Origin of the sequence: Streptomyces sp. NPDC002130 (genome assembly GCF_040296465.1) — a bacterium.
Classification (GTDB): domain Bacteria; phylum Actinomycetota; class Actinomycetes; order Streptomycetales; family Streptomycetaceae; genus Streptomyces.
On sequence record NZ_JBEOXI010000026.1, the window covers coordinates 1 to 50544 of the forward strand.

The following is a 50544-nucleotide window of genomic DNA, read 5'->3' on the forward strand; positions in this document are numbered from 1 at the left end:
GGCTCGGTCCTCACCAACAAGTACGCCGAGGGCTACCCGGGCCGCCGCTACTACGGCGGCTGCGAGCACGTCGACGTGGTCGAGCAGATCGCGATCGACCGCATCAAGGAGCTGTTCGGCGCCGAGCACGCCAACGTCCAGCCGCACTCGGGCGCCCAGGCCAACGCGGCCGCGATGTTCGCGCTGCTCAAGCCGGGCGACACCATCATGGGCCTGAACCTGGCCCACGGCGGGCACCTGACCCACGGCATGAAGATCAACTTCTCCGGCAAGCTCTACGACGTCGTCGCCTACCACGTGGGCGACGACGGCCGGGTCGACATGGCCGAGGTGGAGCGGCTGGCGAAGGAGTCCCGGCCGAAGCTGATCGTCGCCGGCTGGTCGGCGTACCCGCGGCAGCTGGACTTCGCGGAGTTCCGCCGGATCGCGGACGAGGTCGGCGCGTACCTGATGGTCGACATGGCCCACTTCGCGGGGCTCGTGGCGGCCGGGCTGCACCCGAACCCGGTGCCGCACGCCCACGTGGTCACCACCACGACCCACAAGACCCTCGGCGGCCCGCGCGGCGGTGTGATCCTCTCCACGGCCGAACTGGCAAAGAAGATCAACTCCGCTGTCTTCCCCGGTCAGCAGGGCGGCCCGCTGGAGCACGTGATCGCCGCCAAGGCGGTCTCCTTCAAGGTCGCGGCCTCGGAGGACTTCAAGGAGCGTCAGCGCCGTACGCTGGAGGGTGCCCGCATCCTGGCCGAGCGTCTGGTGAAGGACGACGTCCGGGCCGTGGGCGTGGACGTCCTGTCCGGCGGCACGGACGTGCACCTCGTCCTGGTCGACCTGCGCCACTCGGAGCTGGACGGACAGCAGGCCGAGGACCGGCTCCACGAGGTGGGCATCACCGTCAACCGGAACGCGATCCCGAACGACCCGCGTCCGCCGATGGTGACGTCCGGTCTGCGGATCGGCACCCCGGCCCTGGCCACCCGCGGGTTCCAGGCCGAGGACTTCGCGGAGGTCGCGGACGTCATCGCCGAGGCGCTGAAGCCGTCGTACGACGCCGAGGCCCTCAAGGCCCGGGTGAAGGCCCTGGCCGACAAGCACCCGCTGTACCCGGGTCTGAACAAGTAACGAAGAAACCTTTCGGGTGCCGCGCCCGCCACAAGCGGGGCGCGGCACCCACCCCCTCTGCACCACCCCGTAGTCAGGAGTTCCCCCGTGGCCATCTCGGTCTTCGACCTGTTCTCGATCGGCATCGGCCCGTCCAGCTCCCACACCGTCGGCCCGATGCGGGCGGCCCGGATGTTCGCCCGGCGGCTGCGCAACGAGGAGCTGCTGGCACCGACCGCGAAGGTCCGCGCGGAGCTGTACGGCTCGCTCGGCGCGACCGGGCACGGACACGGCACTCCCAAGGCGGTGCTGCTCGGCCTGGAGGGCGACTCGCCGCGCACGGTCGACGTGGAGAGCGCCGACGAGCGGGTGGAGACGATCAAGACCGGGGGCCGGCTCAACCTGCTCGGCGAGCACGAGATCGCGTTCTCCTTCGACGACGACATGGTGCTGCACCGCCGCAAGGCCCTGCCGTACCACGCGAACGGCATGACCCTGTGGGCCTACGACGCCTCGGGCGCTGAGCTGCTGACGAAGACGTACTACTCGGTCGGCGGCGGCTTCGTCGTCGACGAGGAAGCGGTCGGTGCCGACCGCATCAAGCTCGACGACACCGTGCTGAAGTACCCCTTCCGCACCGGTGACGAGCTGCTGCGCCTGACCGAGGAGACCGGCCTGTCGATCTCCGCGCTGATGCTGGAGAACGAGCGGGCCTGGCGCTCCGAGGAGGAGATCCGCGAGGGCCTGCTGGAGATCTGGCAGGTGATGCGAGACTGCGTGGCGCGCGGACTGTCCCAGGAGGGCATCCTGCCGGGCGGTCTCAAGGTGCGCCGCCGGGCCGCGAACACCGCGCGCAAGCTGCGCTCCGAGGGCGAACCGCTGGCCCTGGCCATGGAGTGGATCACCCTCTACGCCATGGCGGTCAACGAGGAGAACGCCGCCGGCGGACGGGTCGTCACCGCCCCCACCAACGGCGCCGCCGGCATCATCCCGGCGGTCCTGCACTACTACATGAACTTCGTGCCGGGCGCCGACGAGGAGGGCGTGGTCCGCTTCCTGCTCGCCGCGGGCGCGATCGGCATGCTCTTCAAGGAGAACGCCTCCATCTCCGGCGCCGAGGTCGGCTGCCAGGGCGAGGTCGGCTCCGCCTGCTCCATGGCCGCGGGCGCCCTGGCCGAGGTTCTCGGCGGCTCGCCCGAGCAGGTCGAGAACGCCGCCGAGATCGGCATGGAGCACAACCTCGGCCTCACCTGCGACCCGGTCGGCGGCCTGGTGCAGATCCCCTGCATCGAACGCAACGGCATGGCCGCGGTCAAGGCCGTCACGGCCGCCCGCATGGCCATGCGCGGCGACGGCTCCCACAAGGTGTCCCTGGACAAGGTCATCAAGACGATGAAGGACACCGGCGCGGACATGTCGGTCAAGTACAAGGAGACGGCCCGGGGCGGGCTGGCGGTGAACATCATCGAGTGCTGAGGGGCGGGTTCATCCTGCCGACGGCTGTATCAACGCGGCGGCCTTCTCTCCGATCATGATCGCGGGAGCGTTCGTGTTCCCGGTGACGAGGGTCGGCATGATCGACGTGTCTGCCACGCGGACGTTCTCCAGCCCGCGCACGCGAAGTTCGTGGTCGACGACCTTGCCCATCATGCAGGTGCCGGACGGGTGGTAGAAGGAGAACGACTGCGTACGGATGAAGTCGTCGATGTCCTGGTCGCCGTCCGACGCGGGGGCGAGTCCGGCGTCGGCAGCCGTGCGCAGATCCGACTGCAGCAGGGCCGTCAGCCGCTGTTCGCGGGCGATGCGCATACACAGACGGACGCCTTCCCGCAGCCGTCGGCGGTCGTCGGGGTCGTCGAGGTAGTTGTGGAAGATGCGCGGCTTGGCGTACGGGTGGGAATGCCGCAGCCGCACCGAGCCGCGGCTGGCGGGCCGCGCGACGTAAGGGCCGAACGACATCCCGGGCTCGAGCGGCGCGGCAAGGCCCTCGTCACGGACGATGCCGAGTGCGGCATGAACCTGGAGGTCCGGGGCGGGGACGTCATCGCCGGAGCTGAAGAAGCCGCCGACCTCGTTCCAGGCCATCGGACCGGTGCCCTGCCGGCGCAGGAGCCGCTCTTCCGCGGAGGTGTCCGGCCCCAGGAGCGGCTCGGTGTCGCTGAAGAAGCTGATGAAGCACCCGGTGTGGTCCTGCATGTTCCTGCCGACGTCCGGCAGGTCGTGCAGGGGGGTGATCCCTCCCGCGGAGAGTTCGTCGGCCGGCCCGACGCCGGACTGGAGGAGCAGGTGGGGTGAGTTGTAGGCCCCGAGGGACAGCACGATCTCACGGTCGACATGGATCGTCCGGACGGTGCCGAGGTGGTCGACCTCCAGGCCGGCGGCCCGCGAGCCGTCGAAGCTCAGGCGCAGGGCGGTCGTCGAGGGCAGCACGGTGAGGTTCGGGCGGCCGGCGGCCGGCTCCAGGAACGCGATCGCGCTGCTGCATCGCAGGCCGCCTCGCTGCGTGACCTGGTGGTAGCCCACGCCCTCCTGCTGGGATCCGTTGAAGTCCGAGTTGTGCTTGTGGCCCGCGTCCTGAGCCGCCTCGACCCATGCCGTCAGCAGCGGATGGACGGAGCGGGGGTCGCTGACGGTGAGGGGGCCACCGACGCCGTGGAAGTCGTCGGCTCCGCGCTCGTTGTCCTCGGACTTCTTGAAGAACGGCAGAACGTCGTCGTATCCCCAGCCCGGGTTCCCCAGTCGCTCCCACGTGTCGTAGTCGTGGCGGTGACCGCGGACGTACAGCATCGTGTTCATCGAGCTGGTGCCGCCGATCACCCGGCCGCGGGGCAAGTAGGCGCGACGTCCTGCCAGCTGCGGCTCGGGTTCCGTCTCGAAGTCCCAGTCGAACGCCGTCTTGAGCTGCTGCGAGAACAGTGCGGGTATCTCGAAGAGGCGGCCCCGGGCAGGCGGCCCCGCTTCGATCAGCGCGACCGTGACATCAGGATCCTCGGACAGCCGCGCCGCCAGCGCACAACCGGCCGAGCCGGCCCCGACGACGATGTAGTCATACGATTCCCTGCCCATTGCGCCTCCATGGATCTGGTTCCTGGGAGAGGCTAGAGACGCCAGGCATGCTCAGCACATGCACGAAGTGAGCAACTCAGGCGGCAGTCGTTACCCATTCCGTGCATGTGCTGCATTCGGGCCGCTGCTTAGGCTCTCTTGGAACCTCCGCCGTACCCGAGCGCCTAAGGGGATTCCGACTCATGTCCCACCCGGTCCGTCAGGATTACACGCCCCCGGAGCTCCGGCCCGATGCTCTCGTTTCCGTCGGTACCACCGAAGAGATCAGCACCGATGTCCTGATCATCGGATCCGGCATGGGCGGGTCCGCGCTGGCCTGGGCGCTGAAGGACTCCGGTCTCGACGTACTCGTCGCGGAACGCGGCCATTTCCTTCCCCGTGAACCCGAGAACTCGCAGCCGGCCGAGATGTACATCAAGGGCCGGTACAAGAACGCCGGCTATTGGTACGACGGCAGCACCGGCAAGCCGTTCGCGCCGGGCGTGTATTACTGGGTGGGCGGAAACACCCGTTTCTACGGTGCCATGCTGCCCCGTTTCCGGCGCAGCGACTTCACCGAGGTGGAACACCACGAGAGCGTCTCGCGTGCCTGGCCTTTCGGTTACGACGACCTGGAGCCCTTCTACACCGTCATGGAGCATCTGCTCCAGGTGCACGGGCAGACCGGGGAGGACCCGACCGAGCCGCCGCGCTCCAAGCCCTACCCGTATCCGGCGCTTCAGCACGAACCGGAGATCGAGCGGTTCTCGCGGTCGCTGCGCCGGCAGGGCCTGCACCCGTTCCACACACCGAACGCCCTGAACATCAGCACGCAGGCCGATCGCGCGGCCGTGACGACCGCCGACGGCTGTCCGGACGAGACGGGCATGAAGTCCGACGCCGAGAACCGGCTCCTTCTCCCGGCGCTGCGCGACGGCGTGAAGATCCTCACGGGTGCGGAGATCACCCGCCTGATCACCTCGCCCGACGGCCGGAAGGTCGTCGCCGCCGAGGCACGGCACGCGGGCCGTACCGTCCGGATCAATGCCAAGACGTTCGCCCTCGCCGGAGGTGCCGTCAACTCGGCCGCGCTGCTGCTCCGTTCGGCCGACGACTCGCACCCCGATGGTCTCGCCAACTCGTCGGGACTGCTCGGCCGCAACTACATGGTCCACAACAGCACGTTCTTCGTCGGGGTCAACCCCCTGCGGACCAACCCCACGCAGTGGCAGAAGACCCTCGGTCTGAACGACTTCTACGAAGCCGGTCCGGGAACGCGCTTCCCGCTCGGGAACCTCCAGATGCTGGGCAAGCTGCAAGCCCCCATGCTCAAGCCCGCGCGTCCGTGGGCACCGACATGGGCCCTGAAGCTCATGGCGGCCAGAAGCCTCGACATCTACCTGACGACCGAGGACCTTCCGTCCCGGAACAACCGGGTACGCGTGGACGGCGACCGCATCCTCATCGACTGGACGCCGACCAACCTCGCGCCCCACCACGAACTCGTGCGCCGGGTGACCCGGGCGGTCCGCAAGGCCGGCTATCCGCTGATCTTCACCCAGCGCATGGGTATCGAGACCAACTCCCACATGTGCGGAACGGCCGTGGCGGGTGACGACCCGACGCAGAGCGTGCTCGATCCCCTGTGCCGCAGCCACGACGTCGAAAACCTCTGGGTGGCCGACTCGTCGTTCTTCCCGTCCTCCGCGGCGCTCAATCCGGCCCTGACGATCGGGGCGAACGCCCTGCGCATCGCCCCGCCGCTCGCCCGGGCGACGAAGGACTGACGTCGTAACGGTCAGGTCGGCGCAGGTCAGGTCCGCCGCAGGTCAGGTCCGCCGTAGCGTCGGCTTGCGCAGCAGGTCATGTCCGCGCACGGCCAGCTGCAGCCGCTGCTGGTTGCTGACCTGCGTGAGGTCCAGGCCGAGGATCTCGGAGAGTTTGTCGAGGCGGTGGTAGAGGGTGCGCCGCTGGATGAAGAGTTCCTCCGCCGCACGCGCCTTGTTTCCACCGCAGTCGAGGAACGTGCGAAGGGTGGGCAGCAGAGGGTTCTTCGCCAGTGCGTCGTGCTCGAGGAGCGGACCGAGCTCGTCCTCGACGTAACGCCTGAGCTCGGGGCCTTCGGAGAGGGCGACGAGGAGGCGCAGAGCGCCCAGATCGTCGAAGTGACGCACTTCGGTGGTCGAGGCCGCCGCGGCGACGGACGCCGCGCTGCGGCTCTGGCGCAGGGCCAGCGGAAGCACCGCCGGCTCCACGACTCGGCTGATGCCACCCCGCACACCGTGATCGGCCAGCAGGGTCTGCACATGGCCGGCGTCGGCGCGGCTGGGCAGGCCCACGACCGCCACGTCGAAGTCTCCGGTGTCGCCCACGACGGCGGGCCAGCCGGCCTCCTGCAGCAGGCGGGCGAGGACGTGGTCCTTGACGGGCTCCTCGTCCCCCGCCCATGCCGTGACGACGACGAGGTCCCGCCCGCGCAGGTCCTGGCCGAGCGCCAGGCCGAGGGTCACGAACCGCTCTCCTGTGACGTCGCCGAGCAGAAGCCGGTTGAGCAGCGCCGTCTGGCGCTGGGACGCTCGGGCGCCGCTCTCCCGCTCGCTCAGCAGCGAGATCGCCACGGCCGCGGCGGCTCGCTCCAGCGTGCGCAGTTCGGGCGGGCTCGGCTGCCTTCCGCCGTGCAGAAGGTGGAGCCACCCCCATGACTCGCCCCGGAGGACCACGGGTTGGCGAGCGCACGGCGCGACCTCGCGAAACGATGCCGCCGAGGCGGTCGGAACCTCGGGGCCCTGCGCCGCGAGCGAGGGGTGGCGTTCGTGGATCGCCCGGGAGTGCGCACTCCACTCGTCCACGACCCGGTCGGCCTCCGGCGTCGCGCCTCCGTACGCCAGCATCTGGTGGGCGACGTCCTCCAGCACCACGGGGTGCCCGGTGCGACGGGCCAGTTCTCTCACCACGCCGACGTAGTCCTCGTCCGCCAGGAGCAGATCCATGAACGCCTGGCTGGTGGCCTCCTCGGCGATCAGCTGCTTGACGCGCATCCCGACCAATACCTCGTGGACCTGGGCCGACGTCTCGACGAAGGGAATCTCGTCGGCGAGTCCCACCAGGGGCAGGCCGACCGCCTCCGCCTCCTCGATCACGGCCTCCGGCATGGAGTCGAACATGCGCCCGGCCAGTTCGACGACGAGGACGGCCGCGTGCGCGTCCGCGAGTCGCCGGATGAAGGCGCGCTGCTCGAGCTGCGTCGCGCCCATGCCGAGGCCGGCCGTCAGCAGCATCTCCTGACCCGTGAGAAAGCGATGGATGTCCGGGATCTCCCCGGTGTGCACCCAGCGCACAGGGCGGTCCAGATTCCTCTCCCCGGCATACACACGCACGGCGGTGCGCGTGAACACCTCGAGCTCCAGCGCGGCGCGAACAGTCAGGACTTCAGCCATGATCCACGACCTCGGTGTGTGCAGAATCCCCGGTCAATATTGCACACACTGTGCCTGTCGTCCCACCCTCGCGTTTCCCCAGACTTCTGGGCAAGCCCGCAGGCACGACCCCGTGCAAGGAGTGCAGAGTGTCAGCACAACACAAGACCATCAAGGCTCCTGTCGCCGTGAAGACGTCGCGGACCAGCCGTCCGGAAATCGTCGAGACCGTCGCGGACGTGATCGCCGACGTACGGTCGGGCGGCGACGCCGCCGTGCGCCGCTGGTCGCAGAAGTTCGACGACTGGAGCCCGGAGTCCTACCGGCTCGGTCCCGACCGGATCGCTTCCGTCGTCTCCTCCGTTCCCGAGACGGTCCTGGACGACCTGCGGTTCGTCCAGAAGCAGGTCCGCGGCTTCGCCCGGGCGCAGCGGGACTCCCTCACCGACTTCGAGGTGGAGACACTGCCCGGCGTGTTCCTGGGGCAGCGCAACATCCCCATCGGCGCGGCCGGCGCCTACGTTCCCGGCGGCCGCTACCCCCTCACCGCGTCGGCCCACATGACCGTCCTGACGGCCAAGGTCGCGGGTGTCGAACGGGTCGCCGCGACGACTCCGCCGGACCGGGGCGCTCCGCCGCCCGTCAGCATCGCCGCGATGCATCTGGCCGGGGCCGACGAGATCTACGTCATGGGCGGTGTCCAGGCCGTGGCCGCCCTGGCGCTGGGCACCGAGACGATCGACGCGGTCGACATGCTCGCCGGCCCGGGCAACGCCTACGTGGCGGAGGCCAAGCGCCAGCTCTTCGGCGAGGTCGGGATCGACCTCTTCGCCGGACCGACCGAGGTACTGATCGTCGCGGACGACACCGCGGACCCGTTCGTGGTGGCGACGGACCTGCTGTCCCAGGCCGAGCACGGACCCGACTCCCCGACGGTTCTCATCACGACGTCCGAGGAGGTGGGAACGCGGACCATCGCCTGGGTGGACGAGCTGCTGCCCGGCCTGCCCACCGGAGACGTCGCCGGGCGGGCCTGGCGCGACCACGGTGAGGTGATCGTGGTCCCCACACTGGACGCCGCCTACGAACTCGCCGACGAGTACGCCAGCGAGCACGTCCAGATCCTGACCGCAGAGCCCCGCGAGGCCCTGCACCGGATGCGCAACTACGGTGCCCTGTTCCTCGGGGACAAGACGTGCGTCGCGTACGGCGACAAGGTCATCGGCACCAACCACGTGCTGCCCACTCTGGGAGCGGCCCGCTACACCGGCGGCCTCTGGGTCGGCAAGTACCTCAAGACCATGACGTATCAGGAGATCAGGGACTCCGGTTCCAGTGCCCGGCTCGGTGAGATCTGCGGCAGGGCCTCGCGCATCGAGAACTTCGAGGGACACGCGCGCTCGGGAGACGTCCGCGCCGCGCGCTACGGATCGGCCCGGCCGGACTGGACCGACCACACCTTCGAGCAGAGCTGAACCGCGATGACCCATCGCGACTTATGCCGGACCGCGGACGCGGTGCGGCAGCCGTTCGACAAGGAGCACGTCCCCCTCGACCCACGGAGATCGTCATGTCAGCTACGGACAACGAGGCGCACGCGGCGCCCACATCCACCCCCGGCGGCCCCTCGGGCGGGACCGCGAGTCCCGTCTCGTCGGCCGCGGACGCGGAAATGCTCGCCGTACTCGGCTACGAGCAGAAGTTCGACCGCAAGGTCAGCCTGTGGGGGAACTTCGCCCTGGGCTTCGTGTACCTCTCGCCCCTCGTGGGCGTCGTGGCCCTCTTCGCGGTCGGTCTGGCGACCGCCGGCGGACCGTCCGTCTTCTGGATCGGCATCGTCGGGGCCGGGCAGTTCCTGGTCGCGCTGGTCTTCGGAGAGGTCGTCTCGCAGTTCCCGCTCGCGGGCGGGCTCTACCAATGGGTCAGAAGGCTCTGGAACGGGCGCTATGCCTGGTTCAACGCGTGGACGTACATCTGTTGCATCACCATCGGCATCACCAGCACCGCACTGTTCAGCTCGGACTTCGCGGCCAGCCTCTTCGCCGGGACCGCTGCCGAGCCCGCCATCAGCTCCACCCCCGCCCAGCGCCTGTGGATCGCGATCGGTGTGACCGCCGTCTGCATGATCTGCAACTGCTTCGGCACCAGGACACTGGCTCTGATCTCGAAGATCGGGCTCGCCGCGGAACTGATCGGCATCGTGCTCGTGGGCCTCTACCTGCTGATCTTCGAACGCCACAACTCCGTCTCGATCTTCTTCGAGGCCGGCAGCTCCACCCATGACAGCTACGTCATGGCCTTCATCGCCGCCTCGCTCGTCGGGCTCTTCCTCTTCTACGGCTTCGAGGCGTGCGGCGAGATCGCGGAGGAAGTTCCGAACCCCTCCCGCAGCATCCCGCGGGCCATGCAGCTGACCGTGGCCGTCGGTGGAGTGGCCGCGCTCTTCGCGTTCGTCGGTTACGCGCTCGCGGCTCCGGACCTCGCCTCGATCCTCTCCGGCAAGGACACCAACCCGATCCCCTCGATCCTGCAGAGCTCGGTCGGCACCATAGGCACGAAGGTGGTGCTCGCGGTGATCATGACGTCCTTCATCGCGGGTGTGATGAGCCAGCAGGCCGCCGCGAGCCGGATCGTCTTCTCCTTCGCCCGCGACGACATGTTCCCGGGATCCCGCGTCTTCTCGCAGATCACCCGCAAGCACCGCGTCCCCCTGAACGCGTTGCTGGCCGTGAACGTCCTTCCGCTGCTGCTCTTCGTGTTCGTCTACTACTCGCCCGACTCCCTCACCAAGATCGCGGCGTTCCAGATGCTGGCCGGATACGCGGCCTTCATGATGGTCGTACTGGCCGCGCTGCGGATGCGTCTGAAGGGCTGGCGCCCCGCCGGAGCCTGGACGCTGGGCCGCTGGGGCTTCGCGGTGACCGTGGCGGCCCTGACCTACGGCGTGCTCGGGATGGTTCTTCTCGCCATGCCCACCGGCGACTCCGCAACCCCGTTCGTGGACCGGTGGATCGCACTCATCGGGTTCCTCGTCGTCTCGGCCGTGGGCCTGGTGTACCTGTTGACCGCGAAGCCGGAGCGCAAGTCCACCGCGCCGGAAGGTGACGCGATCGAGGTGGCCGAGCGTCTGCGCAGCCGCGCCGCGGCCCTGACCCGTACGACCGGAGGGACCACCGCATGACCCGCGTTCTGTATCTGTACGGAGGCTGGCCGGGGCACAAGCCCTACCAGGTGGCCGAGGAATGGGCCCTCCCGATCTTCAGGAACCTCGGATTCGACGTCGACGAGACCAACGACATCTTCTCCCTCGACGCCGACCTCACCGGCTACGACCTCATCGCGCTCAACTGGAACAACGCCCTGCTGTCCGAGGGGCTGACCGCCGCCCAGGAGGCGAACCTGCTGGGGGCGGTGGAGAACGGCACCGGGATCGCCGCCTGGCACGGCGCGGCCGCCGCGTTCCGCACCAGCCTCAAGTACCACTGGCTGATCGGCGGCAGCTTCCTCGAACACCCCGCCGGCGAAGGCGTGAAGTACCCCTACCGGGTCACCGTCACGGACACCGGCCACCCGATCACCGCCGGGGTGAAGGACTTCGGGGTCGCGTCTGAGCAGTACTACATGTCCGTCGACCCCAACAACCACGTCCTGGCAGAGTCCACCTTCACCGGCGAACACCTGCCGTGGCTGGAGGGAAAGACGATCCCTCAGGCCTGGACCCGGACCTGGGGACGGGGCCGCGTCTTCTACAGCGCGGTCGGACACGACCTCGACGACCTGCAGAACCCGGACGTCACGCGACTGTGCACACAGGGATTCGCCTGGGCCGCCCGTCAGGACGCCTGACCCCCTTCGAACCGAGCTGATTGGGAGCACACCATGCCTGTCCTCACCGGAGGCCAGATCGTCGCGCGGACCCTGCGCAACTACGGGGTCGACGTCGTCGCCGGCATCCCCGGCCACGGCATCTGGTCACTGACCGACGCCTTCCTCGACGACGAGTCCAGGATCCCCTTCGTCCAGACCTTCCACGAGCAGAGCGCCGTCCACCTCGCGGACGGCTACTACCGCGTCACCGGCCGCCCGCAGGCCGCTGTGACCTCCATCGGCGCCGGCGCGAGCAACACCGTCATCGGCATGGGCACCGCGTTCACGGACTCCACCAGCGTTCTCGTCGTCACGGGCGGCCCGCCGACCCATATGCGAGGCCACGGACTGCTGCAGGAACTCGACCGCTACACGGCGAACGACTTCCCCAAGGTGGCCGAGGCCGTCAGCAAACGGCACTGGGTCGTCACCCGGGTCGAGGAGCTCCCCTTCGTCCTGCACCGCTGTTTCAACTCCATGCTGACCGGCCGTCCGGGCCCGGTGCACCTCGAAGTCCCCATGGACGTACAGGCCGAGGCCGCGAACGTGGACCTGCACGACCTGGAGCGGCGCATCCCGGTCGGCCGCCAGCACCCCGACCCGGAAGCCGTGGACCGCGCCGTGGACGTGCTGCGCGCGGCCACCCGGCCGGTCATCGTGGTCGGCGGCGGTGCGATCACGTCCGAGGCGTCCGACCAGGTCCTCGCTCTCGCCGAGCGGTGGCAGATCCCGGTCGTCACCACGTGGAACGGCAAGAGCGCCTTCCCCGAGGACCACGAGCTGTTCGCCGGCAGCGTCGGCCAGACCGGCACGATGACCGGCAACGCGATCGCGAGCTCCGCCGACGTCGTCATCTCCGTCGGCTGCCGCTTCACCGACTGGTCCGCCTCCAGCTACGCCAAGGGCATCAGCTTCTCCATCCCGCCCGCGAAGCTCATCCACATCGACATCGACCCGCACGAGATCGGCAAGAACTACCCCGCCGAAGTGGGCATCGTCGCCGACGCGCAGCGCGCCGTGGCCGCCATCGTCGACTCGCTCCCCTCCAAGGGCGTCGACCGCTCCGAATACCTCGCCGAACTCGCCCGGCTCAAGCAGGACTGGGAGGAGAAGCTCGCCGGCCGTCGCGACAGCGACCGCTTCCCGTTCACCTCCCAGCGCCCGCTCGGCGCCCTGCGCTCCGTGCTTCCGCGCGACGCGATCATCGTCGCCGGCTCGGGCAACACCCAGGGAGCGGTCAAGCAGACCTTCCCCGTCTACTCGCCGCGCACCCACCTCACCTCCGGCGGCTTCTCCTCCATGGGCTGGGCCGTCCCGGCCGCCGTCGGCGCCAAGCTCGCCCGGCCCGACAGCCCGGTGGTGTGCGTCCTAGGCGACGGCGACTTCCTCATGACCGCCCAGGAGATCGCCCTGAGCGTCACCGCCGACGCACCGGTGATCTTCGTGGTCCAGAACAACGCGGGCTACATGTCGATCCGCGGCGGCCAGCGCAAGCAGACCTCGCGGCACATCGGCACCGAGTTCTCGCACCCCGACGGCTCGCCGTACAGCCCCGACTTCGCGGCCATGGGCCGGGCCTTCGGGATCGAGTCGTGGAAGGTCAACGACGCCGCGTCCCTGGAGCCGACGCTGCGCAAGGCCGTGCAGTCGGGAGCACCCGCCCTGGTCGAGGTGCCCACGGACCGCGACGCCGCGGGCCCCTGGGTGCCCGGCTGGTGGGACTTCCCGATCCCGGCGTACATCACGGACGAGCGCCAGGAGGAATACGATCGCATCCGGGCCACCGAGCAGCACCTCTGAGGACGGCCCCGCGCCCGCAGGCGCCTTCCGCCCGTGCAGCCGAGACCCGGCCGCACGGGCGGTTGGCGCCTGCGGAGCAGACGGACCGTCAGACGGTCCGGACGACGGTGCCGCCGTCTTCGAGTGCGGTGACTTCCTCGGCGGCTGCGGTGGTGTCCGTGACGAGGGTGTGCAGGAGGGCGGCGGGGCCGACGTAGGCGTAGGCGGTGTGGCCGAGTTTGCTGCCGTCGGCGGCGCCGATGACACGGCGGGCGGAGGCGACGCTCGCCTTCTTCACCGCGGCGTCGTCGAGGTCGTAGGCGGTCAGGCCGTCGGCCGCGGTCAGCCCGCAGCAGCCGATGACGGCGGTGTCGAAGCGCAGGGCGGCCAGGGAGGCGAGCGTGAGGGGGCCGGTGAGGGCTCCTTCGGCGGCGCGGGGCTGTCCGCCGGGCACGACCAGAGTGGCCGGGCCGGGTGTCTCGCCGACCAGATGGATGGCCTGCAGGGACAGGGGCATCACGGTGACGGGCCGCTCGCGCAGGAGGCGGGCGACCTCCAGGCAGGTGGTGCCGCTGTCCAGCAGGACGCTCTCGCCGTCGGCGATGAGTGCGGAGATCCCGGCGGCGATCCGGCGTTTGGCGTCGACCGCCTCATGGGCGCGCAGCGCGAAAGGGGGCTCCTCGCCCCGGAGCAGCAGGGTGCGTGCCCCTCCGCGGACGCGTTCGAGGACGCCCTGGGCGGCGAGGGTGTCGAGGTCGCGCCGGATGGTCATCTCCGAGGCGCCGGTCAGCTCCGCGAGTTCCTGGACCGTCGCGCCCCCCGAGTCCCTGACGGCCTTGGCGATCAGCCCGTGCCGGTCTGCGTTGCTCATACCGTGATTGAACACCACGGGGAAATGAACAACCAAGCTGTTCATTATCGCGAGTTTCGAACACCATGAATGTTCGTTACGCTGGGCGGTATGGAACGTTCCCTGCGAGCCGCCCGCGTGGCGACCTATGTCTATTTCGTCCTGTACGGCACCTTGCTGGGCACCTGGGTGGTTAACATCCCCGCGATCGAGGAGCGCGTGGGCATCAGCCACGCCACGCTCGGCGGCCTGCTGGTGGTGCTCGGGCTCGGGGCCTTCGTGGGCATGCAGGTGGCGGGCCCCATGACCGACCGTCTCGGCACCCGCGTCGTGGTCCCCGCGGGCGGCGTGCTCTGCGGCGCGACCCTGTTCCTGCCCGGTCTCGCCGACGATCCGTGGACGCTGGGCGCGGCGCTGCTGGTCTTCGGGCTCTGCAACGGCTGCCTGGACGTGAGCATGAACGCCCACGCCGTGCACGTGGAGAAGGCGTACGGCCGCCCCGTCATGTCCGGCTTCCACGCCACGTTCTCGGTCGGCGGTGTCCTCGCCGCACTCGCCGGAGCGGGCGCGGCGAGCGCCGGACTGCACCCGGCCGCGGGCATGGCCGCCATGGGAGCGGTGGGCGTCGTGATCGCCCTGGCCTCGGCACGTGCCCTGCTGCCTGCCGCTCCCGCCGTCGAGAGCCCCTCCGCGGAGGGGACCGGGACGTCACAGGACGTCGATCGCGGCGGCACCACGGGCCGGGTCTGGCTGCTGGCCGTCCTGGCGCTGATGGTGATGCTGTGCGAAGGCGCCGCCAACGACTGGAGCGCCCTGCACATGAGGGACGTCCTGGGTGCGTCCGCCGGCGCCGCGGCCTTCGCCTACGGCACCTTCGCCGCGGCCATGACGATCGGCCGCCTTCTCGCCGACCGCTTCGTCGCCCGGTTCGGTTCCCTGGCGATCCTGCGCCACGGCGCGGTGATGGCCGCCGCCGGCATCACCCTCGTGGTCCTCGGCCCGGGGATGTGGGCCGTGTTCACCGGCTGGGCGCTGTTCGGCCTGGGGTTGTCCGGCTGCGTCCCGCAGCTGTTCAGCGCGGCCGGGCACGCGGACCCCTCCGCCGCCGGGGCCAACGTCTCGCGCGTCGCCGGACTCGGCTACGTCGGCATGCTCGCCGGCCCCGCCGTGATCGGCTGGCTGACCCATGTCGTCGCCCTCAACCACGCCTTCGTCCTGTTGACCCTGCTGTGCGTCACCACCGCCGTGGGCGCCCGGGTCCTGCGCACCGGATCCGACGGCGACACCCACCGGCGCGAAGTCGCAGCCAACACCCACTGACCGCTTGTGCGGCACGGTCCCTGACAGCCGTGCCGCACAAGCTCCCTTTCCCCGGCCTCACCCGAGGCCGGGGCGAAACGCCCTCAGCCGACCGAAGGAGTCCCCGATGTCCGAGTCCCCCGCAGTGCCCGCCCGCGGCCGTGTCGGTGTCATGCTGCCCCGCGATCTCCCCGTCGGTGACGTGCTGCCCTTTGCCCGGCGTGCCGAGGAACTGGGGTTCGACCAGGTCTGGGTGGTGGAGGACCTCGGCTGGCGCGGCGGTGTCGCCCAGGCCGCCACCGTCCTGGCCTCCACCACGAACCTCACCGTCGGGATCGGCATCATGCCCGCCGGCGCCCGCAACGTGGGCTTCGCCGCGATGGAACTGGCCACTCTCGCCCAGCTCCACCCCGGCCGGCTCATCGCGGGAATCGGTCACGGCATGCCCGGCTGGATGCGCCAGGCCGGGTCCTGGCCCGCCAGCCCCCTGACGCTGATCAAGGAGTACGCGAGAGCGCTGCGCCTGCTCATCGCCGGTGAGCCCGGCCCCGCGAACGGCCGGTACGTACGCTGCGAAGGCGTCGTCCTCACCGAGATCCCCGACGTCGTCCCCCCGGTCGTCCTGGGTGTCCGCGGCCCCAAGTCGCAGGCAGCCGCGGGCGAGGTCGCCGACGGACTCCTCCTGGCCGAACCAGCCGCACCCGACTACATCACCGCCTCCCTGCGCAACCTGGGACCCGCCGCCTCGGCGAACCCCCGGGAGATCGTCGTCTACGACGCCGCCGCCGTCGACGACGACGAGGAAGCCGCCCTCACCCGCGTCCGCACCGTCCTGGAGTCGGTCGGCGAGCCGGAGTGGGCCGCGCACATCGACCCCCTGCCCTTCGCCCGCGAACTGCGCGCACACCGCGACGCCAGCCCCGACGCCCGGCACTTCGCCCGGTCGATGCCCGCCGAGTGGGTCCGTCAGTTGAGCATCGCCGGCACCCCGGCCCAGGCCCGCGCGGCGATCGACGCCCGCCATGCGGCCGGCGCGACCAGCGTCGTTCTCGCCCCGGCGGGTCCCGACGCCCTGGCCGCACTCGACTCACTCGCCCGGGCCCTGCCCCACCAGCGCTGAACCGAACGCCCCGAGACCCCAAGGGAACCGACCTTCATGTCCACCGACCGCCGCCGCATCGTGCTCTTCGACCTCTTCGGGGTGATAGCCCGTCCCAACGCCCGGGCGCCCTGGAGAAGATGGCCGCCCGCTGCCACACCTCCCTCGACGCCTTCACCACGGCCTACTGGACCCACCGCCCGCCCTACGACGCCGGCCGGCACACCGCGTCCGCGTACTGGACCGACGTACTGCACGCGCTGTCCCGCCCCGCCGACGCCGACACGATCGAAGAGCTGCGGCTCACCGACATCGACAGCTGGTCCCGCGTCGACGAACGCATGGTCGCCTACGTGCGGAACCTGCGAGAGCGCGCCCGGGTCGCCCTGCTGTCCAACATCCCCGCGGACCACGCGGACGCCTTCCTCGCCGCCCAGTCCTGGCTGCACGACCTCGACCACGTCGCCTTCTCCGGAAAGATCGGTGCGGCCAAGCCCGACCCGGCCGCCTTCCAGCACTGCGTCATCGCGCTGCGGGCCACACCCGCCGACTTCCTCTTCATCGACGACCGCGAGGAGAACGTCCGCGCGGCGCAGGCCGTCGGCATGGACGGGCACGTCTTCACAGGCCAGGACGAACTCGCGGCCGCCGTCGACGTGTGGCTGCCCAGCTGACATCTCATCATGCGAGACGTTCGTACCGGAAAACAAGACGGCTGACATCGTTGCATTGCCCATGTTTCACACGCGAAAGACCGAGCGATGCCAGCCCCCGATTCCGCCCCCACGCCCGTCAACCCGCGGTCCCGCGTGCTCGTCGCCAGCCTCATGGGCACGACGATCGAGTTCTACGACTTCTACATCTACGCGACAGCCGCGGTACTCGTCTTCCCTCAGCTCTTCTTCCCGAGCAGCGACCCGACCACCGCGCTGCTGTCGTCCTTCGCGGTCTTCGGCGCCGCGATGGTGGCCCGTCCGATCGGCGCCGTCGTCTTCGGGCACCTCGGTGACCGGCTCGGCCGCAAGAAGACTCTCGTCGTCTCGCTGCTGACCATGGGCATCGCCACGTTCCTCATCGGCGTTCTGCCCACCTACGCGCAAGTCGGCTGGCCGGCCACCGCGCTGCTCGTGCTGATGCGGCTCGCGCAGGGCTTCGCGCTCGGCGGCGAGTGGAGCGGCGCCGCCCTGGTCGCGACCGAGAACGCCCCCAGCGGCAAGCGCGCCCTGTACGGCACCTTCCCGCAACTGGGCGCCCCGCTCGGCTTCATCATCGGCAACGGCCTGTTCCTGGTCATGGGTGCGCTGCTGCCGTCCGCGGCCGGGGCCGACCCCTCGCAGCCCTCCGACGCCTTCGTCAGCTGGGGCTGGCGCGTCCCGTTCCTGTTCTCCGCGGTGATGGTCGCGATCGGCCTGTGGGTGCGCTCCCGGCTCGTCGAGTCGGCGGTCTTCGCCAGGACCCGCGAGTCCGGCGGGGTGCGGCGGCTGCCGCTCGTCACCGTGGTGCGCAGCCACGGGAAGCAGTTGGTCCTGGGCACCTTCATCATGCTGGCGACCTACGTGCTCTTCTACCTGATGACCACGTTCTCGCTGAGCTACGGACGTACCGCGAAGGACGCCGCCGTGCCCGGACTCGGGTACGACTACACCACGTTCGTGCTCATGATGATCTTCGGTGTGCTGTTCTTCGCCGCGTTCACCCTGGTCTCGGGTCCGCTCGCGGACCGGTACGGGCGGCGCACCACCCTGATCTGGATCACCGCCGCGATCATGGTCTTCGGACTGGTCTGGGTGCCGCTGATCGATCTGGGCACCCTCGGCGTGGTGCTGTGGCTCGTCCTCGGCTTCACCCTGATGGGCATGACGTTCGGACCGATGGGCGCGCTCCTGCCCGAGCTCTTCCCGACCAGCGTCCGCTACACCGGCTCCGGCATCTCGTACAACGTCAGCTCGATCCTCGGGGCGGCGGTCGCCCCGTTCATCGCCGTGGCGCTGTGGGAGGCCGGGGACGGCTCGCCGTGGCTGGTCGGTGTCTACCTCTCGGCGATGGCGGTGCTGACGCTGATCGCGCTCCTGCTCGGCAAGGAGACCAAACACGTCTCCCTGGACGACCGCGAGGCCGCTTCCGACGACGACGCGCCCCGGGCTCGGGCGGGCTCCCCCGCCGCCTGAGGCCGCACCTCGAACCGACCCTCGAACCGACCGGCGTTCACCACCCCCCGGGCGCGAGCCTCCTCACGCCCGGCTTGCGGCCACCGTCGCGGGGCATAACAGAATCCCCCGGCTCAAGGGGACTTCAGCCCCCCACACGCACCAAGGGAGCCCCCATGCTGCGCGGCATCGACGTGAGCGCCTATCAGTCCTCCTCCTACAGCACCGACGGCCTCTCCTTCGTCTTCGTCAAGGCGACCGAGGGGCGGTCCTACGTCAACCCCAAACTGGCCGCCCAGACGAAGCGCGCGCGTGACGCCGGGCTGGTCGTCGGCTTCTACCACTTCCTGTGGCCCGGCAACCTCACCGCCCAGGCCGAGTACTTCGTCGGCAAGGCCCCGGACCGGGCGGGCGACATCCTCGCCGTCGACTGGGAGACGACCGGTGAGGGGACGCACGCGAGCAACGCCGAGAAGGACCGGTTCCTGCGGAAGCTGAAGGAACTGCGGCCGGACAACCGGGTCATCCTCTACGCCAACCGCGACTTCTGGCTGAACGTCGACACGACGTCCTATGCGGGCGACGGCCTGTGGATCGCCGATTACGTCTCGGCGGGCAAGCCCCGCATCAAGGCCAAATGGCGCTTCCACCAGTACACCGACGACCCGCTGGACAAGAACGTGGCCGCGTTCGACAGCGGGGCGGCGCTGCGGAGATGGGCCCGGGACGCCTGAGCAGCGGGGTGTCTCGGGGAGGGGAAATTCAAGCTCTGACGAGGGCCCCTTTCCGGGTACGACGAGGGGCCCGGTCCGAGAGTGCGGACCGGGCCCCTTCACTCGCGGCCGGCGAGCGTGCGCCTACTTGTTCACGTAGGCCCAGAACTCGTCGAAGCTCAGCCGCTTGTCGCCGTCGAGGTCGCGGGTCTTGATGACGACCTCGGCGACCGACTCGGTGACGTTCCAGTCACCCGACCGGGCAAGGGCGGTCTTGAACTCGGCAGCGGTGATGAATCCGTCACCGTCCGTATCGATCCGCTCGAACTGCTTGCGTGCTTCCTCGATGTCCGCCACCGATCCGCCCCTACTCTCGTGTTCTGCGTCGTGCTGACGCAGGTCAGGTTAGCTGCCCGGGTGCGCCTCCAGCGCGGCGACCACCCAGGTGGTGGTGCCGGTGGCGGACGTGCCGGTCCCGACGGTGGGAGCGGCGGCCGCCGCTCACCGGAAGACGCCCGTGTGGCCGAGTGAGTAGCGGCCGGGCTGGGGGTAGACCGCGAGGCCGTGCGGGCCGCTGCCGACCGGGATGCGGGCGAGCTGGGTGCCGGTGCGGGTGTCGACGGCGTACACCTCGGCGTCGTAGCGCCCGGACAGCCACAGCACCTTGCCGTCGGCGGAGACACCGCCCATGTCGGGGCTGCCGCCGTCGGGCAGCTGCCATTTCTTGGTCAGCTTGCCCTGCGTGAAGTCGAAGATCGAGATCGTGCCCTCGCCGCGGTTGGTCACGTACATCTCGCGCGAGTCCCGGCTGACGTACAGGCCGTGGCAGCCCTTGCCGGTGGGCATCAGGGTGGGCTCGGTGAACTTGTCGCCGTCCAGCACCCACATGCCGTGGGCCATCATGTCGGCGATGTAGAACCTCTTGCCGTCGGGTGAGATCTTCACGTCCTGCGGCATGGCGCCCTCGAACGGCAGCCGCTGCTGCCCGACGACCTCCATCTTCTCGGTGTCGACCTTGAGCAGCTCGCCGCTGAACTCGCAGGAGACGATGAAGTAGCGGCCGTCGAGGGAGAAGTCGGCGTGGTTGACGCCGTAGCAGGAGACCGGGACGGTCTTCTTCACCTTCATGGTGTGCGGGTCGCGGAAGACCAGCTCGCGGTCGAGGGACGCCATGACGACGGCGTATCTGCCGTTGGGCGTGAAGTAGAGGTTGTACGGGTCATGGACCTCGACCTCCTTGCCCGCCTTGCCGGTCTTCGGGTCGATCGGGGTGAGGGTGTGGCCGCGGTTGTTGTTGACCCAGAGCGTCTTCAGGTCCCAGGAGGGCACGACGTGCTGGGGCTGCCGGCCCACGGGGATCGTCTCGATGATCTCGTACGTCTTCGGGTCGATGACGGAGACCGTGTCGGACTCGGTGTTGGGGACGTAGACCCGGGACGGGAAGTCCTTGACCACCGGGGACAGCTTGTTCGGGCGGTCGGCCGCGTACACGTCCTCGGGGTCCAGGACGGGCGGCATGCCGGGCAGGCCTTTCACGGGCTTCTTCTCGGGCGGCAGGGGCACGGCGGCCTTGGTGCCGTGCCCCTCGGAGGCGCGTTCCCCGCTTCCGGTGCCACAGGCGGCGAGGACGGCGAGGACGGCACCCGCGACCAGGGTGCTCTTGACGAGATGGGGGCGCATTGCACCATTTAATGGGCGTCCCGAAGGGAAACGCGTGATTCGTCCGTCCGGCGACCGGGTGAGGTATCAGCGCGCTCAGCGGTCGGCGACCCGCATCTCGAACCAGGTGGTCTTGCCCCGGGGCAGGAGGTCGACCCCCCAGCGGTCGGCCAGCTTGTCCACGAGGAACAGGCCCCGGCCGCTGATGTCCATCTCCTGCACCGGCATCAGGCACGGCAGCCCCCGGGAGGGATCGCGGACCTCCACGCGGATCCAGCCGCGGCGCCGGTGCAGACGCAGTCCGAAGACGCGGGCGCCGGTGTGGCGTACGGCGTTGCCGACCAGTTCGGAGACGAGCAGCACCGCGTCCTCCGTGGTCTTGGGGGTGAGTCCCCAGTGGCGCAGGATCACGACCTGTGTGAGTCGTCTCGCGGTGGCCGCGGACTCGGGGCGGGACGGCAGTGGAACCTCTGCCTCCGTCGGGTTGCCGTACAACTCCAGCGCTTTGAGCGCGTGTTCGTCCTCGACGGTCGGCGACCAGCGCGCCGCGGCCGCATGTGCGTGTCCCCGCGGCTGTTCCATACCCTCCAGCCCCGCCATGCCCCCATCATGGCCGCCCGCAGCGCCCGACGGGGCCGTTCCCGGGGAATACGCCCCGGGGAACGGGCTGCGGACCGGCGATCGTCCGTCATATGCCGCAGGCATTTCGGAGCTATCGTCACCCCGTCTGACCTGCTGGAACGTTGCATTCCGGGGTAATCGCCGGACTCTCCCCTTCCGGCACGCTTAAGGCTGCCTTAAGGCTCCCATAAACCGCCCCATCGAGGGACCGCGGGTCAGACACCACGTCAATTGCAAGTCCCTGGAGGGACGTTCAGAGGAACTTCGCCTTGCCCGGCCCCTCCTCCACGAAGCTGCGCATCCCGCGCTCGCGGTCCTCGGTGGCGAACAGACCCGCGAACCAGTTCCGTTCGATCGCGAGGCCCGTGTCGATGTCCGTCTCCAGACCGGTGTCGATCGACTCCTTGGCGGCCCGCAGGGCGAGGGCCGGGCCCTGGGCCAGCTTCGTGGCCCAGGCGTGCGCCTGGGCGTACACCTCGTCGGCGGGGACGACCCGGTCCACCAGGCCGATCTCGCGGGCCTCGTCTGCCTTCACCATCCGGCCCGTGAAGATGAGGTCCTTGGCCTTGGAGGGGCCGACCAGGCGGGCCAGGCGCTGGGTGCCGCCGGCGCCGGGGATCAGGCCGAGCAGGATCTCCGGCTGGCCGAGCTTGGCGTTCTCGCCGGCGATGCGGAAGTCCGCGCACAGGGCGAGTTCGCAGCCGCCGCCCAGCGCGTAGCCCGTCACGGCCGCGACGACCGGCTTGGGGATCCTGGCCACCGCGGTGAACGAGTCCTGCAGGGCACGGGAGCGCAGCACCATCGCGGTGTGGTCCATCGCCTGCATCTCCTTGATGTCCGCGCCGGCCGCGAACACCTTCTCCCCGCCGTAGAGCACCACCGCCCGGACGTCCTCGCGCCGCGCGGCCTCCTCGGCGAGTTCCTTCAGCCGGTCCTGCGTGGCGATGTCCAGCGCGTTCATGGGCGGGCGGTCGAGACGGATCGTGCCGACGCCTTCAGCGACTTCGAGAGAGACGGTCATAGGCAGCAGGTTAACGGGGACTAACAGGATTGGGGCCGGTGCGGTGGGTCACACCGGCCGGGGGTCCGGGGTCGCCCCCGGGCCGGCACAGCACGGGGGCTGACGCCCGGGGCCCCGGTGCGGTCGGTCGCACCGGGGCCCCTCGGGTCGGCTGTCGGCTACTTCTTCCACTTCTCCCAGGACATGTTCCAGCCGTTGAGCCCGTTGTCCGGGTCGACGATCCGGTCCTCGGAGTTCTTGACGACCACCACGTCACCGATCATCGAGTGGTTGAAGAACCACGCGGCCGGCACCTTCTTGTCCCAGCCGCCGCGCACGTCGCGCAGGCCGATGCAGCCGTGGCTGGCGTTGTAGTTGCCGAAGGCGCCGCTCGCCCAGTAGTTGCCGTGCAGGAACGTGCCGGAGGTGGTCAGGCGGACGGCGTGCGGGACGTCCTTGATGTCGTACTCACCGCCGTAGCCGACCGTCTCGCCGTTCATCCGGGTGACCGTCAGCATCTCGCTGATGACCATCTGGCCGTTCCAGGTCTCCATGCCGGGCTTGCCGGTGGTGACGGGGATGGTCTTGATGGTCTTGCCGTCCCGCATGACCTTCATCGTGAGCTTCTTGGCGTCGACCACGGAGACCTGGTTGCGGCCGATGGTGAACTTCACCGTCTTGTCCTGCTCGCCGTAGACGCCGGAGCGGCCCTCGACGCCGTCGAGGTTCAGGTCGACGGTCACCTTGGTGCCGGGCTTCCAGTACTTCTCCGGCCGGAAGTCGAGGCGGTCGTTGCCGAACCAGTGGCCCTCGACGTCGACGGCCGGCTCCGCCTTGATGCGGATGGCCTTCTCGACGTCCTCCGGTGCGGTGATGCCCCGGGAGAAGCGGATGGAGAACGGCATCCCCACGCCGACCTTGGACCCGTCCTCGGGGGTGAAGGTGCCGGTGAAGGTGTTCTCCGGGGTCAGCGTGGTGAACCCCGCGTCCTCCGCGGCCGTGCGGCCCTCGGAGTCCTTGGCCACCGCGTGCACCGTGTACTTGGTGGCACCGGCCAGATGGGTGGACGGCGCCCAGCTGGCGCCGTCCCCGGATATCTCGCCGTCGACCTTCTTGCCCTCGGCGTCCTTGACCTCGACCTCGGTCAGCTTCCCCTTCTGGGCGGTGACCTTCAGCGCACCGCTCGTGTCGACGGACTTCGCCCCGTCCTTCGGGATGATGCCTACGACCGCCTCGGACTGCTTGCTCTGTGCGCTGCCCGAGTCCTTGCCCTTGTTGTCGCCCTCGCCGGAACCGGAGCCGGTTCCCCCGCCGCCACACGCCGTGACGGCGAGGAGCAGCACGCCGATCGCCGACGCGAGCACTCCGTTCCTGCGCCCAACCGACGCCCCCGATATCGGTCGCCCGTTCACGTGGTTCTCCCCTCCCAGGGCCTGGTCAGGCCCGCACCCCGCGCGTCCCCCGCGCGTCGGCGCATATTAACCACAAGGCAGCGGGCCCCGGCGGCCTGCGATTGTCACCGTTCGGTCCCAACGGATCACAGGTCAACCCGCCCCCCTGTCCGGTTACTTCACCGCACTGCCCGCCTTCCATGCATTCCAGCCCATATTCCATCCTCCGAGCCCGTTGTCGGGAGAGACCTTTTTGTCATTGCTGTTGACGACCTCCACCACGTCCCCGACAAGGCTGCGGTCGAAGAACCAGCCGGCCGGGGTGTCCGAGCTGCCGCCCTTCACATCGCGCAGTCCGATGCAGCCGTGGCTGACGTTGGTGCGGCCGAACACGGAGTGGTGCGCCCAGTAGTTGCCGTGCAGGAAGGTGCCGGAGTCGGTCAGGCGCATGGCGTGCGGGACGTCCGGGATGTCGTACTCGCCCTTGCCGTCGCGCTTCTTGAAACCGACCGTGGCGCCGTTCATGCGGGTGACGTCGAGCATCTCCGTGACCACCATCTTGCCGTTGTACGTGGTGTTCCTCGGCGCGCCCGCCGTGACGGGCACGGTGGCCAGGGGCTCGCCGTCGCGCCGGACCTCCATGGAGTGCGCGGCGGCGTCGACCACGGAGACCTGACTGCGGCCGACGGTGAACGAGAACGTCTTGTGCTGCAGGCCGTAGACGCCGGGCGCCCCCTCGACGTCGCGCAGGCGCAGGGCGACGGTGACCTGGGTGCCGGGCTTCCAGTAGTCCTCGGGGCGGAAGTCGAGGCGGGTCCTGCCGAACCAGTGCGGGCGGATCTCGACGGCCGGGCGGGCGGTGACGCGCACCGCGCGTTCGACGGCGGCCCGGTTCGCGATCTTCCGGTTGAACTCCAGGGAGACGATCATGCCGGTGCCGACCGTGGCGCGGTTCTCCGGGGCGACGTAGCCGATGAAGCGTTCCTCGGGAACGTAGGTGGTGAAGGTGGTGTGCCGGGCCGAGCGGCGCCCGGCGCCGTCCACGGCCACCGCGTCGATCGTGTACTTGGCGGCCAGCGCGAGCCGCCGCTCGTCGGGTTCCCAGGTCAGACCGTCGGCGGAGAGGTGCCCGGGCACCGGGGACTCCTGCGCGTCCTGCGACCTGACGACCTTCACCTTCTCCAGCCGGCCGTCGGGCACGCGCACCCGCAGCTTCCTGTCGGGGCGCACACCCCTGCTGCCGTCGTCGGGCGAGACCTTGATGACGTCCTCGGGCGCCGGGGGCGCGCCGAACGCCCCGGTGATCCCGCCCGCGTCGTCCGAGGTACACCCCGTGGCCCCGGCCAGGAGCCCTGCCCATGTCACTACGGCGGCCAGCGCGGCCCTCGCGCGCCGCGCGCGCCCTTGTACGTGCCTCACGCGGTGCCCAACGACCGGCCGCGTCCCCGGGAAACGACCATGCCCGCCCCCGGGGAAACGTGAGTGCGACCCACGCTCTGGGCAGAACAGTGGGGAGGACGACGCGCAGGGGAGCCGCGACCCGGGCCGCAGCACAGGCCGCACCCCTCTGTCCCCCGTCGTCCCATGAGCCGGTGGGAGGCTGACAGGTGTCCAGCGCAGCCGAGCAGGAGGCGGTGGCCGGTCATCGGGCCACCGGGGACGGGCGCCAGGCCGCCGCCGTGAACGGCGCGCGGAGGGCCGCGCCGCCGCCCACCGTGCCCGCGTGGCCGGGCGCGCCGACCCCACTGGGCGCCCGGTTCCGGGTCGGTCCGGACGGGGTGGCGGGCACCAACTTCGCGTTGTGGGCGGGCGGGGCCGAGGGCGTCGAGCTGTGCCTGTTCGACGAGGCGGGCAAGGAGTCGCGGGTCCGGCTCGCCGAGCTGACCCATGAGATCTGGCACGGCTTCGTCCCCGGTGTGCTGCCCGGGCAGCGCTACGGCTACCGGGTGCACGGCCGCTGGGACCCGTGGACGGGCGCCCGCTGGAACCCGGCGAAGCTGCTGCTCGACCCGTACGCCCGCGCCGTGGACGGGGACTTCGGTCTGCCGCCGGAGGTGTACGGGCACGTCCGCGACTGGCCGCAGCAGCACGTCGCCGACACCGTGCGCGACGACCGGGACTCGGCGCCGTACGTGCCGAAGGGCGTCGTCGTCCACGATGACGACGACTGGGCCGACGACCGCCGCCCGAAGACGCCGTGGGCCGACTCGGTGATCTACGAGCTGCACGTCAAGGGCTTCACGCAGCTGCACCCGGGCATCCCCGAGGAGTTGCGCGGCACCTACGCCGGTCTCGCGCACCCGGCGGCGATCGAGCACCTGGTCGAGCTGGGCGTGACGGCGGTGGAGCTGCTGCCGGTGCACCAGTTCGCGCACGAGGACCACCTGCTGCGCAGAGGTCTCAGGAACTACTGGGGCTACAACTCCATAGGCTACTTCGCCCCGCACGCGGGCTACGCGGCCTCCGGGACGGCCGGGCAGCAGGTCGGCGAGTTCAAGCGGATGGTGCGCGCCCTGCACGCGGCCGGCATCGAGGTCATCCTCGACGTCGTCTACAACCACACCGCGGAGGCGGGCGAGCTCGGTCCGACGCTGTCCCTGAAGGGCATCGACAACCGGGGTTACTACCGCCTCCAGGACGACCCCCGGCGCTACGCCGACTACACCGGCTGCGGCAACACCCTGCACGTGGTCCAGCCGCACGTTCTGCGCCTGATCACGGACTCGCTGCGCTACTGGGTCACCGAGATGGGCGTGGACGGCTTCCGCTTCGACCTGGCGGCGGCGCTGGCCCGCTCCATGCACGACGTCGACATGCTGTCGCCGTTCCTGGCGGTCATCGCCCAGGACCCGGTGCTGCGCCGGGTGAAACTGATCGCCGAGCCGTGGGACGTGGGGTCGGGCGGCTACCAGGTGGGGGCGTTCCCCCCGCTGTGGACGGAGTGGAACGACCGGTACCGCAACGCCGTACGGGACTTCTGGCGGCACGCGCTGCCGGACGTGCGGGAGATGGGTTACCGCCTGTCGGGTTCCAGCGACCTGTACGCCTGGGGCGGGCGCAGGCCGTACGCGTCCGTCAACTTCGTCACCGCGCACGACGGTTTCACCCTGCGTGACCTCGTGTCGTACGAGCGCAAGCACAACGAGGCCAACGGCGAGGGCAACCGGGACGGCACGGACGACAACCGGGCGTGGAACTGCGGCGCCGAGGGCGAGACGGACGACGAGGGCGTACGGGCGCTCAGGAGGCGCCAGCTCAGGAACCTCCTGACCACCCTGCTGCTGTCGACGGGCGTGCCGATGCTGGTCGCGGGCGACGAATTGGGCCGCACCCAGCGCGGCAGCAACAACGCCTACTGCCAGGACAACGAGATCAGCTGGGTGGACTGGGAGCTGCTGGAGGACCCCGGCTGGCAGGCCGTGTTCGCGCTGACCTCCCGGCTGATCGCGCTGCGCCACCGCCACCCGGTGCTCAGGCGCCGGGCGTTCTTCTCTGGCCGGGCGCAGACCGCGGACGGGCTGCGCGACCTGGCCTGGTTCACGTCCCGGGGCACGGAGATGACGGAGCAGGACTGGTACGCGCCCGCCGCCACGCTGGGTATGTACCTGTCCGGGCGGGACATCCCGGGCCGCGACGAGCGCGGGGAGCAGATCCTCGACGACAGCTTCCTGGCCGTCCTGCACGCGGGCGAGGGGCCGGTGAACTTCACGCTGCCGGGGCCGCCGTGGGCCGAGCGGTACGAGGTCGTCGTGGACACGAGCCTGGAGGAACAGGGGGAGGCACCGGGCGTGGAGCACCGGGCGGGGACGGAGATCACGATGCCGGCACGGGCGGTGCTGCTGCTGCGGGTGGCAGGCTGAAGCATCGTTTCGCCGGTCGGTCGGGAGGGCGGTGCCGGGTTGCGCCGCGTTGCAGGTCCGTGAACGCGGCGGGGATCTTCTTGACCCCGTCGTCGCACCGCTGGCAGCGTCGCTGCTGAGCCTCGGCTCCACCCCCCCACTCCTCCCTCGGACCCTCCAGGACCTCCGCATGCCCGAAATATCCCGTCGTGCCCTCGGTGCTCTCGTCGGCGGTGGTGCCGTGGGCGCCGTGGCCGGTACGGCCGGTGCCGCCGAAGCGGTTCCCGTCGAGCGCCCCTTCCGGGCCCGCCCCGGCGCCGCCTCCGGACAGCGCCCCAACATCCTGGTCATCCTCGGCGACGACCTCGGCTGGGCCGATCTGTCCTCCTACGGCGCCCCGCACATCAGCACGCCGAACCTGGACCGGCTGGCCCGCCAGGGGGTGCGCTTCACGGACGCCTACGCGGGCTCCGCGACCTGCTCCCCGACCCGGTTCAGCCTCTACACCGGGCGCTATCCGGGACGTACGAAGGGCGGACTGGCCGAGCCGATCGCCGACCGGTCCCAGGGCCTGGACCCGAACCACCCCACCCTCGCCTCCCTGCTGAGGAAGGCGGGTTACTCCACCGCCCTCATCGGCAAGTGGCACTGCGGCTGGCTGCCCGACTTCAGCCCCACCAAGTCGGGCTGGGACGAGTTCTTCGGGAACTTCGGGGGCGTGCTGGAGTACTACTCCAAGCTCGGCCAGCTCGGCGAGTACGACCTCTACGAGGGCGACGCCGAGTACAAGGACCTGAGGTACTACACGACCGTCCTCACCGAGCGGGCCGTGGAGTACCTGCGCCGGGACCACGACCGGCCCTGGCTGCTGAACCTCAACTTCACCACCCCGCACTGGCCCTGGCTCGCCGAGGGCGACGAGGAGACCGCCGCCGGGATCGCTGCGAAGATCAGGGCGGCGAAGAGCCAGGCCGAGGTCGGCAAGGCGCTGAACCACTACGACGGCGGCTCGGTCGCGAAGTACACGCAGATGGTGCAGAGCCTGGACGCGGCCGTCGGCGAGGTGCTCGTCGCGCTGCGCCGCTCGGGGCAGGAGGACAACACCGTCGTGCTGTTCGCCAGCGACAACGGCGGCGAGCGCTGGTCGTACCTGTGGCCGCTCAGCGGCGGCAAGTTCTCCCTCCAGGAGGGCGGCATCCGGGTGCCCGCGATCCTGCGCTGGCCCGCCCGCGTCGACGGCCGGCAGGTCAGTCACGAGCCGCACTTCTCCCCCGACTGGACCGCGACCCTGCTGGAGCTGGCCGGTGCTCGGCCCGACCCGGCGTATCCGCTGGACGGCACGAGCCTTGCCGGATATCTGCTGCGGGGCGAGGAGCTGCCCGTACGGGACCTGTTCTGGCGGGTGCGGGGCAACCGGGCGCTGCGGCGCGGGAAGTGGAAGTACTACCGGGACGCCGCCGGCAAGGACCATCTGTACGACCTCGCCGAGGACCAGCGCGAACAGGCCGACCTGGCCCCGGACCGACCGGAGTTGCTCGCCGAGCTCAAGGCCGCCTGGGAGAGGACCGACCGAACCCTGCTGCCCTACCCGGCCTAGCCGAGGATCCCCCGCCGGTACGCCGTCGCGACCGCCGCCGCGCGGTCGTTGACGCCCAGCTTGGCGTACAGGTGGGTGAGGTGGGTCTTGACCGTCGCCTCGCTGATGAACAGTTCGCGGGCGATCTCCCGGTTGGACGTGCCCCTGGCGACCAGGGCGAGCACCTCGCGCTCGCGGGCCGAGAGGGGCTCGTTGCCGGGGGCCCGCACCGCGGAGACCAGGCGCGAGGCGACCGCGGGGGACAGGACCGTACGTCCCTCCGCCGCCGCCCGCACCCCCGTGAACAGCTCGTCGCGGGGGGCGTCCTTCAGCAGATAGCCCGTCGCGCCCGCCTCGATCGCGGGCAGGGTGTCGGAGTCGGTGTCGTAGGTGGTGAGGACGAGGACCCTGGCGCGGGCGCCGGTACGGGTCAGTTCGCGGATGGCGTCCACTCCCCCGCCGCCCGGCATGCGCAGGTCCATCAAAATCACGTCCGGGTCGAGGGCCGCGGCGAGCGAGACCGCCTCGACGCCGTTCGGTGCTTCCCCGAGGACCCGGAAGCCCGGCGCGGACTCGAACATGCCGCGCAGGCCGTCCCGGACGACGGGGTGGTCGTCGACGATCAGCAGGGTGATCGGGGCGGCCCCCGTCGCGGCGTGTTCAGTCATGGCGGACCAACGGTACGCGAGTGGATACCGCCGTACCGTGGCCCGGCTCGGATTCGACGGCGAGGGAGCCGGCGATGCGTTCGGCGCGGGCGCACATGCCGGGCAGGCCGAAACCGCCGGTGCGCGTGCGTGCCGGGACGGCGAGCGGGTCGAAGCCACTGCCGTCGTCGCGGATGTCGAGGATGACCTCGTCGCCGAGGAAGGACAGGGTGACGCCGACGCGGGTCGCGGCCGCGTGCCGGGCGATGTTGGAGAGGGCCTCCTGGACGATCCGCAACAGCGTGGCCGCGACCTCCTCGTGGAGTTGCTCGGCGGTACCGGTGACCGTGAAGTCGGCGCGCACACCGGTCCGTTCACCCCACTCGGCGACCGTCTTCTTCAGGGCTTCCGGCAGCCCGGCGTCGGCCAGCGCCACGGGGGCGAGGTTGTGCACGGAGCGGCGGGCCTCTCCGAGGCTGTGCCGGGCCAGGTCCGAGGCGCGCTCGAGGTGGGTGCGGGCCGTGGCCGGGTCGGGGGCGTTCGTGACGACCTGGAGCTGGGCGATGATGCCGGTCAGGCCCTGGGCGATGGTGTCGTGGATCTCGGCGGCCAGCCGCCGGCGCTCGTCGGCGACGCCCGCCTCCCGTGCCTGGACGAGCAACTGGGCGTGCAGGGCGGCGTTCTCGTCCAGGGCCTGCTGCAGGGCGGTGTTGGTGCGTTCCAGTTCGGTGATGGTGACGGCCCGCTCCCGGGAACGCTGCTCCTCCTGCTGGGCGATGTGTCCGACCACCGTCAGCAGGCCGAAGTTCGTGGCCAGCAGCACGCCGAACAGCAGCCACTGGACCGCGCTGTGGATCGGCATCCCACCGGACTGCGAGCCCGCCACCACGACGACGGTGGCGAGCAGGCCGAGCCACTGCCGGCGCCGTCCGGCGATCAGTTCGTCGCTGTCGAAGTAGCCGGCGGACGCGTAGAACCCGAAGAAGGGGTTCAGCCAGGTGAGGGCGAAGGAGAGCGCCCAGCGCAGGACGTAGTAGGCGGTCCCGCGCGGGGACGGGGTGCGGCGGCCGCGGCGGGGCCCGTGCCACAGCTGGAGCAGCACCGCGGCGACGACCAGCGCCCCGCCCGCGTACCACTCGGCCGGGCTCACCATCAGCTCGTGCGAGGCCACCGACAGGAGGGCGGAGACCGCGAGCAGCCCGTAGACACCCCAGGTGTGGAACTGGTTCTGCCGGTGCTCGATCTGCTCGTCCGCCGGGGTCATCGCGCCATTGTGCACGGCTTCTCGCCTACTCCCAGCGGAACCAGCGCACGGCCCCGGCGGTCAGCAGCAGGGTCCAGGCCACCAGCACACCGAGGTGGCCCCAGCCGGGCCAGTCCCCCGCCGCGGCCTGGTTCAGGGCCTCGGCCGCCGCGCCGAAGGGTGTGAAGCCGACGAACCGGGCCAGGACGTCCGGCATCGTCTGCACCGGCATCCACACGCCCGCGCAGAACATGGCGGGGAAGAAGACGGCCGACCCGATGGCACCGACGATCTTCGTCGACCGGGAGATCGCGGAGATCACCGCTCCCAGCGCCAGGGCGGCGAGCACGGCCAGGAGCAGGGCGAGGGCGTATCCGAAGCCCTGGCGCGGCAGCCGGACGGCGAAGGCGAGCCGGCCGGTCGTGAGGGCGAGCAGGGCAGAGACGAGGGCGGCCCCGCCGAACAGCAGCATCTGCGCGGACAGCAGGGCGGCGGGCCGGACCGGCGTGGTGGACATCCGGCGCAGGATGCCGCGCTCGCGATAGCCGGTGAGGGTCTGCGGCATGGACTGCACCCCGGCCATGATCAGCCCGAGCAGCACGCTCACCGGGACGTAGCCGTCGACCGGGCGCAGCCCGCCGAAGTCCGGGTCGGCCTCCCGGAAGGAGGGGATCGAGCCGAGGATCACCAGGAGCAGGGTGGGGAACACCAGGATCCAGAAGAGAGCGCCGGGCTCCCTGCGGAAGAGGCGGATCTCGCTCTTCAGTACGGCGGTGTTGACGAGGGTGGTGCTCATGCCGCTGCCTCCTTCGTGAGGTCGAGGAACGCGTCGTCCAGCGTGGCGTCGGTGACCCGGAGCTGATGGGCCGTGACACGGGTGCGGGCGAGCAGGGTGATGACGGCGTTGACGGTCTCGTCGGTGCCGGACAGGATGACGCGGCCGTCTTTGTGCTCGACCGACGCGAGCGCGGGGAGCGCGCTGAGATCACGCTCGTCCAGGGGCGCGGACGGGGTGAAGCTGATGACGGTGGCGCCCGCGGAGCGGCGGATCAGCCCGGCCGGGGTGTCCAGGGCGGCCACCCGGCCCTTGTCGATCACGGCGATCCGGTCGCACAGCCGCTGCGCCTCCTCCATGAAGTGGGTGACGAGCAGCACGGTCACCCCGTTCGCCCGGATGTCCTCGATCAGCTCCCAGGTGTCGCGGCGGGCGCGCGGGTCGAGTCCGGTGGTCAACTCGTCCAGGACGACGGCTCTCGGGTTGCCCACCAGGGCGAGCGCGATGAACAGCCGTTGCTTCTGGCCCCCGGAGAGCTTGGCGAACCGGGTGTCGAGCTTGGCGGTCAGACCGAGGCGTTCGGCGAGGGGCCGCCAGTCGAGCGGGCTCGGGTAGAAGGCGCTGTACAGCTCCAGCGCCTCGCGGACGGTGAGCTTGGCCTGGAGTTCGCTCTCCTGGAGCTGCGCGCCGAGCACCCGGCGGGTGGCCTCGTGCTCGGTGACGGGGTCGAGCCCGGCGACCCGGACGCGGCCGGAGTCGGGCACGCGCAGCCCCTCGACACACTCCACGGTGGTGGTCTTCCCGGCGCCGTTCGGGCCGAGGATCCCGAAGATCTCGCCCTCCTCCACGGCGAAGGAGACACCGTCGACGGCGCGACGGCCGGCGTAGGTCTTGCGCAGCTCGGTGACTTCGATGACAGGTGCGGTCGGCATACGCAGAGGGTCCCGGTGCGGCGGGGCCCGGCACGTCGGCCGTCGCGCTCGAACGGGCATCGGCCGATCGGTTGATGCGGCCGTACGACCCGCGGGTGCATTCGTACGGCCCGGCGGGTGCAGCCGTACGGCCCGGCGGACGTTCCCCCAGGTCGTAGGACCGAGGACCGAGCCGTGTCCGGCGGAAACTCGGTGGGCAGTGTCAGTGGCGATCCGTAGGCTCGCTGCTGATGGCCACGACACCCGCCCCCGCCCAGGACCGTTCCGCCGTGCGCTCGTTGCTGCGCCTGTGGCCGTACGTGCGGCCGGCGCGGGTGCGGCTGTTCACTGCCGCGTTCGTCGCGATACTCGCCTCCTGTGTGGGCCTGGTGATCCCGCTCGTCCTGAAGTGGATGGTCGACGGGCCGATCGCCGGGCGGGACCCGGCCGGGGTGTGGCTCGGCGCGCTGTACCTGCTGCTGCTCGGCTTCGCGGAGGCCCTGCTGTTCGGGCTGCGGCGGTGGCTGGTGGCCCGTCCGCTCACCCACGTCGAGGCGTCCATGCGGGCGGGACTGTACCGGCACCTCCAGCGGCTGCCGGTGGCCTTCCACGACCGGTGGGCCTCGGGGCAGTTGCTGTCGCGCGGCACCACCGATCTGATGCTGCTGCGCCAGTTCCTCGCCTTCCCCCTGACGTTCCTGCTGGTCAACGGGGTGACGATCGTCGTGGGCGTGGTCATCATGCTGCTCCAGGACTGGACGCTGGGGCTGGTCGTCCTCGGTCCCGCCGTGCCCGTCATGGTCACCTGCCTGGTCTTCGAGAAGCGGTACGCGCAGGTGGCCCGGCGGGCCCAGGACCAGGTGGGCGACCTGACCACGGTCGTCGAGGAGAGCGTGCTCGGCATCCGCATCATCAAGGGCTTCGGCCGCCACCGGAGCCAGGCCCGGGCGTTCCGGGACCTGTCGCGGACGCTGCGCGGCACGGAACTGCGCAAGGCACGGCTGCTGGCGACGATCTGGGGCGTCATCGTGACGTTGCCGGAGGTGGCGATCGGGGCGGCGCTGGTGGTGGGGGCGGTCCAGGTGGCCGACGGGGCCCTGTCGGCGGGGACGCTGGTGGCTTTCCTGTCGACGGCGCTGGCGTTGCGGTGGCCGGTGGAGTCGATCGGGTTCCTGCTGGCGATGAGCCAGGAGGCGGCGACGGCGACGGAGCGGTTCTTCGAGGTGATGGACGAGGAGGCCGAGCACCCCGCCTCCGAGCCCGCCACGTCCGGTGCGCGGACCGTCGCGAAGCACCCGCGGGAGACGGGTCTGCGCTTCCACCACGTCCGGTTCCGCTACCCGGACGCCCCGCCCGGTTCCCCTCCCGTCCTGCAGGACGTCGACCTGCACATCCGCCCCGGCGAGTCCATGGCCCTGGTCGGGGCCACCGGCAGCGGCAAGACCACCCTCACGGCGCTCGTCCCCCGCCTCTACGAGCTGACCTCGGGCCGCATCACCCTCGACGGCGCCGACATCACGGAGCTGTCCCGAGAAGCGCTGCGCGCCAAGGTCGCCGTGGCCTTCGAGGAGCCCACGCTGTTCTCGGCCACGGTCCGCGACAACGTTCTCATGGGCGCGCGGGACACCGCCGGCCCAGCCGATCTGGAGCGTGCCCTGGCCGTCTCCCAGGCCGAGTTCGTGCATGCCCTGCCCCAGGGGACGGACACCCAGGTGGGCGAGCAGGGCCTCAGCCTCTCCGGTGGCCAGCGCCAGCGCCTCGCGCTCGCCCGGGCCGTCGCCGGGCAGCCGGAGTTCCTCGTCCTGGACGATCCGCTGTCGGCCCTGGACGTGCACACCGAGGCCGCGGTGGAGGCCGCCCTGCGGCAGGTGCTGGCGGACACCACCGCCCTGATCGTCGCGCACCGCCCGTCCACCGTGCTGCTCGCCGACCGCGTCGCGCTGCTGTCGGGCGGCCGGATCGCCGCGGTCGGCACCCACCACGAACTGCTGCGTACGAACGCCGAGTACGCGCATCTGATGTCAGGGGAAGTGCCAGGGGAAGAGGAGGGCCCACGATGACGGTGGCCACCGGCGCACCGGCCGGCGACAAACCCGACGACCGACCCGGCGACGGACCCGGCGACCGTGCGGCCGCCCCCGGCGACCCCTTCGACCAGGACGTCCTGCCCACCCCACCGGGCGCCACCGGGGCCCTGCTGCGCTCCCTGCTCGCGCCCATGAAGGCCCGGGTCACGGTCACGACGCTCCTGCTGCTGCTCCAGCAGGCGGTCGTGCAGGCCGGCCCGCTGCTCGTGGCGTACGCCATCGACCGCGGCGTGCCGGCGTTCCGCGCGCAGGACCACGGGCCGCTGATCGCGGTGGGCGCCGGGTATCTGGCGTGCGCGCTGGCCGCGGGCGGGCTGCAGTTCGCGTTCGTCGCCGCCGCGGCCCGGGTCAGCCAGGACGTGCTGCTCGACCTGCGCGGCCGGATCTTCCGCCACGCGCAGGCGCTGAGCGTCGACTTCCACGAGCGCTACACCTCGGGCCGGCTCATCTCCCGCTCCACGACCGACGTGGAGTCGCTGCGCGAACTGCTGGACGAGGGCCTCCAGGAGCTCGTGACGGTGATCCTGTCCTTCGTCTACATCTCGGCGATGCTGCTCTGGCTCGACCTGGGTCTCGGGGGCGTGGCGGTGGCTTCCCTGGTGCCGCTGTACGCGCTCGTGCGGTGGTACCAGCGGCGGGCCGGGCGGGTGTACCGGGTGCGGTCGACCGCCATCGCGGCCGTGATCGTCAAGTTCGTCGAGACGATGAACGGCATCCGCCCGGTGCGCGCCTTCCGTCGCGAGTCCGCCAACGACGCGGACTTCGGCGAGCTCAACCGGCGGCACGAACGGGTGAACGGCGACGCGCTGCTGGAGATGGCCCGCTACGTCACCGGCTCCCGCCTGGTCGCCAACACGGCGGTCGCGGCGATCGTCCTGTGGGGCGCCCACCGGGTCGCGGACGGCACGCTGGCCCTCGGTGTCTTGGCGGCGGCGGTGCTGTACCTGCGGCGGCTGTACGACCCCATCGACCGGCTCGGGATGTTCCTGAACTCCTACCAGTCGGCGGCGGCCTCGCTGGAGAAGGTCGCCGGCCTGCTCGCCCAGACCCCCTCGGTCCCCGAGCCGGCCACCCCCCGGCAGCTCCCGCCGCTCGAGAGCGAGCACCCCGGCCGCGAGGTGGTCTTCGACGGCGTCCGCTTCGGCTACCGCACGGGCGGCGAGGTGCTGCCCACGTTCGACCTCACCCTGCCGGCCGGGCAGACGGTCGCGGTCGTGGGATCCACGGGCGCCGGCAAGTCGACGCTGGCCAAGCTGCTGGCCCGGTTCTACGACCCCTCCGGCGGCCGGGTGCTGCTGGACGGCGTCGACCTGCGCGACCTCCCCGTGCCGGAACTGCGGCGCGGGGTGGTCATGGTGACGCAGGAGGCGTTCCTGTTCTCCGGCACGGTCGCCGACAACATCGCGATCGGCCGCCCGGACGCCACCCGCGAGGAGATGGAGCAGGCGGCGAAGGAGATCGGCGCGCACGACTTCATCAGCTCCCTGCCCGACGGCTACGACACCGACGTGCGCAAGCGGGGCGGCCGGATCTCCGCCGGTCAGCGCCAACTGGTCGCTTTCGCCCGGGCGTTGCTGGCCGACCCGGCGGTACTGATCCTCGACGAGGCGACCAGCTCGCTGGACATCCCCGGGGAGCGCGCGGTGCAGCGGGCCATGACGACGGTGCTGAAGGGCCGTACGGCCGTGGTCATCGCGCACCGGCTGTCGACCGTGGAGATCGCGGACCGCGTTCTGGTGATGGAGCACGGCCGGATCGTGGAGGACGGCGAACCGGCCGAACTCATCGCGGGCAGAGGCAGATTCGCGGATCTTCACCGGGCATGGCGGGACAGTCTGGCCTAGGCCGGCAGCGGAGGGCGGGCGGATGATCGACGCGTACGAGGACCCCGGCACACCCGATGACCGCGGCGGCGCCCGGTATCTGTGGTGGCTGGTCATGCGGCAACCCGGGCGGTGCGCCGCCGGGGCGATGTTCGGCAGTGTGTGGATGGTGCTGCTGGCGGCCACGCCCTATCTGATGTCCCGGGCGATCGACGACGGTCTGGAGCCCGGGGACATGAGCGCGCTGGTGCTCTGGAGCGGCGCGCTGTTCGCGGTGGGGGCCTTCAACGCCTGGCTGAGCATCATGCGGCACCGCACCATGACCCGGGTCCGTATGGATGCCAACTTCCGCACGGTGAAGGTCGTCGTCGGCCAGGCGGTCCGGCTCGGGTCGTCCCTGTCCCGGCAGATGGGCGCGGGTGAGGTCGTCACGATCGGCGTGGGTGACGTCCAGACGATCAGCCAGTCCCTGACGGTCGTCGGCCCCGGCGTCGGCGCTGTCGTGGCCTATCTCGTCGTCGCCGCCCTGCTGATCTCGGTCTCCGAGGTCATCGCCGCGGTCGTCCTGCTCGGCATTCCGGTCCTCGTCCTGCTGGTCGGCCCGCTGCTCGGCCGGCTGCAGGGCTCGGAGGCGGAGTACCGCGAGCGCCAGGGCGTCCTGACCGCCCGCATCGGCGACCTCGCCGGTGGCCTGCGGGTCCTCGCCGGCCTCGGCGGCAAGGACCTGATCTCGGACGCCTTCCGCAAGGACTCCGGGCGGCTGCGCGAACAGGGCTACCGCGTCGGCGCGGTGACCAGCTGGGTCCAGGCGCTGGGCATCGGCCTGCCGACCCTGTTCCTCGCGGTGGTGACCTGGCTCGCGGCCCGCCTGGCCGCGCAGGGCCACATCACGGTGGGCGAGCTGGTGTCGGTCTACGGCTATGTGGCGGTCCTGGTGGGCCCGGTGTCCTTCTGGGTGGAGTGCGGCTACCAGATCAGCCGCGGCCTGGTCTGCGCCCGGCGGGTCGTACGGTTCCTGCGCCTGGAGCCGGTGCCCGACACCGGCACCCGGGACGCCCCGTCCGAGCCCGCCGTGCTGTACGACCCCGAGTCGGGCGTGCGCATCCGGCCGGACCGCCTGACAGCGCTGGTGGCGGAGCACCCCGCGGACGCCACGGCCGTCCTGGACCGCCTGGCCCGCTACACCCCGTCGAACACCACCTGGGGTGACACTCGCCTGGACGACATCGCCCTGACCCAGGTCAGGTCCCGCATCCTGCTGGCGGACCACGAGGCGGACCTGTTCGCCGGAACGCTCCAGGAGATGATCGCCCCGCCTTCCGGGGGCGCGGGGAACTGCGCGGGCCACCCCGACGAACCCGCGGACGCCACACCGCAGGACCCGGCGATCCGGAGGGCGCTCCACACCGCCGCGGCCGAGGACGTCGTCCAAGCCCTCCCCGACGGCCTGAACTCCCCGATGACCGCCCAGGCCCGCAACCTCAGCGGCGGCCAGCGCCAGCGCATCCGCCTGGCGAGAGCCCTTCTGGCCGACCCGGAGATCCTCCTCACCGTCGAACCCACCTCGGCCCTGGACGCCCACACGGAAGCCACGGTCGCGTCCCGGCTGGGCACGGCACGACAAGGCCGCACCACGGTCGTCACCACCACCTCCCCCCTGGTCCTCGACCACGCCGACAGCGTCCACTTCCTGAAGGACGGCAAGCTCGCAGCCACCGGCACCCACCACGAACTCCTGGAATCCACCCCCGACTACCGAGCCGTCGTCACAAGGGACACCGAGGCACGGGACACCGAAGAACGGGCCACCGAGGCACGGGACACCGAGGAGGCCCTGGGATGACCGGCACCCACCTCCCTGTCGCCGCACGGCAGGACGTCCGGCGCGCGATGCTGGACCTCGTACGGGCGGACACCCGGGCCTTCTGCACGGTCCTCGGTCTCAACGCCCTGGCCGCCCTGGCCGGTCTCGCGGGGCCGTGGCTGCTCGGCCGGATGATCGACGACGTACAGGCGGGCCACGGAGTCGGAGCCGTGGACCGGCTCGCCCTCGCCCTGCTCCTGTGCGCCCTCGCCCAGTTGCTCCTGGCCCGCTGGGCCCGCTACGTGGGCCACCGTTTCGGCGAACGGACCCTGGCCCGCGTGCGGGAGAGGTTCGTGGACCGCGCCCTCGCGCTGCCCGCCTCGGTGGTCGAGAGAGCCGGCACCGGCGACCTCACCGCCCGCGGCACCTCCGACGTCACCACCGTCGGCAACACCCTGCGTGACGCCGGCCCGGTCCTGCTCGTCAACCTCGTCCAGTGCCTGTTCCTGATCGGCGCGGTGTTCCTCCTGGACCCCCTGCTGGGCGCCCTGGGCGTGCTCGGACTCACCCCGATCCAGGCGGCGTTGCGCTGGTACCTGCGACGGGCCCGGGACGGTTATCTCGCCGAGGGCGCGGCCACCTCGGACGTCGCGGAGATCCTCGCGGCGACCGCGTCCGGCGCCCGCACGGTCGAGGCGTTCCGCCTGGAGCGGCAGCGCACGGCCGCGAGCCGGGACGCCCTGGAGAGCTCCCGTCGCACCCGCTTCCACACCCTCCACCTGCGCAGTGTGTTCTTCCCGGCGGTGGAGGTGTCGTACGTCCTGCCCGTGGCCGGTGTGCTGGTGATCGGCGGCGTGTTGCACTCCTCGGGTGCGATGAGTCTCGGGTCTGTGGTTGCGGCGGCCCTGTATCTGCACCAGCTGAGCAACCCACTGGACGAGATCCTGATCCGGGTCGAGCAACTGCAGAGCAGCGGCGCCTCGTTCGCCCGGGTGGAAGGGCTCGCCCGGGCACCGCGGGGCGGCGGGGAGGGCGACTGCCCGGATCCCGACGGTGACCGGATCGACGTCGTCGGGGTGCGCTACGCGTACGACGGGGGCGTCGAGGTGCTGCGCGGTGTCGATCTGACGGTGCGGCCCGGGGAGCGGCTCGCCATGGTCGGGCCGTCCGGGGCGGGCAAGACCACACTGAGCCGGCTGATGGCGGGCATCGACGCGCCGACCGCAGGCTCGGTGACGGTCGGCGGCGTGCCGGTCGTCGGGCTGGGACCGGAGCGGCTGCGCCGTCAGGTCGTCCTGGTCACCCAGGAGCACCACGTGTTCCTCGGCTCGGTCCGCGACAACCTGCGGATCGCCGAACCGGCCGCGGACGACGAGCAGCTGTGGGGCGCGCTGGCCGTGGTCGGCGCCGACGCGTGGGTGCGGGAGCTGCCGCAGGGGCTGGACACCCCGCTGGGCCAGGGCGGTCGCCGTACCGACGGCTCGCAGGCTCAGCAACTCGCCCTGGCCCGCGTGGTGCTGGCGGACCCGCACACACTGATCCTCGACGAGGCGACCGCGCTGCTCGACCCGTCGACCGCCCGGCACACCGAGCGGGCCCTGGCCGCCGTGCTGGAGGGGCGCACTGTCATCGCCGTCGCGCACCGGCTGCACACCGCGCACGACGCCGACCGGGTGGCGGTGATGGAGAACGGCCGGCTGACCGAACTCGGCACGCACGACGAGCTGGTGGCGGCCGGCGGAGCCTATGCGGCGCTGTGGCACTCCTGGCACGGGGATCTGCCCGAGGGCGACGACGCGTCCGCATAGCGAAGCGTCCGTATAGCGAACATGAACTTCCGGACAACGAACCGTTTCCGGCCATACTTTTGACGCGGTCCTGACAGAAAGCGCGCTCCCCTGCCACGCTTCCCACGACTGCTCCACAGGAACCCCACAGCAACACCTCCACCTCCCCAGGCCGGGCGACCCCCGGTCCCGCAGAAGGAGTCAGTGTTGAGAAGCAGTTCCTCGCGAAGAGGCACCTCCCACAGACGCACTCCCCACACCCCCCGCCGCACCGCGGCCGTGGCCCTCGCCGGCGTCGCCGCGCTGATCGCCGCCGCCGTCCAGAGCGGCACCGCCACCGCAGCCCCTACGACGGCACCGTCGGCCGCGAGCAAGGCGAACCCCGGCTCCGAATCGGTCAAGCTCACCCCCGCCCAGCGCGCCGCGCTGATCCGGGAGGCCAACGCCGGCAAGACGGAGACCGCGAAGGACCTGGGCCTCGGCGCCAAGGAGAAGCTGGTCGTACGCGATGTCCTCAAGGACCGCGACGGCACCGTGCACACGCGCTACGAGCGCACCTACGACGGCCTGCCGGTCCTCGGCGGCGACCTGGTCGTCGAGAGCACGAAGGCGGACGCCACCGCGGCCGTCGTGAAGGCCACCCGCGCCGCCATCAAGCCGGCGACGACGAAGACCGCGGTGCCCGCCGCGAAGGCCCGGCAGCAGGCCCTGAAGGCCGGTGAGGCCGACGAGGCCAAGAACGCCGACATCAACCGCGCGCCCCGCAAGGTGATCTGGGCCGCGAGCGGCAAGCCGACGGTGGCCTACGAGACGGTCGTCGGCGGCTTCCAGCACGACGGCACCCCCCAGGAACTGCACGTCGTCACCGACGCCACCACCGGCGAGAAGCTGTTCGAGTGGGAGGCGATCGAGACCGGCACCGGCAACACGGTGTACTCCGGCACGGTCGACCTCACCACCACCCAGTCCGGGTCGACGTACAACCTCACCGACGGCGCCCGCGGCAACCACAAGACGTACAACCTCAACCGCGGCACCTCCGGCACCGGCACCCTCTTCTCCGGCCCGGACGACGTGTGGGGCAACGGCACCCCGTCCAACCTGGAGTCCGCGGGCGCCGACGCGCACTACGGTGCCGCCCTGACCTGGGACTACTACAAAAACGTGCACGGACGTTCGGGCATCAAGGGCGACGGCGTCGGCGCCTACTCCCGGGTCCACTACGGCAACAACTACGTCAACGCGTTCTGGTCGGACAGCTGCTTCTGCATGACCTACGGCGACGGCTCGGGCAACGCGAACCCGCTGACGTCGATCGACGTGGCCGCGCACGAGATGACCCACGGGCTCACCTCGAACACCGCCGGCCTCAACTACAGCGGTGAGTCCGGCGGTCTGAACGAGGCGACCTCGGACATCTTCGGCTCGACGGTCGAGTTCTACGCCAACAACTCCTCCGACGTCGGTGACTACCTCATCGGCGAGGAGATCAACATCAACGGCGACGGCACGCCGCTGCGCTACATGGACAAGCCGAGCAAGGACGGCTCGTCCAAGGACAGCTGGTACTCGGGCATCGGCTCGATCGACGTGCACTACTCGTCGGGCCCCGCGAACCACTTCTTCTACCTGCTCTCCGAGGGCAGCGGCACCAAGACCATCAACGGTGTCACGTACAACTCGGCCACCTCGGACGGCCTTCCGGTCACCGGCATCGGCCGGGACAAGGCGGAGAAGATCTGGTTCCGCGCGCTCACCACGAAGTTCACCTCGACCACCAACTACGCGGGCGCCCGCACCGGCACCCTCGCGGCCACCGGTGAGCTCTACGGCACCGACAGCGCCGAGTACAAGGCGGTCCAGCACGCGTGGGCGGGCATCAACGTCGGCACCCGCCCCGGCGACGGAGGCGGCGGCGGCACGTCCTTCGAGAACACCGCCGACGTGGCGATCCCGGACCGGGGCGCGGCGGTCACCTCGCCGGTCACCGTCTCCGGCCGGACGGGCAACGCGCCGTCCAACCTCCAGGTCGCGGTGGACATCGTCCACACCTACATCGGTGACCTCAAGGTGGATCTGGTCGCCCCCGACGGCACGGTCTACACGCTGAAGGGGTACGGCACCGGCGGAAGCGCCGACAACATCAACACCACCTACACGGTGAACGCCTCCTCCGAGGTGGCCAACGGCGTCTGGAACCTGCGGGTCCAGGACAACGCGGCCATCGACACCGGCTACATCAACAGCTGGAAGCTGACGTTCCCGTAGATCCGTAGCCCGGCAGGCCCACAGGCCCGTAGGGACGCGGGCCCGTAGGCCCTCGAAGTCAGGGCGCCGCCCCGGTGGGTTCGAATCCCCCGGGGCGGCGTCCGTTTCACGTGCCCTCGCGTACATCTCGCCGTCGAATTCCGGCCAACATCACGTCCACTCCTGACATGTACGCGTCCTGAGTGCCACTCTTCCCCCACCCGCACAGCACCACCGCAGCACAGCACTTCCCCCACATCGAGGAGCTTGTGTGTCCACCTCTTTCTACGCGCGTCAAAAGCGCGCCACGCTGGCCATCGCCACCGCCGTCGCCGCGGGTGCCCTGCTCACCACCGGCCTGAGCTCGGGCAGCAGCGTCGCCGCGGACTCCGCGAGCAAGCCGGCCCTCGCCGCCGCCCCCGTCCTGCTCTCCGCGCAGGCCCGCACCGCGCTGGTCCAGGAGCAGCAGGCGGACGCCGCGCGGACGGCCGACGCGATAGGCCTCGGCTCCCAGGAGAAGCTGGTCGTCAGGGACGTCGTGAAGGACGCCGACGGCTCGGTCCACACCCGCTACGAGCGCACCTACGCGGGCCTGCCGGTCCTCGGCGGCGACCTCGTGGTGCACGAGTCGAAGTCCGGCGGGGCCCTGGGCGTCACCAGAGCCACCAAGGCGACCCTGAAGGTCGCCTCGCTCAAGCCCGCGGTCACCGCCGCCAAGGCCGAGAAGCAGGCCGTGACCCTCGCCAAGGCGGCCGGCTCGGCCAAGACCGAGGCGAACTCCGCGCCCCGCAAGGTGATCTGGGCGGCCGACGGCAAGCCCACCCTCGCCTACGAGACCGTCGTCGGCGGCCTCCAGGAGGACGGCACCCCGAACGAGCTGCACGTCGTCACCGACGCCGCCACCGGCAAGAAGCTCTACGAGTACCAGGGCATCGAGACCGGCACCGGCAACACCACCTACAGCGGCAAGGTCACCCTCAGCACCACCAAGTCCGGGTCGGCCTACAACCTGACGGACGGCACCCGCGGCGGCCACAAGACGTACAACCTCAACCGCGGCACCTCCGGCACCGGCACCCTCTTCTCCGGCTCCGACGACATCTGGGGCACCGGCAGCCCGTCCAACCTGGAGACGGCCGCCGCCGACGCCCACTACGGCGCCCAGATCACCTGGGACTTCTACAAGAGCACCTTCGGCCGCAGCGGCATCCGCAACGACGGCAAGGCCGCCTACTCCCGCGTCCACTACGGCAACAACTACGTCAACGCCTTCTGGTCCGACAGCTGCTTCTGCATGACCTACGGCGACGGTTCGGGCAACACCCACCCGCTGACCTCGCTGGACGTGGCCGCGCACGAGATGAGCCACGGCCTGACGTCGGCCACGGCCGGCCTGAACTACAGCGGCGAGTCCGGCGGCCTGAACGAGGCGACCAGCGACATCTTCGGCGCGGGCGCCGAGTTCTTCGCGAACAACTCCTCCGACGTCGGTGACTACCTCATCGGCGAGGAGATCGACATCAACGGCGACGGCAGCCCGCTGCGCCACATGGACAAGCCCAGCAAGGACGGCTCCTCCAAGGACAGCTGGTCCTCCAGCCTCGGCGGCCTGGACGTGCACTACTCCTCCGGCCCCGCCAACCACTTCTTCTACCTGCTCTCCGAGGGCAGCGGGAAGAAGACGATCAACGGCGTGGCCTACGACTCGCCCACCTCCAACGGCTCCACGGTCACCGGCATCGGCCGGACCAAGGCGCTGCAGATCTGGTACAAGGCGCTGACGACGTACATGACGTCGACGACCAAGTACGCCCAGGCCCGTACCGCGACCCTGAACGCGGCCTCGGCGCTGTACGGCGCCTCCAGCACCGAGTACAAGGCGGTCGCGTCCGCCTGGTCGGCCGTCAACGTCGGCTGACCGCAGCACGGCCACGGGCGGTACCCGGATCGCAGGACGGTCCGGGTGCCGCCTTACTCTTGGGGACCGTGTCTTCTACGGATTCGCAGGACTTCACCTACGCCGATGTCGGCGCCACCCGTGACCAGGGTTTCTGCCCGCCGGGCTTCCGTCCCATGAACGTACGCACCCGTCTCGGCGAGGGCGAGGAGGTCTTCCGCCGGGCCGCGGAGGCCGTCCTCACCTGGGAGATGCACCGCGCGATGGGCGTCGGCCTCGACGCGAGCGCGGACCGGGCCGCTCCCGGCGTCGACGTCACCGTCACCCTCGCCGGCATGATCAAGGCCCCCTGCCGCGTGGTCTGGACGGTCGAGGAACCCCGCCGGGCGGGCTGGGCCTACGGCACCCTGCCCGGCCACCCGGAGACCGGCGAGGAGTCCTTCGTGGTCGACCGCACGGGAGACGGCACGGTGTGGCTGACGGTGAACGCGTTCAGCCGGGCGGCGAAGTGGTACGCGAAGGCGGGCGGCCCGGCGACCAGGGGCTTCCAGCACGCGTACGCGCGACGGTGCGGCACTGTCCTCCGGAACTTGGCGACCCGGGGTGGCGAGTTGGCCTGAGGGGCGCGGGGAACTGCGCGAGCAACCCCCCACGCACCCGCAGACGGCAACTCACCGCATCAACAACCCCGCAGCCGCCACCAGCTCCTCGGAGGGCCCGGCCACAAGCCCCAACTCCGCGCTGGAAGCCATCAGCCGATGCGCGGGAAGGATCCGCACCGTATACCCAAAAGGCCCGGTGCGATCCAGCGACAAGGGCCCTTCATAGACCCAGCGCCCGTCCTGGTCGGGAGACCCCACGGGCTTCAACGGAACGACAGCCGCGTCGGCGATGCGATCCTCCTCGTCGACCCGCCCCGAAACGACCTGCACCTCCACGTCGTCCGGCCCGAGTTCCCCGAGCCCCACCCGCACCCGAAGCCCCAGCGTCGTACCGAGCTCGGCCAGCACCTCCGACGCCGACGTCTCCACATGGTCGACGGTGACCCCCGGCCACGCCGCCCGCACCCTCGCCTTCCACTCGGCGAGATCACGCGCCGCGTCCGGCCCCACGGCCCGGTGGGAAAGCGCAGCCGGCGCGTAGAGCCGCTCCACGTACTCGCGGACCATCCGCCCCGCCAGCACCTTGGGCCCCAGCAGGCTCAGCGTGTGCCGGACCATCTCGATCCAGCGGTCGGGCAGCCCGCTGCGCCCCCGCTCGTAGAAGCGGGGCGTCACCCGCTGCTCCAGCAGGTCGTACAGCGCCGCCGCCTCTATGTCGTCACGGTGGTCCTGGTCGGTACCGACGCCGTCCGCCGTGGGGATGGCCCAGCCGAAGTCGGGCTGGAACCACTCGTCCCACCAGCCGTCGAGGACCGACAGATTGAGACAGCCGTTGAGCGCGGCCTTCATGCCGGACGTGCCGCAGGCCTCCAGCGGCCGGAGCGGGTTGTTCAGCCAGATGTCGCAGCCGGGGTACAGCTTCTGCGCCATCGCCATGCCGTAGTCGGGCAGGAAGACGATCCGGTGCCGTACCCGCGGGTCGTCCGCGAACCGCACCAGCTCCTGCACCAGCCGCTTGCCGCCGTCGTCCGCGGGGTGCGCCTTGCCCGCGACGACGATCTGGACCGGCCGCTCGGGGTGCAGGAGCAGGTCCATCAGCCGGTCCCGGTCGCGCAGCATCAGCGTCAGGCGCTTGTACGAGGGCACGCGCCGGGCGAAGCCGATCGTCAGGACGTCCGGGTCGAGCACGTCGTCGATCCAGCCCAGCTCGGCCGTGTGGGCGCCGCGCTGCCGCCAGGAGGCCCGCAGCCGCTCCCGCACCTCCTCGACGAGCTGCTCGCGCAGCACCCGCCGCAGGTCGAAGATGTCCTGGTCGGGGATGTCGGCGACCGCGTCCCAGCGGTCCGAGCCGCCGACGGTCAGCGCGTCCTCGGCGCGCTGGACACCGATCTGCCGCGCACCGAGCCGGAACACCTCGGGGGCGACCCAGGTGGGGGCGTGCACACCGTTGGTCACGGACGTGATCGGCACCTCGTCGGCGTCGAAGCCGGGCCACAGGCCGGAGAACATCTCGCGGCTGACGTTGCCGTGCAGCAGGGATACGCCGTTGGCGCGCTGGGCGAGGCGCAGGCCCATCACGGCCATGTTGAAGAGGTTGGGCTCCCCGCCGGGGTAGGTCTCCATGCCGAGCCTGAGGACGCGGTCGACGTCGATGCGGGGCAGCTCGGCGTCGGGGCCGAAGTGGCGGGCGACCAGCTCACGGTCGAAACGGTCGATGCCGGCCGGGACGGGCGTGTGGGTGGTGAAGACGGTCCCGGCGCGGACCGACTCCAGCGCGGAGTCGAAGTCCAGCCCCTCGGCGCAGAGTTCGGCGATCCGCTCAAGACCGAGGAAGCCGGCGTGCCCCTCGTTGGTGTGGAAGACCTCCGGCGCGGGGTGGCCGGTCAGCCGGCAGTACGTCCGTACCGCCCGGACCCCTCCTATGCCGAGGAGCATCTCCTGGAGCAGCCGGTGCTCGCTGCCGCCGCCGTAGAGCCGGTCGGTCACGCCGCGCTCGCCGAGGTCGTTCTCCTCGACGTCGGAGTCCAGCATCAGCAGCGGGACCCTGCCGACCTGCGCCAGCCAGATCCGGGCGTGCAGGTGCTTGCCGCCGGGCAGGGCGAGGGAGACCTGGGCGGGGGTGCCGTCGGGCTCCTCGAGCTGGACGACGGGCAGCTCGTTGGGATCGAGGACCGGGTAGTGCTCCTGCTGCCAGCCGTCCCGGGACAGGGTCTGCCGGAAGTAGCCGTGCCGGTAGAGCAGGCCGACGCCGATCAGCGGAACGCCGAGGTCGCTGGCCGCCTTGAGGTGGTCGCCGGCCAGGATGCCGAGGCCGCCGGAGTACTGGGGGAGGGCGGCCGTGATGCCGAACTCGGGTGAGAAGTAGGCGATCGCGGCGGGCAGTTCCTCGGGCTGGGTCTGGTACCAGCGGTCGCCGGTCGTGTAGTCGTGCAGATCGCCGGCGACCGCGGTCAGGCGGCGCAGGAACGGGCGGTCCCCGGCCAGTTCCGCCAGCCGCGCGGGCGGCACGCTGCCGAGCAGCCGGACGGGGTCGCCGCCCGAGGCGGCCCACCGCTCGGGGTCGACGGACCGGAACAGGTCACGGGTCTCCGCGTGCCACGACCAGCGCAGGTTGCGGGCCAGGTCGCTGAGCGGCCGGAGGGGGTCGGGGAGAACGGGTCGGACGGTGAATCGACGGATCGCCTTCACGGGTTCCACCTCGGCGCGTTCGCTGGATTTCGCAGGGCTTCGACGACGTCTCCTACGACAGTACCCACGTCGGCGCCCCCGCCGCTGAGGCTCCGCGACCCGACCCCCGATCGGCCTGAACAGCACCATCCGCGGATATGGCCGATTCCACCCCCATAGGCGTCCTTGTGGCGCTTCGCACGCCACGAGAGGCTGCCTCTGGCGTACCGGCCCGTGCCCGCCGCACGCGGCGCCGCGCGGCCGTCGTACGCCGAGTCGAGGAGGGGAAATCGGACCATGGCTCGGACGCGCGAGCGGCGTCTGCACCGGACGGGGGGCCTGGTCGCGGCGATCTGTGCCGCGGCGTTTTCGGCCACCACCCTGCCCGCGCAGGCCGTACCGGAGGGGCGGATACTCGGCGCCGGATCACCCGGCTCCGTGCACGGAAGTTACCTGGTGACACTGAAGGAGGGCACGGGGGCCCGGTCGGCGGCCGGAAAGGGACTCGCCGGAAAATACGGGGTGGAGATCAGCCACACCTACGACACCGTCCTGAACGGTTACGCGGTCCGCGCGGACGAGAGACAGGCTGGGCGGCTGGCCGCAGACCCCCGTGTCGCCTCGGTCGTCCAGGACACCCGCGTGCGCCTCGACGGCACCCGGAAGAACCCCCCGTCCTGGGGGCTGGACCGCGTCGACCAGCCGCGGCTGCCTCTGGACCGGAGCTACACCTGGCCCCGGTCGGCCGGTGCGGGAGTGACGGTGTACGTGATCGACACCGGCGTCCGGACCACCCACCGGGACTTCGGAGGCCGGGCGGGCCACGGCTGGGACTTCGTCGGGAACGACCGGGTCGCCTCGGACGCGGGCGGCCACGGCACGCACGTCGCCGGCACGGTCGCCGGGACGGCCCACGGCGTCGCGAAGAAGGCCCGGATCGTCTCCGTGCGCGTCCTCGACGCCGCGGGCGGGGGCACCACGGCCCGGGTGATCGCCGGGATCGACTGGGTGACCCGGCACGCGAAGAAGCCCGCGGTCGCCAACCTCAGTCTGGGCGGACCGCGCAACGAGCGGCTGGACGCCGCCGTCCGCGCCTCCATCGCCTCCGGCGTCACCTACACGGTCGCCGCGGGCAACGACGGCAGGCCTGCCGGTCTGTACTCCCCGGGGAGCGTGAAGCAGGCCCTCACGGTCGGCGCGACCGACCGGGAGGATACAAAACCGGCCTTCTCCAACCACGGTCCGGCGCTCGATCTGTTCGCTCCGGGCGTCGGCATCACCTCCGCGTCCGCCGCGAGCGACACCGCGTGGGCCACCTTCTCGGGTACCTCGATGGCGTCCCCGCACGCCGCCGGCGCGGCCGCGCTCTATCTGGCCGATCATCCGAAAGCCACTCCGGCGCAGGTCGGGAGGGCCCTGACCGCCCGAGCGGCGACCGGGAAGGTCTCCGGCCGGGGTATCGGTTCGCCGGACAAGTTACTGCGGGTGCCGCGCGTGTAGGGCGAAGGAGCAGCCACCTCAGGGGCCGGCCTCGTCCGTCGCGGACGAGGCCGGTCTTGTGTGTCGACATACGCGTGAGTAGTTAACAAAGTGCCGGATTGCTCACCCGAATAGGGTGGGAAGGCTCCTGCGGGTACCCCTCTCAGGAGCACCCTGCAGGACCCACCTCCCCACAGACATCCGCCTACCCACGTTGACGCGGACAGGAGCGGTCATGCCCGCCAAGCACCACTCGCCAGCACCCCCCAACCGCCGCACCACCGGGGCGCGCGCACCCGGCGGCGAAGCACGCCCCGCACGCCCGGCCGACGCCGGTCCACCGGCCACGCCACCACCCCGCGAGGCGACCGCCGTCGGGCGCATACCCGTCCTGGACGTCCGCCCGGCGGTCCAGCAGGGACGCCGGCCGGCCAAGGCCGTCACCGGCGAGACCTTCGAGATCTCGGCGACCGTGTTCCGGGAGGGGCACGACGCGGTGGCCGCCAATGTCGTCCTGAAGAACCCCGAGGGCCGCCCCGGCCCGTTCACGCCACTGCGGGAGCTGGCCCCGGGGACGGACCGGTGGGGTGCCACGGTCACCGCGGGGGAGCCCGGGCTGTGGACGTTCATCGTCGAGGCATGGGGGGACCCGGTCAGTACCTGGCGCCATCACGCCGAGATCAAGATCCCGGCGGGCATGGACACGGACGTCGTCCTGGAGGAGGGCGCGCGTCTGTACGAGCGGGCAGCGGCCGGTGTGCCCGAGGAGGAGGGACTGCGCGCCGTGATCCTCACCGCCGTCGACGCCCTGCGGGACGAGGACCGCCCCGCGGCGGCTCGTCTGGCGGCGGCGCTGACGCCGGAGGTGGACGCGGTCCTGGCCCGGCACCCGCTGCGGGACCTGGTCACCAGCAGTGAGCCGCTGCCGCTGCTCGTGGAGCGCGAGCGGGCCCTGTACGGCTCCTGGTACGAGTTCTTCCCCCGCTCGGAAGGCACCCCCGAGCAGCCCCACGGCACCTTCCGCACCGCCGCGCGCAGGCTGCCGGCGATCGCGGCGATGGGCTTCGACGTGGTGTACCTGCCGCCGATCCACCCCATCGGCACCACCTTCCGCAAGGGCAGGAACAACACCCTCTCCCCCGGCCCCGACGACGTCGGCGTGCCCTGGGCGAT

At 70.9% G+C, this 50544-nt stretch carries 37 protein-coding genes; 23 read left to right on the forward strand and 14 right to left on the reverse strand.

What is annotated here, in order from left to right:
* Both glyA and ABT116_RS07360 read left to right on the forward strand, forming a co-directional pair.
* The coding region (gene glyA / locus ABT116_RS07355; protein WP_351629094.1) for a serine hydroxymethyltransferase at positions 1 to 1122 on the forward strand (1122 nt) is incomplete at its 5' end.
* Positions 1123 to 1209: 87 nt separating this feature from the next.
* The gene (locus ABT116_RS07360; RefSeq protein ID WP_351629097.1) at positions 1210 to 2577 is read left to right on the forward strand and encodes an L-serine ammonia-lyase; all 1368 of its coding nucleotides are present in this window, start codon (positions 1210 to 1212) and stop codon (positions 2575 to 2577) included.
* A gap of 9 nt (positions 2578 to 2586) precedes the next feature.
* Here ABT116_RS07360 and ABT116_RS07365 read toward each other — a convergent pair whose 3' ends face one another.
* Positions 2587 to 4167 carry a GMC family oxidoreductase gene (locus ABT116_RS07365; RefSeq protein WP_351629098.1) on the reverse strand — a complete coding sequence of 527 codons (1581 nt, stop codon included), beginning with the start codon at positions 4165 to 4167 and terminating at the stop codon, positions 2587 to 2589.
* Between the two features lie 182 nt (positions 4168 to 4349).
* On the opposite strand from ABT116_RS07365, the gene ABT116_RS07370 reads away from it, so the two are divergent.
* Positions 4350 to 5933 carry a GMC oxidoreductase gene (locus ABT116_RS07370; protein WP_351629101.1) on the forward strand — a complete coding sequence of 528 codons (1584 nt, stop codon included), beginning with the start codon at positions 4350 to 4352 and terminating at the stop codon, positions 5931 to 5933.
* A gap of 42 nt (positions 5934 to 5975) precedes the next feature.
* Here the strand turns inward: ABT116_RS07370 and ABT116_RS07375 are convergent, their stop codons facing one another.
* Complete coding sequence (locus ABT116_RS07375; protein WP_351629104.1) at positions 5976 to 7583, reverse strand: PucR family transcriptional regulator; 1608 nt, start codon at positions 7581 to 7583, stop codon at positions 5976 to 5978.
* Between the two features lie 128 nt (positions 7584 to 7711).
* On the opposite strand from ABT116_RS07375, the gene hisD reads away from it, so the two are divergent.
* From hisD to ABT116_RS07395, 4 genes are all read left to right on the forward strand, one after another.
* Positions 7712 to 9037 carry a histidinol dehydrogenase gene (gene hisD / locus ABT116_RS07380; RefSeq protein ID WP_351629107.1) on the forward strand — a complete coding sequence of 442 codons (1326 nt, stop codon included), beginning with the start codon at positions 7712 to 7714 and terminating at the stop codon, positions 9035 to 9037.
* Between the two features lie 95 nt (positions 9038 to 9132).
* Entirely contained in the window at positions 9133 to 10743 is a 1611-nt protein-coding gene (locus ABT116_RS07385) for an APC family permease (RefSeq protein WP_351629109.1), read from the forward strand.
* Positions 10740 to 11408, forward strand: a complete 669-nt coding sequence (locus tag ABT116_RS07390) for a ThuA domain-containing protein (RefSeq protein WP_351629111.1) — start codon at positions 10740 to 10742, stop codon at positions 11406 to 11408. Before ABT116_RS07385 ends, ABT116_RS07390 begins: the two co-directional genes overlap by 4 nt.
* A 33-nt stretch (positions 11409 to 11441) precedes the next feature.
* Positions 11442 to 13229, forward strand: a complete 1788-nt coding sequence (locus ABT116_RS07395; RefSeq protein WP_351629114.1) for a thiamine pyrophosphate-binding protein — start codon at positions 11442 to 11444, stop codon at positions 13227 to 13229.
* A gap of 88 nt (positions 13230 to 13317) precedes the next feature.
* Here the strand turns inward: ABT116_RS07395 and ABT116_RS07400 are convergent, their stop codons facing one another.
* Positions 13318 to 14079 (reverse strand): DeoR/GlpR family DNA-binding transcription regulator, encoded by a 762-nt coding sequence (locus ABT116_RS07400; RefSeq protein ID WP_351629115.1) that lies wholly within the window; start codon positions 14077 to 14079, stop codon positions 13318 to 13320.
* 90 nt (positions 14080 to 14169) lie between these two features.
* On the opposite strand from ABT116_RS07400, the gene ABT116_RS07405 reads away from it, so the two are divergent.
* The 5 genes from ABT116_RS07405 to ABT116_RS07425 all read left to right on the forward strand — a co-directional run bounded on the left by ABT116_RS07405 (position 14170) and on the right by ABT116_RS07425 (position 19337).
* Positions 14170 to 15378 carry an MFS transporter gene (locus tag ABT116_RS07405; RefSeq protein ID WP_351629118.1) on the forward strand — a complete coding sequence of 403 codons (1209 nt, stop codon included), beginning with the start codon at positions 14170 to 14172 and terminating at the stop codon, positions 15376 to 15378.
* A 106-nt stretch (positions 15379 to 15484) separates the two neighbouring features.
* The gene (locus tag ABT116_RS07410) at positions 15485 to 16477 is read left to right on the forward strand and encodes an LLM class flavin-dependent oxidoreductase (protein WP_351629121.1); all 993 of its coding nucleotides are present in this window, start codon (positions 15485 to 15487) and stop codon (positions 16475 to 16477) included.
* Between the two features lie 119 nt (positions 16478 to 16596).
* Positions 16597 to 17130, forward strand: a complete 534-nt coding sequence (locus tag ABT116_RS07415) for an HAD-IA family hydrolase (RefSeq protein ID WP_351629123.1) — start codon at positions 16597 to 16599, stop codon at positions 17128 to 17130.
* Between the two features lie 87 nt (positions 17131 to 17217).
* On the forward strand, positions 17218 to 18624 hold the full coding sequence (locus ABT116_RS07420; protein ID WP_351629126.1) for an MFS transporter: 1407 nt from the start codon (positions 17218 to 17220) through the stop codon (positions 18622 to 18624).
* Positions 18625 to 18779: 155 nt separating this feature from the next.
* Positions 18780 to 19337 (forward strand): glycoside hydrolase family 25 protein, encoded by a 558-nt coding sequence (locus tag ABT116_RS07425; RefSeq protein ID WP_351629129.1) that lies wholly within the window; start codon positions 18780 to 18782, stop codon positions 19335 to 19337.
* Between the two features lie 123 nt (positions 19338 to 19460).
* Here ABT116_RS07425 and ABT116_RS07430 read toward each other — a convergent pair whose 3' ends face one another.
* From ABT116_RS07430 to ABT116_RS07455, 6 genes are all read right to left on the reverse strand, one after another.
* Positions 19461 to 19673 (reverse strand): EF-hand domain-containing protein, encoded by a 213-nt coding sequence (locus ABT116_RS07430; RefSeq protein WP_351629131.1) that lies wholly within the window; start codon positions 19671 to 19673, stop codon positions 19461 to 19463.
* Between the two features lie 144 nt (positions 19674 to 19817).
* Positions 19818 to 20996 carry a YncE family protein gene (locus ABT116_RS07435; RefSeq protein WP_351629134.1) on the reverse strand — a complete coding sequence of 393 codons (1179 nt, stop codon included), beginning with the start codon at positions 20994 to 20996 and terminating at the stop codon, positions 19818 to 19820.
* Between the two features lie 75 nt (positions 20997 to 21071).
* Positions 21072 to 21680 carry an ATP-binding protein gene (locus ABT116_RS07440; RefSeq protein ID WP_351629136.1) on the reverse strand — a complete coding sequence of 203 codons (609 nt, stop codon included), beginning with the start codon at positions 21678 to 21680 and terminating at the stop codon, positions 21072 to 21074.
* Positions 21681 to 21849: 169 nt separating this feature from the next.
* The gene (locus ABT116_RS07445; protein ID WP_351629138.1) at positions 21850 to 22617 is read right to left on the reverse strand and encodes an enoyl-CoA hydratase/isomerase family protein; all 768 of its coding nucleotides are present in this window, start codon (positions 22615 to 22617) and stop codon (positions 21850 to 21852) included.
* Between the two features lie 158 nt (positions 22618 to 22775).
* Entirely contained in the window at positions 22776 to 24008 is a 1233-nt protein-coding gene (locus ABT116_RS07450; protein ID WP_502983834.1) for a L,D-transpeptidase, read from the reverse strand.
* A 153-nt stretch (positions 24009 to 24161) separates the two neighbouring features.
* Complete coding sequence (locus tag ABT116_RS07455) at positions 24162 to 25406, reverse strand: L,D-transpeptidase (protein WP_351629149.1); 1245 nt, start codon at positions 25404 to 25406, stop codon at positions 24162 to 24164.
* A 188-nt stretch (positions 25407 to 25594) separates the two neighbouring features.
* On the opposite strand from ABT116_RS07455, the gene glgX reads away from it, so the two are divergent.
* Positions 25595 to 27847, forward strand: a complete 2253-nt coding sequence (gene glgX, locus ABT116_RS07460; RefSeq protein WP_351629152.1) for a glycogen debranching protein GlgX — start codon at positions 25595 to 25597, stop codon at positions 27845 to 27847.
* Between the two features lie 169 nt (positions 27848 to 28016).
* Positions 28017 to 29423 carry a sulfatase family protein gene (locus ABT116_RS07465; RefSeq protein ID WP_351629155.1) on the forward strand — a complete coding sequence of 469 codons (1407 nt, stop codon included), beginning with the start codon at positions 28017 to 28019 and terminating at the stop codon, positions 29421 to 29423.
* On the opposite strand, the gene ABT116_RS07470 is transcribed toward ABT116_RS07465, so the two are convergent.
* Genes ABT116_RS07470 through ABT116_RS07485 form a run of 4 tightly spaced genes read right to left on the reverse strand, consistent with a single transcriptional unit; the run spans position 29420 to position 32999 of the window.
* On the reverse strand, positions 29420 to 30070 hold the full coding sequence (locus ABT116_RS07470; RefSeq protein WP_351629158.1) for a response regulator: 651 nt from the start codon (positions 30068 to 30070) through the stop codon (positions 29420 to 29422). The two genes, ABT116_RS07465 and ABT116_RS07470, sit on opposite strands and share 4 nt — an antisense overlap.
* Complete coding sequence (locus tag ABT116_RS07475) at positions 30063 to 31313, reverse strand: sensor histidine kinase (RefSeq protein WP_351629159.1); 1251 nt, start codon at positions 31311 to 31313, stop codon at positions 30063 to 30065. Before ABT116_RS07475 ends, ABT116_RS07470 begins: the two co-directional genes overlap by 8 nt.
* A 25-nt stretch (positions 31314 to 31338) precedes the next feature.
* The gene (locus ABT116_RS07480; protein ID WP_351629161.1) at positions 31339 to 32088 is read right to left on the reverse strand and encodes an ABC transporter permease; all 750 of its coding nucleotides are present in this window, start codon (positions 32086 to 32088) and stop codon (positions 31339 to 31341) included.
* Entirely contained in the window at positions 32085 to 32999 is a 915-nt protein-coding gene (locus tag ABT116_RS07485) for an ABC transporter ATP-binding protein (RefSeq protein ID WP_351629164.1), read from the reverse strand. The genes ABT116_RS07480 and ABT116_RS07485 overlap by 4 nt, the downstream gene beginning before the upstream one ends.
* 230 nt (positions 33000 to 33229) lie before the next feature.
* On the opposite strand from ABT116_RS07485, the gene ABT116_RS07490 reads away from it, so the two are divergent.
* The 7 genes from ABT116_RS07490 to ABT116_RS07520 all read left to right on the forward strand — a co-directional run bounded on the left by ABT116_RS07490 (position 33230) and on the right by ABT116_RS07520 (position 45243).
* Complete coding sequence (locus ABT116_RS07490; RefSeq protein ID WP_351629167.1) at positions 33230 to 35038, forward strand: ABC transporter ATP-binding protein; 1809 nt, start codon at positions 33230 to 33232, stop codon at positions 35036 to 35038.
* A complete protein-coding gene (locus tag ABT116_RS07495; protein WP_351629170.1) occupies positions 35035 to 36909 on the forward strand; it encodes an ABC transporter ATP-binding protein in 1875 nt (624 codons plus the stop codon). The genes ABT116_RS07490 and ABT116_RS07495 overlap by 4 nt, the downstream gene beginning before the upstream one ends.
* A gap of 22 nt (positions 36910 to 36931) precedes the next feature.
* Positions 36932 to 38731 carry an ABC transporter transmembrane domain-containing protein gene (locus ABT116_RS07500; protein WP_351629173.1) on the forward strand — a complete coding sequence of 600 codons (1800 nt, stop codon included), beginning with the start codon at positions 36932 to 36934 and terminating at the stop codon, positions 38729 to 38731.
* Complete coding sequence (locus tag ABT116_RS07505) at positions 38728 to 40500, forward strand: ABC transporter ATP-binding protein (RefSeq protein ID WP_351629176.1); 1773 nt, start codon at positions 38728 to 38730, stop codon at positions 40498 to 40500. Before ABT116_RS07500 ends, ABT116_RS07505 begins: the two co-directional genes overlap by 4 nt.
* 186 nt (positions 40501 to 40686) lie before the next feature.
* A complete protein-coding gene (locus ABT116_RS07510) occupies positions 40687 to 42747 on the forward strand; it encodes a M4 family metallopeptidase (protein WP_351629179.1) in 2061 nt (686 codons plus the stop codon).
* A gap of 250 nt (positions 42748 to 42997) precedes the next feature.
* Positions 42998 to 44644 carry a M4 family metallopeptidase gene (locus ABT116_RS07515; protein WP_351629181.1) on the forward strand — a complete coding sequence of 549 codons (1647 nt, stop codon included), beginning with the start codon at positions 42998 to 43000 and terminating at the stop codon, positions 44642 to 44644.
* 68 nt (positions 44645 to 44712) lie between these two features.
* A complete protein-coding gene (locus ABT116_RS07520; protein WP_502983835.1) occupies positions 44713 to 45243 on the forward strand; it encodes a DUF1990 domain-containing protein in 531 nt (176 codons plus the stop codon).
* A 51-nt stretch (positions 45244 to 45294) separates the two neighbouring features.
* Here the strand turns inward: ABT116_RS07520 and ABT116_RS07525 are convergent, their stop codons facing one another.
* Positions 45295 to 47913: a glycosyltransferase family 1 protein gene (locus ABT116_RS07525; protein ID WP_351629187.1), complete on the reverse strand. Its 2619-nt coding sequence runs from the start codon at positions 47911 to 47913 to the stop codon at positions 45295 to 45297.
* A 276-nt stretch (positions 47914 to 48189) separates the two neighbouring features.
* Between ABT116_RS07525 and ABT116_RS07530 the strand changes: the two genes are divergently transcribed.
* Positions 48190 to 49392: a S8 family peptidase gene (locus ABT116_RS07530; protein ID WP_351629189.1), complete on the forward strand. Its 1203-nt coding sequence runs from the start codon at positions 48190 to 48192 to the stop codon at positions 49390 to 49392.
* A gap of 214 nt (positions 49393 to 49606) precedes the next feature.
* Positions 49607 to 50544: maltotransferase domain-containing protein (locus tag ABT116_RS07535; protein WP_351629192.1), on the forward strand; the 938-nt coding region annotated here is incomplete at its 3' end.

What these genes read in the sequence shown, in the direction of transcription:
- ABT116_RS07365 (WP_351629098.1), bottom strand. Translation starts at nt 4,167, where the DNA reads ATGGGCAGGGAATCGTATGACTACATCGTCGTCGGGGCCGGCTCGGCC.
- ABT116_RS07370 (WP_351629101.1), top strand. Translation starts at nt 4,350, where the DNA reads ATGTCCCACCCGGTCCGTCAGGATTACACGCCCCCGGAGCTCCGGCCC.
- ABT116_RS07375 (WP_351629104.1), bottom strand. Translation starts at nt 7,583, where the DNA reads ATGGCTGAAGTCCTGACTGTTCGCGCCGCGCTGGAGCTCGAGGTGTTC.
- ABT116_RS07385 (WP_351629109.1), top strand. Translation starts at nt 9,133, where the DNA reads ATGTCAGCTACGGACAACGAGGCGCACGCGGCGCCCACATCCACCCCC.
- ABT116_RS07390 (WP_351629111.1), top strand. Translation starts at nt 10,740, where the DNA reads ATGACCCGCGTTCTGTATCTGTACGGAGGCTGGCCGGGGCACAAGCCC.
- ABT116_RS07395 (WP_351629114.1), top strand. Translation starts at nt 11,442, where the DNA reads ATGCCTGTCCTCACCGGAGGCCAGATCGTCGCGCGGACCCTGCGCAAC.
- ABT116_RS07400 (WP_351629115.1), bottom strand. Translation starts at nt 14,079, where the DNA reads ATGAGCAACGCAGACCGGCACGGGCTGATCGCCAAGGCCGTCAGGGAC.
- ABT116_RS07405 (WP_351629118.1), top strand. Translation starts at nt 14,170, where the DNA reads ATGGAACGTTCCCTGCGAGCCGCCCGCGTGGCGACCTATGTCTATTTC.
- ABT116_RS07410 (WP_351629121.1), top strand. Translation starts at nt 15,485, where the DNA reads ATGTCCGAGTCCCCCGCAGTGCCCGCCCGCGGCCGTGTCGGTGTCATG.
- ABT116_RS07415 (WP_351629123.1), top strand. Translation starts at nt 16,597, where the DNA reads ATGGCCGCCCGCTGCCACACCTCCCTCGACGCCTTCACCACGGCCTAC.
- ABT116_RS07420 (WP_351629126.1), top strand. Translation starts at nt 17,218, where the DNA reads ATGCCAGCCCCCGATTCCGCCCCCACGCCCGTCAACCCGCGGTCCCGC.
- ABT116_RS07425 (WP_351629129.1), top strand. Translation starts at nt 18,780, where the DNA reads ATGCTGCGCGGCATCGACGTGAGCGCCTATCAGTCCTCCTCCTACAGC.
- ABT116_RS07435 (WP_351629134.1), bottom strand. Translation starts at nt 20,996, where the DNA reads ATGCGCCCCCATCTCGTCAAGAGCACCCTGGTCGCGGGTGCCGTCCTC.
- ABT116_RS07440 (WP_351629136.1), bottom strand. Translation starts at nt 21,680, where the DNA reads ATGCCTGCGGCATATGACGGACGATCGCCGGTCCGCAGCCCGTTCCCC.
- ABT116_RS07445 (WP_351629138.1), bottom strand. Translation starts at nt 22,617, where the DNA reads ATGACCGTCTCTCTCGAAGTCGCTGAAGGCGTCGGCACGATCCGTCTC.
- ABT116_RS07465 (WP_351629155.1), top strand. Translation starts at nt 28,017, where the DNA reads ATGCCCGAAATATCCCGTCGTGCCCTCGGTGCTCTCGTCGGCGGTGGT.
- ABT116_RS07470 (WP_351629158.1), bottom strand. Translation starts at nt 30,070, where the DNA reads ATGACTGAACACGCCGCGACGGGGGCCGCCCCGATCACCCTGCTGATC.
- ABT116_RS07475 (WP_351629159.1), bottom strand. Translation starts at nt 31,313, where the DNA reads ATGACCCCGGCGGACGAGCAGATCGAGCACCGGCAGAACCAGTTCCAC.
- ABT116_RS07480 (WP_351629161.1), bottom strand. Translation starts at nt 32,088, where the DNA reads ATGAGCACCACCCTCGTCAACACCGCCGTACTGAAGAGCGAGATCCGC.
- ABT116_RS07485 (WP_351629164.1), bottom strand. Translation starts at nt 32,999, where the DNA reads ATGCCGACCGCACCTGTCATCGAAGTCACCGAGCTGCGCAAGACCTAC.
- ABT116_RS07490 (WP_351629167.1), top strand. Translation starts at nt 33,230, where the DNA reads ATGGCCACGACACCCGCCCCCGCCCAGGACCGTTCCGCCGTGCGCTCG.
- ABT116_RS07495 (WP_351629170.1), top strand. Translation starts at nt 35,035, where the DNA reads ATGACGGTGGCCACCGGCGCACCGGCCGGCGACAAACCCGACGACCGA.
- ABT116_RS07500 (WP_351629173.1), top strand. Translation starts at nt 36,932, where the DNA reads ATGATCGACGCGTACGAGGACCCCGGCACACCCGATGACCGCGGCGGC.
- ABT116_RS07505 (WP_351629176.1), top strand. Translation starts at nt 38,728, where the DNA reads ATGACCGGCACCCACCTCCCTGTCGCCGCACGGCAGGACGTCCGGCGC.
- ABT116_RS07530 (WP_351629189.1), top strand. Translation starts at nt 48,190, where the DNA reads ATGGCTCGGACGCGCGAGCGGCGTCTGCACCGGACGGGGGGCCTGGTC.